Here is a 57,234-nt window from a genome sequence, read left to right as displayed (position 1 = left end):
AGGAGGAGCTTTTTTATTTACTAGTTTCTTATTTTGGATTTTATTTTAGTACGTCTTGTCACCGTTAAAAATAGAGTTCTTAACAATCACATAATCTACGTGACGAATGGAATCTAATTTCGTTCCACCTGCATAAGAGATAGAGGACTGAAGGTCTTGCTCCATTTCGATCAATGTGTCTTGTAGTGAACCTTTGTGTTCAACCACAATCTTCTTGCCTTCTACATTCTTCTTCTCGCCTTTTTGAAACTCAGAAGCAGAGCCGAAGTATTCTTTATAGAGCTTACCATCTTTTTCAATCGTTTCTCCAGGAGATTCTTCATGACCTGCAAAGAGGGACCCGATCATAACCATCGTGGCACCAAAACGAACTGATTTAGCGATATCGCCATGTGTACGGATTCCACCGTCGGCAATAATAGGTTTCGTTGCTGCTTTGGCACACCAGCGAACAGCAGCTAATTGCCAGCCTCCTGTACCAAAACCGGTTTTAATCTTCGTAATACAAACTTTCCCTGGTCCAATGCCAACTTTTGTTGCATCAGCACCAGCATTTTCTAATTCACGTACAGCTTCTGGTGTTCCAACATTACCTGCAATGACAAAGCTTTCAGGTAACAGTTTTTTGATATGTTGAATCATTTCGATTACTGCATTTGAATGACCATGTGCAATATCGATTGTAATGTATTCAGGCATAAGGCTTTCGTCTGCTAATTGTTGAACAAAGTTATATTCTTCATCTTTCACACCGACACTAATTGAAGCAAATAGGCCGCGTTTATGCATATCTTTAATAAAATCAAGACGCTTTTCTGGCTCGAAACGATGCATAACATAGAAGTAACCATTTTCTGCTAAGTAAAGAGCGATGTTCTCATCTATAATGGTCTGCATATTTGCAGGTACAACTGGCAATTTAAAAGATCTTCCGCCTAGCGTTGTTGTTGTATCACATTCTGAACGGCTATTAACAATACATTTTGCAGGGATTAATTGAATATCTTCGTAATCAAATACATTTTCCATAGGTATTCACCTCTAAATACGAATATTGTGGTTTGGGTGTAACATAAATGTTCGACCCTTAGGTACTTTACAATAGTTTGTTTATGATGTCAATCAATTAATAAAAATCCGTAATTTCTATAGGACTAAGGTTTTGTAAATTTTTTCTAAAATATCCTTCAATTATGAAAAAATTAATATTATTTTTCGGAAAGTCTCTTATAATAAAAAGGTATGTAAATAGATGGGAGTGAAAAAAATGTCCTTAATCAAATTCCTGTTGGACAGAAAAATTTTTGTGGGCCTGATGGTTGTCTTCATATTTTTCATTGGTTTTTTCTCGGTAACTAAGTTAGACCAAGAATTATTTCCACCGATATCTTTTGATATGGCATTGATTCATGTTGATGCAGGTGAACTTGCGACATTGGATGTTGAACAGCAAGTGACCGAACCTATTGAACAAGTATTAAGCAATATTGACGGTGTTGATTCATATGAATCCTCTTCCTATATAGGGCAAAGTGCAATAACAGTCTTTATTGAAGAGGGTAGAGGTGACGAAGTATTTAAGGTGATAGAATCTCAAACGTTACCACTCCAAGCGCAGCTTCCGGCTGTCAATCATCTAGAAGCTTTACAATATTCAACAGAACAACCATTTGATTTCTTTATGTCTATTTCAAATGGATCAATCGAAAAGATGTCCCAATTTGCTAAAGAGGTCGTGAAACCACGATTGGAACAATTGCCAGAGGTTCGTGAAGTTAGGTTTGAAGGACTCGAAGACTATGAAGTTACTATTCAGCTACAAAAAGATACAATGGAAGAGTTGAACTTAGATGTAACTCAAGTAAGTCAGTTCCTACAGCAATCTAACATTATCACATCGTTAGGAACTTTTACGGAAGAAGAGAATGAACCTATCATTCGCTGGGACACAACATTTGAAAAGATTGAACACGTTGAAAATTTGACCATGCCTACATCGGATGGGATGAAACATTTGCATGAAATAGCCGATGTTTCATTAAAGGTAAGTGAAGGAAGTACAGGCGTTTGGAAGGATGGCAGTAATGACTTTATCTTTACTCAAGTTGGTCGTGTATCCAATGTGACCCAAATTGAAATGGCAGAAGCGGTACGGAATGAAGTAGAAAAAATGAAAGAAGAAGGCCTTGTAAATGGCTTCGATTTTGACTACATTGTTTCACAGGCTGACTACATAGCCGATGCGATTGATGGGGTAACTTATAATATTTTGTTAGGTGGATTGCTCTCTATCCTTACATTAATCGTATTTCTTAGAAACGTAAGGGCCACATTGATCATTGGCATTTCTATTCCTGCTTCTATATTACTAACGTTCTCTAGTATGTGGATTCTCGGATATAGTTTTAATATTATTTCTTTAATCGCATTAGGGTTAGGAATTGGAATGATGGTTGATGCTTCGATTGTTATTATGGAATCAATTTATAGAAAAAAAGAACAAGGGTTAGGTAATCGGGAGGCTGTCTTAAAAGGAATTAAAGAGGTGGCAACCGCGGTATTTGCTTCAATGTTAACGACGATCGTTGTCTTTATACCGATTGGGCTATTAGGTGGAGAAACGGGTAAGTTTATGATGATCTTATCTGTTGTTGTTATTGTTACATTGGTAAGCTCAGTCATTGTTTCGTTTACTCTCATTCCATCGTTATGTGAGAACTTTTTGAAAGTAAGCTCGAAACAAAAAGAAATAGCGGAAAACCGAACAATTCGATCTTATGGGAACATCCTTTCGTGGATGACAAAAAGGAAGAGGAGAAGATACGGAGTGGTTGGCTTGTTTGCTGTCATGTTTATCGGTTCACTCTTTTTAACGACGAAAATTCCGATGACCGTCATGCCTGATGTATTTAACCGCTATTCTGAAGTTATGATTACTCTTGAAAGTGGAGTCACTCCAACGGAAAAAGAGGAAATTGTAAGTCAGATCAACAATAGCCTTGAAAACATTACCGATGTAAAAGAGAGCTTTGTCTTAGACCAACTTGACTATTTATATCTTTTAATTAACATGACAACTGGTGAAGAGGTTACGTTAGAACAGAAAGCTGTAAATGAGCAGATTTTTAACGAATTAAGGATGTTAGAAGAGCAATTTCCAGTTGAAAGTGTTTACTCTGCTTTAGATGAAGGTGGTGGTGGTTATCCTATACAACTAGAAGTTGTAGGTGATGATTTAGAAAGATTAAAGGAGCTAGCTATTTCATTAGAAGAAGAGTTAAATCAAACCAATGGGATTGTTGGATCAAAGCGAACTTCAGAAAAGCACGTTGAAGAGCAACTGATTGTTTTAAAAGAAGAGGAAATGAAAGAAGATGGCTTAACAGCTTTACAGCTTCTTCAGGAGATGGATGCTAGTCAAACAAAACAACCAATTGGTCACTTACTTGATTCTGATGTAACGCCTATTTACATTGAATCAGAAAATTCCCTCGTGAAAAAATCAGACTTATTAGATCTTGAAATCGAGACACCACAAGGTCAGAAGTCATTATCTGACTACATTAAGCTCGAAACGACCATGATGCCAACACAAATTGATCGAAAAGACGGACAGCGAGTTGTGAAAGTATTAGCAGATATATCAGATCGAGATTTAGGTTCTGTAAATCGTGATGTGCAAGCACTCATTCAACAATTTAACACCCCAGAAGGATATACGGTTTCAATTAGTGGGGACCTAGAAGCGCAGCAAGAAGCTATTCAAGATATGTTACTTATTTTAGGAATTGCTGTCTTCTTAGTGTATGTTGTGATGGCTGTTCAATTTAATCATCTCGTTCACCCAATCATTGTCATGACGATCATTCCCATGACAATAACTGGTGTCATTCTTGGACTGTTTGTTACACAAAGGGAACTAAGCATTATGTCAGCAATGGGGGTTATCATGTTGATTGGAATTGTCTTAAACAATGCCATCCTTCTAATCGACCGAACGAAGCAGTTGCGTCTTGAAGAAAAGTCGATACATGAAGCGGTCATAGAGGCAGGGAAGAATCGCATTCGTCCCATATTTTTAACAACATTAACTACAGTAGCAGGAATGTTTCCACTTGCGATATCAACAGGGGTTGCTAGTAATTATCAAGCGCCGCTTGCAACAGTTGTAATTACTGGGTTGTTATTTTCTACCTTGATCACGTTATTGCTGATACCAGCTGTTTATATGTTGTTTGATGATGTGGCAAGGGGGATGAAGAGACTCTATAGGAAAAAAGAAGACTTACCGAACACGTCGTCCACCCGAAATCAAAACCATTAAAATACATGTCTCAAAGCCTCTTTGTACGTACAGAGAGGCTTTGATGTTATGCTGTAACCGAGAATCTAGAAATGTGGGACTCATTAATCTGAAGAAAATGGGACAAATTAAACGTATCTTTACTATATAGGAGCGGTGACCTTGTCTCAAATGCCTATAAATTTAATGGTTGTCCTTTTCATATTATTAATATTGTCCGCCTTTTTTTCATCAGCTGAAACAGCCTTCTCAAGTGCGAATAAAATTAGATTGAAAAGCTATGCAGATGAGAATAGACCAGGAGGCGTAAGAGCTTATTTCATCTCTCAGCACTTTGATCATGCCCTTTCTACGATCTTAATTGGCAACAATTTAGTGAATATTGCTGCTGCTACAATCTCGGCACAGGTTGCAACACAATTGTTTGGTGGAAATACCGGGTTGTTGATTAGTACCATTGTTATGACCGTTCTGATTCTGATTTTTGGTGAAGTTTTACCGAAATCATTAGCGAAAGAGAATGCCGAATCCTTTGCTCTTAAAATTTCAACTGTGTTGATCTTCCTGATGAAAATTTTTACACCTTTAACTTGGTTGCTAGTTCAACTAAAACAAGTAGTGACAAAGTTCGTAGCAAAATCAGAAGGAAGTCCTTCTGTCACAGAAGAAGAGTTAAAAGAAATGTTCTCGATAAGTCAGGCAGAAGGTGTGATTGAACCAAATGAAAATGAACTTCTTCATAATACGTTAGAGTTTAATGATATCAAAGTAGTAGAGGTGTTAACCCCACGTACAGATCTGATTGCAATTGACATGGCGATGTCAATTGAAGAAATCACTCATATTTTAATACGAGAACGGTTTTCTAGGTTACCTGTATATGAAAATTCAATTGATAATATTGTTGGAGTATTATCAGAACGGGATTTTCTTAAGGAGTTAGTTACAAAGAAAGAAGTAGACCTAAGAAAAGTAATACGAAAGCCGCTGTTTGTTGTCGAGACTTTAGGGATAGCAGCCCTTTTACCCATGCTACAAAAGAATCGCGTACATATGGCGATTGTCATAGATGAATTTGGCGGTACATCCGGTATTGTCACTCTTGAGGATATATTAGAAGAGCTAGTTGGCGAAATTTGGGACGAGCATGATGAGAAGACAAAGGAAGTAACCAGACTTGGGCCAAATGAATTTGAATTTTTCGGTGATTTTCCTTTAGATGATTTTGCAAGAGTTGTTCAAGTAGTAAGGCCAGCCAGTCGAAATCATTCACTTGGTGGATGGCTAACAGAGGAGTTTCATTATGTGCCAGATGTGGGCGAGGAGTTTCTATATGAAGGGGTGACATTAACGATAACGGAGGCAGATCATCGGAGGATTGTAAAAGTTAGGGTTTTAGTAACGGAAGGAACGCTAACATAGTTTTCTGAAAATATGTAAAAAAACAGTAGTGAAATGAAGCAAATAGTTATAAAATAGTAGTAATACTAATATGGAGTGTGATGTTTAGATGGACGATGTTCCGTCGAGTTTGATTGCGTTGTTTATCGTGTTATTAGGTTTGTCTGCCTTCTTCTCCTCAGCTGAAACGGCATTTTCGAGTGTCAATAAGATCCGCCTAAGAAATTATGAGGAGGAAGGGAGGCTGGGGGCTAAGAAGGCTGTTAGCATAGCTGAGAACTTTGATAAGACGCTTTCAACTTTGTTGGTAGGCAATAATTTAGTGAATATTGCAGCAGCAACGCTCTCTTCACAAATTGCAATCCAACTGTTTGGCCCGAGTCTTGGAGTATTTATTAGTACATTTGTTGTCACAATTTTAGTTTTGATTTTTGGTGAAATAATTCCTAAATCGTTAGCGAAAGAGTATGCAGAAGGCTATGCATTAAAAACATCGGGAATTCTATTTTTGTTGATACAGGTGTTCTATCCAGTAACTTGGGTGTTTTTACAAATAAAAAATCTTGTTTCTTTATTTGTTAGAAATAAGGAAAGCACACCATCTGTCACAGAAGAAGAAATTAAAATGCTTGTTCAAATTAGTGAGGATGAAGGTGTAATTGGAAAAAATGAAAAGGAAATGGTGCATCGATCTTTGGAGTTTGATGATATTATCGTACACGAGATCTTAAAGCCACGCCCAGATATGATTGCTGTAGAGGTTCGTCAACCAATATCTGAAATAAAGGATGTTTTTTTAAAAGAACATTTTTCACGTATTCCGGTTTATGAAGGTAGTATAGATAATATTATTGGGATCTTGTCTGAGCGTGATTTCTTGACAGCATACATTGTCGATGGTGAGGATATCGACTTGATGTCCCTTCTTAGACAGCCTTTATTTGTCGTTGAATCTATGAAAATTTCTTCCTTACTTCAAGAACTTCAAAAACAAAAGATTCATATGGCCATTGTTATTGATGAATTTGGTGGCACATCTGGTTTGGTTACGTTAGAAGATTTGTTAGAAGAACTTGTTGGTGAAATTTGGGATGAGCATGATATCCGAGTGAATCAAGTGAAACAAGTGGGGCCATCTAGTTATGTGATTGACGCGGATTACTCTATCGATGATTTTGCTCGTTTTGCCAAAATTGATGCACCGATCACCTCTAATCATACGTTAGGAGGATGGCTGATTGAAGCATTTCAACGCATCCCAAAAGAAGGAGAAGAGTTTTTGTATCAAAATTTGAGGCTGATAGTGGAAAAAGCTGAAGAAAAAAGAGTACGCCAAATCCATGTGAAGATGAACATGAAAAATGAAGAAGTTGAGCCTAAAGCTGCTATTTGATGACAATTAATGAGTAAGTATCCTATTTATAAAAAGGAAAAAACATCCGTAAAAGGGTGTTTTTTTTAATTGAGAAAAAGGTAGATATCAAAGAAAATAAGTAGAGTTCATTACAAATAAGGAGCGTGAATAAATGAGTTCAAAACAGATGAACGAAGTATATTGGCTCCGGATCATTGCGTGTTTGAGTGTTGTCCTTATTCACGCTGCGAGTAGAGTACTAGCTGACTATTCTGTTGCAGGGGATGAACGTGTTGTATATCGAACTCTACAGGTCATGTTATTGTACGGAACGCCAATGTTTATTTTAATCTCGACCATGGTCATGACTCATGCTTATAAAGATGATATACCAAAGGGTTTTTTGAAAAGGAGAATGAAGTATATTCTCATCCCTTATTTTGTTATGGCGACATTTTATGCTGGTGATAAATATTATCGGTTTCATTGGACATTTACTGAATTTGCCCGTGAAGTCTTGTATAACTTCACTGGACAGTGGCATGGGTATTTTATATTGATCATTTTTCAATTTTATTTGATACATTTGCTATTTGTAAAATATATTAAGAAATTTAAACCGACTTACGTCTTAATGGTGAGTTTTCTCATTAGTATAGGGTATTGGTTGAGCTTATATTTTCATTTTATTGACTATGTTGCTCACTCGAGTTACTTAACATTATTTTTCTCGCGAATCGTGTTTGTTGGCTGGCTCTTTTATTATGTGGTAGCTTATTACTGTGGTCGACACTATGAACGTTTTGTTAAATGGTTGAATCAACATGGGAAGCTTATCCTAATTGGTGTGATGGCATCATTTGGATTTGTTCAATATATTTATCATTCGGGAATACTGATGCGAGTAACGTCCGCTCGATTTGATTTGATTCCATATACAATTTTGTTGTTTTTTTTCTTGTTTTTATTCGTTTCAAAAAGAAAGCAGGTCCCACAGTGGGTGGCATCGTTTAGTGGCTATTCTTTTGGGATTTATTTGCTTCATCCGTTTGTTCAAACAGTTGTGAGCAGAAGATTCCCTTTCAACGAAACAACTGAATTAAGCTATTTGATGGTTCAATTTGTAGCTGGAGTTCTCATCCCCATCTTTCTAATTAATCTTATTTCTCAATTACCAATTGGGGAGTTTGTTGTCGGGAAAGTGCCTAAAAAGAAGGTTATTGGAGAAACAAAATGGCCAAAAGTGGCATAACCTTAATTACTCTTTTAATATGGTTGTCTGACACAGGGGAGATTAGCCAGGTGTCAGGCTTTTTATGATGAAATTAAGACTTACTGATGATTCCAAAAAAAGGTACCTCCATGTTAAAATGATAATTGATATAATTCATTTGTGAATGCTAATTTTGTATTCTTGTATAAGAAAAAGCAATTTTTTATTGTGTTACATAGATATGTGGTTGCGTTAGGGGGGATAAGTATGATGAACAGGTATGAGCAAGCATTAGAGGATATGCTATGGTTTGCAAGTCAATCAATAGGGACAAGAACCCATTTTGTGAGTCATATTGAAGAGACATTTAAAGTCATAAAGGTTTTTAATCAGAATGGTTGTTCCTTGGAAGAAGGAGTAGAATTACCGAAAGACCACGCTATATGAAGTCTTATTCCAAGTGATGGTCGGGAACCATTAATTATAAATGATACGAAAAAAGATGACAGAGCAAGTGTTTTTGATGCGATTTATGAAGCAAGAATAGGCTCTTATTTAGGAATGCCTGTTTATCTTTCAAATGGGAAATTATTTGGAACGGTTTGTGCGATCGATCCTGAACCCTATGCTTTTACTGAGCAGGAAATTGAGACGATTAAGCGTTTATCCTCTGTTGTGTCAGTTATTATAGAAAACGCAGGCAAATCAAGCTACGATGAATTTGATGATAAATTGATGAGACTGGAGAAGTTGTCTATGCTTGGACAGTTGTCTGCGGGATTGGCGCATGAGCTTCGCAACCCAATGCAATCTGTAAGGGGATTTGTTCAATTTTTATTTGAAGATCAAAAAAGTAATCCTTATAGAGAGATTGTTTTAAGTGAAATGGACCGGATGAATCAACTCATCAATGATTTTCTGATGGCGACTCAACCAACGGCTCCGAAAAGAGAATATTACAATGTTAATGATCTTGTAAGTGAGGCTGTTGATTTTATGAAAAATGAAGCTACACTTCATAACATAGATATCACACTATTAGTTGAGGTCCCAAAAGCAATCGTGCATGTGGATAAAGCGCAGATTAAACAAGTGTTGATTAATTTAATAAAAAATGCGATTGAGGCTTCAAGTGATGAGGATGGGAAAGTTGAGATTGCTTTGAGAATGGACAATCATCAAGGGGTTGTTATTGAAATTGTTGATAATGGACCAGGTATACCTGTTTCAATTATCGGAAGAATTGGTGAACCATTCTTTTCGACCAAAGAGGAGGGAACGGGATTAGGACTATCAATCTCTCAACGAATCGTGCAAGAGCATAAAGGGACGATTCGTTTTGAAAATTTGGTAGATGGAACAAAGGTATCGGTGATACTGCCTGTTGATGGAGAATAGGTATAAGCATAAGAAAGGAGGTGTCTTAAAATGTCTGATTTTGACGTTTTGAGACACCTCCTTTTCATGGGATTACCTTTCGAACAAAGTCTTCCCAGAAATAATTACTTGACCTTCTTGATTAACTCCCTTAAAGGAAATACGCACTTGAGAACAAGTCCGTTCATAAATTTCCCCAGAAATAGTAAGCGAATCTCCAATGAAAAGTGGATGGAGGAATGAACTTTCGAATTCTTTAATAGACCAATGGTTTGTTAACCAAGGGGCGATAAGTTTGGTACTTATCCCCATCGTCATCATTCCGTGGACAACTCGTTCAGAGAATCCAGCGTTCTTGGCTGCCTGTTTATCGAAGTGGATAGGGTTAAAATCCTCTGCCATGTTCCCATAAGCTGTAATCTGATTCTCTTTAATTTCAGAAATATAAATGATAGGTAGCTCCATTTTACCACCTTACTTTTTTATTAGTATAGTTGTACAAGCTCTTGCTTGAATAGAACCGTTATATGAAATAATCAACTCATGAGTGGAGCGTTGCATGCTGCTATTTTTGCTGTGTACATCCTTTAGGTCTAGTAAACGAATGATACACTGGTAGGTTCGATTAGCTACCAGTGTGTAAATATATGAAAAGTGTTGCTTTGTCTGCACGACAGATTCTATACCATCTAACCAAGGAACATTTATAAATGACCAAAATATGATCGGCATCGTTGGAGGCATAGGGATGTCATCATATCCGGCCATTTTGGCCGCATCGATGTTAACATAAATAGGTGTGTTGTCATGGATCGTATTTACATAGGATGCAATCATTTCTCTTGTGATGGTGGCGTTTATAGTTTCTGTTCTTGCGCCTGTCCATTTCTGATCAATCATGGTTCCCCCTCTATTCTATCAATTCTACTAAAGTGGCTAAGCCTAATCCGCCACCTATCCCTAAAGTAGCTAGACCGCGTTTGAGGCGGTGACGTTTCATTTCTGTGTATAATCTCGTTATTAATATCGCTCCCGATGCTCCGTATGGGTGACCAATCGCTAAAGCTCCACCGTTCATGTTTACTTTCTCAAGTGGAATGCTAAGCTCTTTTAAACTCGCAAGCACCTGTGAGGCAAAGGCCTCATTAAATTCAACAATATCGAGGTCATAAATCGAAAGTTGTTGGCGTTTTAGTAGTTTTCTAACAGCAGGAACGGGTCCTACTCCGAGATAATTTGGATCAACTCCTGAGCTGGCAGCATCTACAAAACGTAAAATAGGTTGTAAGCCTAGTTTTTGACATTTGTCTGAAGACATAATTAAAACAATCGATGCTCCGTCATTAAGAGGGCAAGCATTTCCTGCTGTTACAGTTCCATCCTCTTTAAAAACAGGAGGGAGGACACCGAGCCTCTTTATTGTTAGATTTCTTCGTGGGCATTCATCGATTGTTTGACCTTTGACTGGAACAATCTCTTCATCAAAATATCCGGACTCAATGGCGTGAATTGCCTTGGATTGACTATGGTAAGCAAATGAATCTTGATCTTCACGTGAAATGTCGTAAACTTCAGCGACATTTTCTGCAGCTAATCCCATACTGGGGTCACCTATTTCATCTGGTGAAAAACGTGCTCTCATAAATAATTGGGGTCCTTTTGGATCGTGCAGGGTAGAGGGCTTCGCCAACTTCCATGGTGCTAGACTTGTACTCTCCACCCCACCTGCTAAATAAATGTCTCCAGCGCCCGCTTGAACAAGCCGAGCAGCAATATTGACAGCTTCTAATCCAGATCCACATTGACGGTCAACGGTTATTCCTGGGACAGAGAAGGGGAGACCAGCTGTGAGAGCGCACAATCGTGCAAGGTTTCCTCCAGGCCCAACTGCATTTCCGAGGATGACTTCATCAATGGATTCTAGATCTAGCTTGTATTCCTTCACAATCTGTTGAATTAGAGGAGCGGTTAAATTTTCAGGAGGAACGTTCTTAAACATTCCTCCTGACTTTCCTACCGCCGTCCGTTTGGCTGCTACAATTACCGCTTCTTTCATTATCTCACGTCCTTGCTGCAATTTTATGTTCTATTAGCTTGATGACTTGTTTTCTAGCTATTTTCTGGCTTGTTGTGTAGGGGAAGTTTGTCAGTTCAATGAACTGTTTTGGGCATTTGTAAGAAGCGAGGTGATGTTTGCAATGCTGTATTAGTTGCTTGTCAGCCAGGTATGTTCCCTTATGCCATTTTATGACAGCTACAAGTTTTTCACCCCAATAGGAATCATTTAAACCGATGACGATGACTTCATCAATTTCAGGAAGAGAAGATAAAACCTTTTCCACTTCCTCTGGATAGATATTTAATCCTCCACTAATAATCATATTTTTCTCTCGGCCGACTAGAGTGATATAGCCTTTTTCATTCATAAAACCTAGATCACCGACTGTAACCCAATCTCCGTGGAACACTTCGTTAGTTGCCGCTTGCTGATTGTGGTAGCCACTAAAGAGTAGTTTGCTTTTTACAAAAAGTTTTCCGATTTCTCCTGCTTTTGCTTCCTTGCCATCTAGCCTTCTGATGACCACTTCTACTCCTGGTACAGGGCGACCAACAGATTCAGAATGCTCATGGTAGCCTTTTTCATCTAAAACACTTACTAAACTTAATTCAGACGCTCCGTAAAATTCAAATACTTCTGCATGCGGAATCACTTCCTTGGCTTTTTGTTTTTCCTTTGAGTGCCATTTGGCCCCAGCTGAAATAACTTTTTCTAGATGTTTAATCGGGATTTTAGTTTTCACATATACCTCATGCAATGCTGAAAACATCGTCGGAACGAGATATAGAATTGAAATGGGGTTTGTTAATAATGTTTGATGTACGGCATTTGCATCGAATTTCTTAGTGATGTAGATTGTTGCACCAATGTGAAGTGCGTGAAGAGCCGCATATAGAAAATGGGAATGTACAAGCGGACCTGGTGCACAAATAACGTCTTCTGCTTTAATATCAAACACCTGATTACTTACTGAGAAGCTATGAATCCATGAAGATTGCGCTCGGACATATCCTTTTGGTTTACCAGTTGTACCTGATGTATAGCCAATATAAAATAGCGGGTCTTCTGTGATTACGGGATCTGTTGTCAATGAGGACCCCTTTTTCTCGATTAAATCTGCATAAGATAGGCTATCTATTCTAGGAAAAACTAACTCACCAATAATTAGATCAGGATTGCAGTCGGTTAAAATATAGTGAAGGTCATCCTGTTTCCATTTTGAATCAAGAGGAATGGCGATAGCCTCTATTTGACTAATAGCTAAAAAGGTCGTTAAAAACTGTTGATCATTCTCTAGTAAAAAGGCAACCTTTTTTCCCGTTGGTGAACCAAGAACTGTAGCTATTTGTTGCTTTAAGAAGTTGATATCTTCATCTAGTGCTTTGTATGTGACGGATTCTCTATCACAGTAGATGGCAACTTTCTCGGGATGCGCAGCCGCTGTTTGTTTAATTGTTTTACCTATCATCATTTCGTGAAGCCACTCCTTTTTGATCTCATTCCCTAGAAGGTTATCCCTAGGGACGGTCCTGTTATCTTTTTGACTGTTAAGCTGTTTTATGTAACTTCGTTGATTTATTAATGAGAGGGTAGGCTCTCTTAATTTGCATAGCAGTGATTCCTGCAATGATGGCTTTTGTTACATCACCTGGAACATATATAAGTGCTTGAATAGCCGCAGTAGTCCAAGGGATTCCTGAAATGAAAGAAAGATAGCTAATTCCACACACATATACAAGGAGGATGCCTCCAATGATATTGAAAAGAATAAATCGCGCAATATTCATCTTATGCCAATACTTCTCAACTAAAAAACCGATCACATAGGCAGCGAATGGCCAGCTTAATATATAGCCGCCACTTGGTCCGAAAAGCACACCAACTCCCCCGCGGCCACCAGCAAGAAGAGGGATGCCAATTGCAACGAGAGCGACAAAGATACCAAGGCTAAGTGCTCCGTTTCTTGCCCCTAAAATCGCACCTGCAAGCATAACGCCTAAAGTTTGAGCCGTAATCGGAACAGGAGAGATCGGTAGCGTAATAGGTGGCAATATTCCTAGAGCTCCAACAACAGCAGCAAAAAGTGCAGCAAAAATCATATTTCGTAGTTTCATAATATTCCCTCATTTTAGTATATTTTTGAAGTGAGCTTTTCTCGTAGTATAAAAGGGAGGGGGATTTAATGTCAACATAATTATGTATTTTGGTTAACAATAAGGGCAGGAAAATATGGGACATGCTATGAAATTCAAATGAACAGAATTCATTTCTCCAATAGTGGGTTGTGTAATTTCTCATCCTAGAAACCCCCTTCGTTTTAGCCCAGCTAAAAGTATACGATAGAGAGGGTTTCTTAATAACATTAATTATCGTGATTAATCACATCGTATTCATTTTCTAAATCAAACCCAAACCCTTCATATAAGTAACTCAAAACATCGATTAGACTGATCCAAGAAGTATCACATGTAACCATTTTTTTGTTTTTATAGCTAACGACCTGATAAGCTTCGTCTTTTTGGTATGTATAGACAAAATAAAGATGCCGATACTTTAGTCCGAGTTCTTTTACTTTTATTTTTGAGATCGGTTTCTCCACTAAAGCAATAAAGTACTCATCGTCGTTTCTTCTTATTATTTGAATGCCTCCCAATTGCTCTACAACGGTGATATTATATTCAATTCCTTGCCAAACTATTTTCCAATCATCTTTTTTAAACAAAGTGTTCACTCCTAGAAAAAATAAGCTTTTTCTTTCTGTACCCGAAATTTCAGTTGTTAAAACTGTTAATTAAATAAATTAATAATCAATCATATAAAACGATACTGCGAACAATGAGTAGAGTCATTCCTACAAAGCTAAGAAAGCCAGGAATCTTTCAACCTGACTTTCCTTAGCTTATATTCATGAATCGCTTCAAAGTTAGTTCTCTAAAGGCTTATAAGAGGGCTTACGAGGCACCGTTTCGCTTGTTTAGTCGAGCTTTGTCAAAACTCTAATCCATTCCTCCCTCTTGTAGTTATTAAAGGAACTTGACCTAGGAATTAAGTAATGCAGAATCATTATTCTTTCCAAGCTTAACCAGTATAAACGAACGAATATTCGTATTTTTGTATTTTAATAGTGATGAACATGATAGAATAATAAGTGACATATATTCCATAATTATCCTTGAAGTGCTAAGCTCATAAGTATTTACTTCACAAAAAAAGCCTTGCCAGTCGTATTGCTACTGTGTGGGCTTTTTTTGTAAAAAGGAGGCGATAATTGTGTTGGAGTGGCTAGAGCTTATTTTAAAATTGTTAGTGCTTGTTGCCACAGTTTTCTCTTCCATCACTCTCGGATTAAAAAATATAAAAGAGCTTAGAAAAAAAACTAAAAAGAAAAGACGATTCCCTTAAGGAACCGTCTATAGAAAAACGAAAATATTCTACCCGACTATTATAATACTTGTTTAGCTGAATGATGCAAGAATTTTTAAAATGTAACAAAATGTTTATATTGGCAGTGAGGTACTTAGGGTAAATGGAATATATGTCGCCATTATTATTCTTAAGGGAGGAATCACATTGAGTAAAGTAAGTTTAATCCCCTATACTGTTCAAACTGTCATGCAAGACACGAAAGTAATTCCACCTGGTATTGAATTAATCGAGGCGCCTTCTGTATGGGAGCAAGGATATTCTGGAGATGGAATCGTTATTGCTGTTCTTGATACAGGGTGTGATTCCGATCATTTTGAACTAAAAGATCAAATTGTTGATGGGTATAATTTTACAACAGATGATAATGGTGATCGAACCGTTTTTGAGGATTATAATGGCCATGGTACTCATGTTTGCGGAACCATATGTGCTGCTGAAAATGACGCAGGTGTGATTGGGGTAGCACCTAAAGCAAAACTCCTTGTTCTGAAAGTGTTATCAGGACAAGGGTTTGGAGATACTAAATGGGTAACTGATGGCGTTAGATATGCGACAAATTGGAGGGGAGAACATGGCGAGCGAGTACGTGTGATCTCTATGTCACTCGGTGGGAGAGAAGATAGTCCTGAGTTGCATCAGGCCATTCAAGAAGCAATTCAGCAGGATATCCTTGTTGTTTGTGCTGCTGGGAATGAAGGCGATGGAAATGATGAAACAGATGAGTATGCTTATCCAGGTGCATATCCGGAAGTGGTACAAGTCGGTTCGGTGAATTTACAAGAGGAAATGTCTAGATTCAGCAATACGAATTGTAAGATTGACCTAGTTGCCCCAGGGGAAGAAATTCTCTCTACCTATCTTAACAATGAATTTGCGGTGTTATCGGGTACATCAATGGCGGCACCACATATATCAGGAGCAGTTGCTCTTATTATTGAACAAAGTGAGAAGGAGTTTGATCGATCATTATCAGAGGCTGAACTTTACGCTCAGCTTATTAAAAGAACGGTTTCATTGAATTATAGCCGGCGCTTTCAAGGTAATGGCATGTTGAAATTAGTATCTAGTTTAGTTACGGCGAAAATGGAGCATAAGATAACCTCTACAAAATAATAAATAACAGAGATGATAATCCTGCTTGTTTTCTTGAGTTATGAAAGTACAGAAGAGAAAGGGGGACTATAAGATGTCCCAAAGGGATCTTTTTACCCCTTTGGGACTTTCTGTTTTATCAATTCATAATGTTATAAGTAATATTAGGATTTTCCTAGAGTCTGAGGCGTTTCCTTTTTCTCTGCCACTGCAGTAGACGCGGGCTTAAACACGGATGCAATCATAATAAGCCCACTCACCGTAGCAATTCCAACCAAAACTTGCAACGGGAAACTCCAACTCAATCCACCTCCAAAGAAAAATAAATCTTTTAATCCTTCAATCATAAACCGCATCGGTAACCATGAATAAATCCAATCTCTGTAAAAAGGAGACATGAACTCGGGTGCCATTGCAAGAAGAGGTGCACCAAAAAAGAGTGTGAGAACAAATAGGACAATTCCCCTGATCCCAATCCAAGAGAGGACGGCTGAGATCATCAAGAAAAAACTAAAATAAGTAATTGAAAGAAACACGGCGGTATCCACATAGGACGGGACATCGATCCCGACAACGCTAGATGCAAACCATGACAATCCCAATCCTGCAACTAGAGCTATTACCAAACCAATTATAATTTGCCCACATTTTATTAAGAAGTTTTCCTTTCGATTTACAATAGGTATTTTACTTATAACTAAAAATAAAATAGCAGCTCCTGCCATACTCGACATCCAAAGTGGTTGAAAAAGGGATACAGGCGCATTGCCGTTCATCGTGTTTTGTCCTGGTGCATTAACATGAGTTACTTGTTTAATAATGGGTGTTACTAGAGCTGAAGCTTGTTCAGGTGTTAGTGTTTCTCCTTGCCTTTGAACGTTATCTAAAATGTCTGTTCGAATATTTTCGTTAATAGAATCGACGATTTGATCAAATGCTTGAGTAATCATTGTACTTGCCATCGGATTCATCCCACTATTCACAAGGAGTTCAACCTTCGGAGGGGTTGGTTGTTCCGTTTGAAGAGTGGTTTGATTCTTGCTAAAGTCTTCTGGGATAATGAAGGCTGCGTAATAATCTTTTTGATCTAATTTTTCTTCCGCAACTTCTCTACTTTCCACCATCTCCCACTTAATGAGAGGATCTTCATCTGATATCCCCTCTATACTCATTACATTTGAAGCAATGACTTCACCAAAGTATTTGGTGCCTTGATCGGGGATAGCCACTCCTTGGTCCTCATTTACGAAAACGATGGGGATATTTTGGGGAGTAGGGTTGACCGTCGGTATCAGCGTTAGGGAAAAAATAAAAAGGACGGTTAAGACAATGAAAGGTGTTGCTAAGATCAGTTTGTTTTTGAACATGTTCATGAGAGCTCCTCCTTTGTTGTCCAAATTTATGGACACCGTGTTGATTAATGAATACAATGTAAATTATAATTTCTATAGTAAATAAAACAATGATCAATACATTCGGGAATGATGAGTACTACACACTTTAAAAGAAAGTGTTCATTAGTTTGCAGAATTATTATTAGGGGAGGTGTTTTTTTTGGCAGAAAGAAAAACGGATAGACGAATTAAACGTACAAAAAGGTTGATTCGAGATGCACTTACAGATCTAATGGAGGAAAAAGGATTTGAGGGGATCACGGTAAGGGATTTGACAGAAAAGGCAGATATTAACCGTGGAACGTTTTATCTTCATTATCAGGATAAATATGATTTATTAGAGCAGAGTGAAAATGATATCATTAAAGGGATCGAGGCGATAACTGAAGACATTAATAGGTATGATTCAGATCTATTTATCAGCTCAAGCGAGTACGATAAACCTACTTCATTTATCATCCGATTATTTGAATTTATTGCTGACAATTCAAACTTTATGAAGGTAATCATAGGTCCAACAGGAGATCCTGCTTTTCAGGGGAAACTAAAAGAAGTAATGAAGAATAATATTTTGCGAAAAAAGGAAAGTCAAATCGAAAATAACCAAATGCTCGTACCAATGGATTACTTTATTGCTTATGTTACATCAGCGCACCTTGGAGTAATACAATATTGGTTAGAAAACGGGATGAAAGAATCTCCAGAAGAAATTGCAATGGTGTTAAGCAAGACGCTGCTGCTCGGGCCAGCTCGAGTAGCAGGATTAATTAAGGACTAACACCAAACATTAAAGGAGCTTACTCATGACAATAATAAATAAATTAAACCTTAGTAAGTACACAAGTATGGCTGTTATCAATCAGCCGAATGACTATGATGTATTCAATGATTTCGAGACGGCGCTTTCTAAAGAACATGATGCGATTTTTATCTTTGTAGAAACAGTTAACGAAATGGTTCGGCACACACAACGGATCATCAATGATCAATGCATACTTGAAAAAGGATACATATTTTTTGCCTATCCGAAAAAAGGCAACAAAAGATATTCAACTTTTGTTCACAGAGACGAAATTTTTCCTGCGATGAAAGTGGGTGAAGATGGATATATAGAAAACAGTGATTTAAAATTTTCACGTATGGTAAGCATGGATGATGTCTTCACGGTTGTTGGATTAAAACATGAGAAAAAGAAAAACAAAAAATCAACCGTTGCAAGCCAGTGTGTTGCAGATTATGAAGAGAACGTAAAAGATGTAGAAAACAGATTAGCTGATTACCCAACGGTGCTAAGTTTTTTCAAAAATCTTACACCAGGTTATCAAAAAGATTGGGCCCGCTATATTTACTCTGCAAAGCAACAAAAAACAAGAGACAAGCGACAAGAGCAAATGATTGATGTCTTATCGCAAGGCTATAAGTCGATGGATTTATTTCGTCAAAAGAAGAAGTAGGAAAATAGACTAGAGGAGAAGCCATGAAGATTTTGAATTTCAAGTTATTGTGGGGAGTACCAATTCCAACTTACTTGTGGAAGCAGATCTTCAATGAGGAGCACTTTTATGAATCAGGAATTTCTTTATATTATATTAATCATTGGTCTTGGGTACCTTTTAAAACGTTTTAATATCTTACAAGAAAGAGATGGGGAAGTCATCTCGAAAATTATTTTTAAAATTACCCTTCCTGCTTTAGTGATTGTTACATTTCATTCAGTAGAAATTGATACGACTTTAATTTATTTGCCTTTTATTGTATTCATTTTTGGATTGATAACAGTGATCCTTTGCTTATGGGTATTTAAAAAAGAGGAAAGGGAACTAAAAGGCTCTTTCCTGATGCTCTCGGGATTTAATGTTGGGTTATTTGCCTTTCCATTAGTATATGCCATATGGGGGATGGAGGGGTTAACTCATTTTAGTATGTTTGATGTTGGAACATCGTTTATTGTCTTTGGACTTGCTTATATTTTTGGTAGTTATTTTTCGAAAGAAGGGCTTCATCTTAAGCCGTTAGATATATTAAAAAAACTTGGCAAGTCTATTCCGTTAATGACCTACATCATAGCGAGTACGTTAAATTTTAACAATATTCAATTACCTGATACATTCATTCATGTTGCAAGCACAATATCTGCAGCCAATATTCCCTTATCGTTATTACTGTTAGGACTTTATTTGAATTTTAAAGTTGAAAAGCAGTTTATCAAACCGATTTTGAAATATTTAACTTTCCGTTATAGTTTAGGCCTGCTTGTTGGCGTAGCAATGTACTTCTACCTGCCATACGATCAGATGTTTCGATATACAATCATGGTTGGTTTGTTACTACCAGTTGCAGCGTCTGCGTTAGTTTTTGCTGTAGAATTTAAATATAGCACGACCCGTCTAGTTGCTACTATATCCAATATAACAATTGTAATAAGTATGGTCATCTTGTATGTTTTTGCTAATTTTATTATTTAGAAATGCTGGTTAAGGGGAGGGAGGATAATTAGGGTAGAATTATTCTTGAGAAGAAAATGGCTGGGCTAGCAGGATTCGAACCTACGCATGACGGAGTCAAAGTCCGTTGCCTTACCACTTGGCTATAGCCCAGCGAAGCGATGTTCTTATCATATGTTTTCTCGAGATTATTATGCAATGAAATGTAATTTTTTTATAAGCCATAGGTTCTTGATACCCGATGCATAAGTGAAATCTTTATGAAAAAACTAAAGATGAATAACTTTAAGGGGGGATCAATATGGCAACTGGAAAAAGCTTTAATCATAAGAAGAAAGGACATCCCGGTGCATTTCCAAAAGGAAGTGAAATGAAGAAATCAAAAAATAACATAGAAGAAGATGAGTACTTAGTAACAAAAGAGGCTTTTAGAAATCGTGTGACCGAGGAGTAATAAGTTAGTGTCTATCCCCTTGAATGAAAAGGGATAGACACTTTAGAGTTTACGTATTAGTGATAACTATTTCGGCCATTAGCACTGCTACTTGTTTTGTGCTTAGGTCTGTTGCCTTTTTTCTGCTTTGTACCGCCATTTTTATTTTTACTCATAATGTTGTACCTCCATGGCTTGTTTGGCTTAAATGCATGTTGCCTTTATATTTTTAACAAATCGCTGGCAGTCATGAGCTACAATAGTTAGAAGGGAAGGGAATAGGTGGTTATTTATTAAGGGGGAATACATAATGAAGCAAAAACACCAACTACAAGTAATTGATTTTAGTCAAACCGAACATCAAACATGTTTTGTAAAGTTTACTGGATATGATTATGTACTTGGAAATAGTTTTGAAGGAGAGGTTAAATTTGTTGGTGGTAGACCATATGGAGATATTATTCATGCTGAAAGGTCATCTTTATCTCCTGAATGTCTGCAATTTGTTAGAGAGGTGTTGTTAGAAAAGTATAATGCGGGAGAGTTTATTTGAGGGGGATAGGTGACCTATAATTTATCCTATTCACAAACGTAGTAGATACTTAGAATGTTTTGATGCTTTTGGAAAAAACTGTGTTGAAAAATGATAGATTTTAAGATCAACCTTACATATTTATAGACTTAATGTATAATAGTTTATGAGAAAGCGCTTTATCTTATCTATGCAATAAGGAAAAATGAAGCTTAAACAATCAGTACGATATCAATAGTGTTATATTGGATTCAATTAAAAAAACGTTTATAAAAATAGAGATACTGATATGGAAAGGTAAAATAAGTATGCAACCAACGATCTATGATGTTGCGAAGAAGGCAGGAGTATCTATTGCAACCGTATCAAAAGTTATAAATAACAATGGACGTATTGGAAAAGACACGAGAAAAAAAGTTATAAAAATAATGGAAGAATTAAATTACCAACCTAGTGTTGTCGCATCAGCTTTGACAGGAAAGAGGACGGAAACAATAGGAGTGCTGATTCCAGACTTAACCAACCCTTTTTTCTCGGAAATTACGGCTAGTATGGAAGAACGCGCCCATGAACTCGGCTTCAGTGTTGTCATCTGCAGTACGAATGATAGTGAAGAGAAAGAAGCGAAATATATCTCTTTGCTCCTGAGAAAAAAGGTGGATGGTTGCATTCTTGCCTCTCGCTTTAAACAAGTCGGCCTAATCGAAAATATGGTGAAGCAAGGAATTCCAGTTGCGTTAACTGGTCAGGATATACCATCTTTAAATTTAAATACTGTTTCAGTTGATGATTACAAAGGGGGATATAAGGCAACTGCTTATCTCGGCTCACTTGGCCATAAGAACATTGCAATGATTGCTGAGAAAAATGCCCGAAGTAGTGAAGAGAGAATTAAAGGCTATGTTGATGCAATGAATGAAATGGGGTTACCTGTTGACGAAGCACTTATCCGTGAGGTGAAACCAACTGTGGCTGGAGCCAAGCAGGCAGCTGAAGAATTATTATCGTTACATGTTCCACCAACAGCCATTTTTGCTGGTAATGAAATTTTGGCAATTGGAGTGTCTCAGGCCGCAAGAGCATTTCAATTAGATATTCCAAATGATTTCTCAGTCATTGGATTTGATAACACGTTACTAGCGACGATTTGTGATCCGCCATTAACAACCATTGCTCAACCAATAGAGCAAATGGGAAGACAAATTGTCGATATATTGATTAGTGAAATTAATAACAAGCTAGATTACAAGCAGCGCATTATGCTTCCACCAGAGTTAGTGATTCGTCAATCAACAAAGGAATTATCCGTAGAGAATGGATTGGTTAATGATTAAATGAACGCAGTGAACCTAAAGAGAAAAGGGATGCCTATAAAGGTCTGTTTCTCGACCTTTATAGGCACCCTCGAATCAATTGAAATTATATGAAAGATAAAGATAGGCTTCTGATCCCGGTGGGAGTCTAGTTACCTTGTTGCTACAATTGACTTTCGTTTATACAACCATGAGCCAATCACAAAGGTAACAACACCCCATAACACCATTATCCCAACACCACTCCATAGTGCACTTGAAAAGACACTAGTTGAATAAACCATACTTTCTCTTAAACCTTCAACAAAATAGGTGAGCGGAAGAAGATTTGAAATTGGCTGCAACCAAGAAGGCATGGTTTCAATTGGGAAGAATACCCCGCTTAAAAACATCATGAGAAAACTAGTAATATTGGCAACTCCCATATAGGCCTCTGTCGTTTTGCTGAAGGAGGAAAAAAAGTACCCTAATGCATTAAACGAAAGTGCCCCTAATAAGAAGACGACAAGGAGACTTGGAAAATTGATGTAAAGATTAGCTCCAAAAATTAGTACACCTATAAGGGATAATAACATAATTTGAATGATGCTAAATAGCAATCTCATGACCATATCGCTTAACCCAAAAAGGTTCATATTCGCAGGAGTCATTCGTAATCGCTTAATTAAGCCTTTTCGACGCATTTCTACTAAATCTACCATACCAAACATCCCACCTTGAGCAATAGCTAGGGCAATCATCCCTGTGAGAAGAAAGTCAGTATAGCTTAATTCTGTATCACCAGATGTGATCGATTCAAATTGTAATTCATATGTAGGAGTTGCCCCTACAGCAAAGAGGTTGGCTTGTTGTACAAACTGATTAAGAATTCCTGATAGGGCTTGTGTCGTTACCCCTTGTTCGTCTTCTTTGTTGACAATAAGCAGGATTGAAGTGTCATCTTCAGATGTAGGTAAAATAATAGCTGCGTTCACTTCCTGGTCTTGGACCATCTCTTCGGCGGTCTCTCTGCTAACAAGTTCGTTTGTTTCTTCAAGTACAGGAATGGCATTAATTTGCTCAAGAAGCATATTAGATGTTGCATTTGGATTTTCGTTTACAATCGCAACCTTTGCAGAAAAGTCACTGTCTGAACTGCTGCTAAAAATTGACATAAAGATGACCATCAAGATAACAGGAAAGAAAATTCCCCAAAACCAAGCTTGTTTTTCTCGAAACGTCAGCTTTAATTGGGCTAAAAACATTTGCTTAAACTGTTTCAACTTAATCCCTCCATTCCTTACCAGTGAAGGCGATAAACACATCTTCCAAGCTCATTTCACGAATAGAGACTTGTTCTACCTGATAGTTCTTTTCCTTTGTGAAGCCAAATAAGTCATACAGTGTATCTTCAGGATTCGTCGTCCATAGCTTTAATGACGTATTTTCTCGCTCCGTTCTCGATACGGATTCAAGCACCTTTGAAAATAGGTTTGCTTGTTCCGCAGCTTCTGATCCGTCAAGGAATGATAAGCGTACTTCGCGCTCTTTTGTTAATTTTTCAATAAGGGCAGAGGGGGTATCTACAGTAATGACTTTTCCTTGATCTACAATACAAACTCGATCACTTAATTTCTCAGCTTCTTCCATATAGTGGGTTGTAAGGATAGTCGTTTTTCCTAACTCTTTCAGTTGTAAGATAATATCCCAGATGTTACGTCTAGCCTGTGGATCAAGTCCTGTTGTTGGTTCATCAAGGAAAATGATGTCAGGATCACTAATCATCGCAAGTCCAATTGCAAGGCGTTGCCGCTGCCCGCCGGATAATTTTTTAACATGATTATTGCGGTGATCCGTGAGATTAATGAGCTCTAGAATTTCTTCAGTGGGGCGGGCCTTATCATAAAACGTGGCAAAGAGGTTTAAGTTTTCTTCAGGAGTTAATAAATCAAACATTGCACTGGACTGAGGTTGTACACCAATCTTTTGTTTGATCGTTTTTGCGTGCTGATCCCAATTCAATTCTCCAAAATAGATCTCACCCTGATCTGGTGTAACCAACCCTTCAATCATTTCAAGTGTGGTTGTCTTCCCTGCGCCATTTGGACCGATAATGGTAAACACCTCACCAGCTCCAACAGAAAAATTAATGTTCTGTACAGCATGAATGGCTCCAAAGGACTTCTTTAAATTTTTCACTTCTAATATGGGCATTTTCTCTCCTCGCTTTCATCACAATCTAACCATTTTATAATACGACAAATCATTCAAAATAGTTTCATAATGGAGCCCAACACTTTTATATGTATGACTAGAAAAAGAAAATTATTGTTTATATTTTGCTCAACTATCTAAGATGGGAGAACGTCAATTTACAACTGTAACTAAATATTACGAGGAAAATGCTTATGGCTTAGAAGTGTGTAACTTGTTCAAACCTCAAAAAATCATTATAAAGTGGAAAAAAATGCAAGAAGGCAGTGTTTATTTATGTCATAATGAAGGAGCATTATAATAATAGCTGAAAATTTGTAATTTAATGTGATGAATATGATGAAGGGAGATGTTGACGATCGATTATGTGATTTTTGCTCTATTTGTAGTAGTAGGTGGTTGTTTATTAATTGGTATGTCAAAAAAAGAGAAACGATGGTTTGGAGGAATAGGAGGGCTAATGGCGAGCATTTTTATCGTTGTAAGTCAAATCATTAAATTACAATCTGGTTTATTTGAAGAGCGCACGGTAGAATCTTCGGAGCCGGTGGGACAATGGGTAGTTCCTTTTTTCATCGTTTTAGGACTTTATTTGCTTGCGATGATTAATTATCGTTGGATAAAATTTGCGTTAACGAAGCAATCTTGGCAAAAATGGGTGTTCATTTGCTTGGATATTCTATTTAGTTTCATATATCTGCTATTTGGGTCGTTCGCACTCTTTATTGTCGTATTCAGTTATTTTCCATTTGCACCGTAATATGAGATGGAGGATTTCATAGTAGAAAAAGAAGTTACTGATATATTCTGATAAATTGGAAAAAATAAATTATATTGATCTAATAATTTTTATTGACAATCATTTTTTACTTATGCTATCATTCTCTCATTGCTAATTAAACAAATAATAAAAATCTAATAGACTCTTATCCAGAGTGGCGGAGGGACTGGCCCGACGATGCCCGGCAACCGTTAGATCGAATACGATCTAAGAAGGTGCTAAATCCTGCAAAGTGTAATGCTTTGAAAGATGAGAGAAAGGATCATGTAAAAAACCTTTCTGCTCATCATGTAGAAAGGTTTTTTACATTATAGGAAGATAAAAAAATAGATCGATGTTGTAATAAATATGAGTATTCTTATAGGAAATGTTATCTATAAGAGGAAGGAGATTTGAATGATTTCATTAACAGGAATTAAAAAAGTATTCCAAACAAAAAATGGCCAGGTTACAGCAGTAGATGGCATTGACCTTACCATCAATGAAGGTGAAATCTATGGTGTTATCGGATATAGTGGTGCGGGGAAAAGTACATTAATTCGCATGCTGAACATGCTTGAGAGACCGAGTGCTGGTAACGTTGTGGTTGCTGGGAAAAATTTATCTACATTAAAACCAACAGAACTTCGCAAAGCAAGGCAAGAAATCGGCATGATTTTCCAGCATTTTAATCTCCTTTGGTCACGTACAGTTCGTGATAACATAGCGTTCCCTCTTGAAATTTCTGGTGTACAGAAGGCTGAACGAATCAAGCGAGTCGATGAATTAATAAAACTTGTTGGCCTAGAAGGACGTGAAGAAAGTTATCCTTCTCAATTAAGTGGGGGACAAAAGCAGCGTGTCGGTATTGCCCGTGCGTTAGCCAATAACCCAAAAGTCCTGCTTTGTGATGAAGCAACGTCTGCATTGGACCCAAAGACAACGGATTCGATCTTAGACCTACTTGTTGATATAAACGAACGCCTTGGCTTAACCATTATCTTAATCACGCATGAAATGCATGTCATTCGAAAAATTTGTCATCAAGTTGCTGTCATGGAAGCTGGGCAGATTGTTGAACAAGGACCTGTTCGTGAGGTGTTCCGAAAGCCCAAAGAAAAAATGACAAAAGAATTCGTTAAACAAATAACAGAGACGGATGAAACAGTAGAAGCTGTTGATCATATGCTTGCTGATTATCCAGACGGACAGATCGTGCAGTTGACGTTTGTCGGAGAAGAAGCAGAACGTCCGTTGATTACCCAGTTAATCAGACACTTTGACGTTGAGGTTAACATCATCCAAGGAAAATTAACGAAAATCCAAGAAGGCTCGTACGGAACATTATTTGTGGCCTTAACGGGTGACAAAGATGAGATCGACAAAGCGATTGCATTTATCCGCGAGAAAGAAGTGGAAGTGGAGGTGATTGTCCGTGCTTGATCAATGGTTTGGTAGGGTAAGATGGGATAGGCTATGGGACGCTACGTTGGAAACTCTTTATATGACGGGAATTTCTGTCGCTGCAACGTTTGTCATTGGCTTAATCTTGGGTCTTATCTTATATTTAACAAGTAAAGGCAACCTTTGGGAAAATAAGTGGATTAACACGACTTTCAGTTTAATTGTGAATGTGTTTCGCTCGATTCCGTTTATTATCTTAATTGTTTTGTTAATCCCATTTACACGTATGTTAGTAGGATCAATGCTTGGTGCGAATGCAGCTTTGCCTGCTTTAATCATTGGAGCTGCTCCGTTTTATGCGCGAATGGTTGAAATGGCTTTAAGAGAAATAGATAAAGGCGTCATTGAAGCTTCTCAAGCAATGGGGGCTACCAAATGGGATATTATTCGAAAAGTGTTAATACCTGAATCGATGCCGGCACTTATATCTGGTATTACTGTCACAGCCATTTCATTAGTGAGCTTTACAGCGATGGCTGGTGTGATTGGAGCAGGCGGACTTGGTCATTTTGCTTACCTTGAAGGTTTTCAACGAAACAATAGTCAAATTACATTAGTTGCAACAGTGGTCATTTTAATCATTGTCTTTATGATTCAATGGGTTGGTGACTACTTTACAAATAAAACAGATAAACGATAACAAGGGGGATTTTTATTATGAAAAAGTTTTTACGATTAATTGGTGTAGCTGCATTATCAGCATCTTTAGTAGCTTGTGGTACTGCAGAAGAAGAAACAACTGAAAATGGAGCTGGAGAAGAAGTAGAACAGGCTGAAACGTCAACATTAGTAGTTGGAGCATCTGCTGTTCCTCATACAGAAGTGCTTGAGTATGTGCAACCACTTTTGGCTGAAGAAGGCATTGATCTTGAAATTGTAACTTTCCAAGATTACATTTTGCCAAACCAAGCATTACGTGATGGAGACATTGATGCTAACTATTTCCAAACACCTGGTTACTTAGCGATGCAATTAGATGAAAATCCAGATTATGATTTTGTAAGCATTGGGGCTATCCATGCTGAGCCTATTGGAGTGTATTCTCAAGAATACAGCAGTTTAGATGAACTTCCAGAAGGTGCAACGATCATCATGAGTGATTCTATTAGTGACCATGGGCGTATTCTGCCAATCTTTGAAGAAGCTGGTTTAATTGAGCTTGATGTTGAAGAAAATGCTTTAGCAACCGTAGAAGATATCGTATCAAATCCAAAAAACCTACAGTTTGATAAGTTTCAAGTAGAAGCAAGAATGCTTGCTCCTTCATTTGAAGCAGGAGAAGGCGATGCTGTTGTGATTAACACGAACTATGCACTTGAAGGTGGATTAGACATCGAGCAATACGGAATTGCGTTTGAAGGAGCAGATGTTCTTCAACCAAACTTAATTGTCGTTCGTTCGGATGACGAGAACCGTGCTGAAATCTTAAAATTAGTTGAGATCCTTCAATCGGAAGACGTTCAACAATTCATTATCGATACGTATGATGGAGCGGTTATTCCATTAACTGGTGAGTAATAGAATAGATTGAAAAAGCTGCTGAGATCTTTTGATCTCAGCAGCTTTTTTTGATGGATAAGAATTAAATGTTAATAAAAACATGATACAGGTCAATGGTAGAAGAACGGAACAGGAAGGTGTGAATGGTGGAAAGCGCTCATAAGGGAGATGAAGACCCGAACAGGAAGATGTGAGAGAAGGAAGGTTATTCATTAAGGGATGAAGACCTGCACGAGACGCATGGAGCATATAAAAGTCTTTATCACCCTTTAAAACAACAGAGAAATGTTACATGCATAAGAAGCACCAGTTTCTAAAATAGAAACTGGTGCTTGAGAAACGTATTGCGACTACGTTGAACTTTTATTTACGCAAGTCTCACTTTAAAATCTTCATAGCCAAACTCACGCACGATTCGGTAATCGCCATCTGTATCTTTCAACGCAATTGCCGGAAGGGGCATGCCGTTAAATGTAGTATTCTTTACCATTGTATAAATGGCCATATCACCAAATACTAATCGATCGCCATTTTGTAATGGCTCATCAAACGAATACTCTCCAATGACATCACCGGCAAGACATGTTTGTCCCCCTAGTCGATAAGTAAATGGCTTTTCACCTTTTTCTCCAGATCCGAAGAGAGGAGGGCGGTAAGGCATTTCAAGGACATCAGGCATATGACAAGTTGCAGACGTATCAAGAATAGCAATCTCCATTCCGTTTTGCATGGTATCAAGAACCGTTGTAACGAGGTAGCCTGCATTAAGTGCAATCGCTTCTCCTGGCTCAAGATACACTTCTAAATCGTATTTCGTTTGCATTCTTTTAATGCATTCTTCTAATAATGAAATGTCATAATCTTCTCTGGTAATGTGATGTCCTCCACCAAAATTGATCCATTCGAGTTGCGATAACCATTGCCCAAACTTATCTTCAACTGCATTGAGCGTTGTTGCTAAGTCGTCAGAGTTTTGCTCACAAAGCGTGTGGAAATGGAATCCTGACACACCCTCTAGCAACTCAGGGCGAAAATTCTCAAGCGTTACACCAAACCGGGAACCCGGTGAGCATGGATCATAGATCGCATGCCCAACTTGTGTGGAGCATTCAGGGTTGATGCGCAAGCCAACCTTTTTACCAGCTAGGAGTACTTTGTCTTTAAATTTTTCTAGCTGTGAGAAGGAGTTAAAGATAATATGATCGCAATAGGAAATGATTTCATCGATTTCATCATCACGATAAGCTGGGGCAAAGACATGATTTTCTTTGCCCAATTCCTCATGACCAAGTCGTGCTTCATATAACCCGCTTGCTGCAGTCCCACTTAAATACTTCCCGATGAGTGGATACATCGTGGACATGGAGAATGCTTTTTGGGCAAGGATGACTTTAGCTCCTGTACGTTCCATCACTCCATTTAAAGTTTTCAAGTTTTTTTCTAAGAGGCTTTCATCTACTACATAACAAGGTGTTGGTAGTTCTTCAAACCGCATCTTAACGTACAGTCTCCGTCTCTTTGATTGGCTCATTATCGACAAGCTCAGGGTTTAAGCTTTCTTGCCATGGTAATCCCCATTTGTTTAATGCTTCCATGAATGGATCTGGATCGAATTCTTCAATGTTGTAGACGCCTGCCTTATTCCATTTTCCAGTCATGATCATCATCGCACCAATCATGGCAGGAACACCTGTTGTGTAGGAAACGGCTTGTGAGCCTACTTCAGTGAAACACTCTTGGTGATCACATACGTTGTAAACATAGTACGTTTTTTCTTTTCCGTCTTTTTTCCCTTTGAAAATACAACCGATGTTCGTTTTACCTTTTGTACGTGGTCCAAGAGTAGACGGATCAGGTAATAGGGCCTTTAAGAATTGAAGTGGAACGATTTCTTTTCCTTCGTATTCGATTGGCTCGATGGAAGTAAGGCCTACATTTTCAAGACATTTTAAATGAGTTAGGTAGCTCTCGCCAAAAGTCATGAAGAAACGAATACGCTTAATACCAGGAATATTTACAGCAAGAGATTCAAGCTCTTCATGATAGAGTAAGTACATATCTTTTTCCCCGATTTCCGGGAAGTTGTAGACACGCTTAATTTCCATTGGGTTCGTTTCTACCCACTCGCCATTCTCCCAGTAACGTCCATTAGCAGATACTTCACGGATGTTGATTTCTGGGTTGAAGTTCGTAGCAAAAGGATATCCGTGGTCGCCTGCATTGCAATCTAGAATATCGATATATTCGATTTCATCAAAGTGATGCTTTAAGGCATGTGCGGAAAAGACACCTGTTACTCCAGGATCGAAGCCACTTCCTAAAAGAGCAGTAATCCCAGCTTTTTCAAAGCGCTCACGGTAATCCCATTGCCATTTGTATTCAAATTTTGCTGTATCTTCTGGCTCATAATTTGCTGTATCTAAATAATGTGTTTTTGTTGCAAGGCAAGCATCCATAATTGTTAAATCTTGATATGGTAAGGCTAAGTTCATAACGATATCTGGTTTGACTTCTTCAATTAATGCGATTAACTCATCAACATTATTTGCATCAACTTGTGCCGTCGTAATTTTTGTTTTCCCGCCGTCAAGTTTTGCTTTTAAGTCATCACATTTTGACTTTGTACGACTAGCGATACAAATCTCTTCAAATACCTCGCTATTTTGAACACATTTGTGGATAGCCACAGCTGCTACCCCACCACAACCAATAATAAGTGCTTTTCCCATTTTCCTATCTCCTAACTAAATAAATTTTCACAAGTGAAAGAGAAGTTCGAGCTATCCCAAAATGAGAATCGATGTAACTTCTCTAAAACGGTTGAACACAAAAAGCAAGTGTCTTACGCATGATCGCGCACAACACTTGCTAAGATATCTTCAGTCATAAATATTAAATAAGCATAAGTGAACTTCACATATGTAGACGTTAACTATCATGCGAAAGCATAATGATAGAAAGCTCATTAATATTTTTAAAATATCTTTATTGGATCAGAGTCTATATAGCAAATAATTACTTTTTAGCACTCTTATTGACCGTTTCACAAGTTGATGTGCAAATGCACTGGTTGTAAAGTAACCAACTTATAAAATTTGAGCTTTTAACTCAATCAATAAGGCAACTAAGTTGCCAGTCGGCTTTGACCAGCTGTCCGTATGGCTTTAACTTACCGTTTGTAAGTGGTCAAAATTATCTGCTTGGAAAGACCTGATTTCAGTAAAATGTAAGCTCTCCAAATAATGCTCCTCTAGCGTAGCAACATCTTATCAAAATTTCAATAGCCACAAGGAAAAAAATTAAAAAAATCAAGTGCTAAATTTATCCATAAGGAATGATATTAATGAGAAACAGGAATGGAAGGGAAGTTTGACTTATCAAATAAAAGTTTGAAGAGACGATGTCCATATCATGGGGAGTAATCTAAGTGGTGGATCTGTAGGGGAGCGGCTTCTAGATGTAGAATGTGCTACATTGGAATCTCTATTTGGAATAAGTTATAGTTGAATAATCAAGCTATTTATCTTTTGATAGGGAGGAAGTATGACAACTTTTTTAATTATATTAGTAGCAATTATTTGTCTAGTGGCTCTGATTGTTACACTATCACTGACAAAAACGGAAGATTCTAATTATAGCAGTAATCGAAGCATGAATAACCAATTAATCATGTACCTTGCTCTTATTCCCATGATAGCTGTTATCTTGGTTCTTAGTTGGGTGTTGTTCGCATAATAGTTATGAATTAATTGAGCATTAAGCCTAATTTTTTTCATTAGGCTTAATGCTTTCCTAATTTTAAATTTTTACAACGGGTATCCATATCTCACTTTTATTTTCTTTACTTGCTAGCAACTCTGGACCTGCATCATGCTCATATCCTGATGAAGGGAACCACTCAGAATAAATTCTTTCCCATGTCTCCTGAACGTGATCCCATTCGCCTTCTACCTCAAATACGGCCCATGTAAGAGCGGGGATGTGGTATTCATCAAAATGACTTGGACATTCCTTTGTTGTAGCAGCAGCAATATAGTAATCAAGTTCTCCATCACTTGAATGATCATCGGAAAAGTTTGCGCAAACATTAATCAATCCATTTGGTTCTACATTGGACAGCTGCATGAGTTCATTCATTGTTTTCTCACTCATCTTTTCCCACATCTCAGCAATTTCGGGGTTCGTTCCCGTTGGTACCAATTTAATTCTGTTTTTTACGCCAACGATTCGGAATGCATCCTTTTGTTCCATTCTGTAATTCATTTCAGTTCCTCCCTTGATGGTTAATTGGAAGGTCATACGAGGGTAAGCTTTTAATAAATGACCATGATCTCTTGCATCTGATGGTGTGATCCCGTGAAGAGTGACAAAGGCTCTTGTGAATGAATCAGGTGAGTGGTAGCCATATTTTATGGCTACTTCAATGACTTTCACATCTCGGTCTTTCAAATCAAATGCGGCTAGTGTAAGGCGTCTTCGGCGAATATATTCCGAAAGTGTTACGCCTGCAAGAAATGAAAACATTCGTTTGAAATGGTATTCGGAGCAATGTGATAACCTCGCGACCTCTTTAAAGTCAATCTCCTCTTTTATATTTTCTTCTATATAGTCAATGGCTCTATTTAAATTTTCTAGCGAATCCATATCGATGACCTCCCTTTCATCAAAAGAATAACAAAGAATGCATGTCGCCATCCGATCTTTTGTGCACAAATATGTAGGATCGTCATTGTAGCATAACCTTCTTGAGGTGTATTAGTATAGATCCTCATTCAATATGAAACTATCCAAGTGGTTATTACGTATTAAAAAGCAAAAGAGATGACTTGTATGATTTATAGAAAGGAAGTGAATCCATTCAATATCATGAAAGCGAGCTTGTGGACAGTGATGGTTATTGGTATCACCATCTGGTTAGTATCTTGTTCTGCTAAATTTACAAGCCCTACTGCAGAGGAAGTTGGTCAAGATATAATTGAGCTTATCGTTAGTAGCAAGTATGATGATGTGTATCGATTTTTTACAGAAGAGTTGAAAGATTCAATGTCACAGGCTGAGTTTATAGAAATGTGGGAAGAGCAGCTGGGAGAAAATAGTAACTACATTGAGATGGTCTCACTACACTCTTCAGAAAGAGGACAGGGTTACCATGTAGTGGAAGCGGGCTTAGAATATACTAATGTGATTTTTGACGTGCGAATGATCTTTAATGAAGAGTTGCAGTTAGTAAGCATTCATAAGACAGAAGGAGTGGTGAACTCGGTCATCCCGGACAAAGTAATCGAAGAAGAAATGATCGTTGGGCAAGGCACTCCATATGAGCTTGGAGCTACGTTAACTTTACCTGAAGAATATGTCGGACGCCTCCCAGCCGTTGTACTTGTTCAAGGATCAGGTCCAAGTGACAGAGACTCGGCCGTTTATTCTTATAAGCCATTTAGGGATATTGCATGGGGGCTTGCAGAACAGGGAATTGCGGTATTGCGTTATGATAAGCGAACATATACGTATGGAAGTGAAATGTCGCAGGAAGAAATAGCGGAGTTTACGGTCTATGAAGAAACAGTAGAGGATGCTATATTGGCTGCTGATCTCTTGAAAAAAGATCCGCGCATTGATGCCAATCATGTATATGTCATTGGTCATAGTTTAGGTGGGATGCTTGCGCCAAGAATCGAAGCTACTGGTGGAGAGTTTGCAGGATTAATCATTATGGCAGGTTCCCCTCGTTCTTTGTGGGAGATTATATATGATCAAAACATGGCATTATTAGCTTTGGAAAAAGAGTCCGACCGACAGGAACCAAAGAAACAAATTGAAGAAGAATATGAAAAAGCAATGAGACTAGAAAGCTTTTCAGAGGAAGAAATCAAAGATAAAACAATATTTGGGATACCGGCATTCTACTTTAAAGGTTTGGAGAGCTACGACCCGAAAGAATTGCTTTCTAAAATAGAAAAGCCACTCTTGATTCTCCAAGGAGAGGATGATATTCAAGTCTATTTAGAAAAAGATTTTGCTTTGTATGAGGATCTGTTAAAAGACCGTGAAAATGCAACTCTCATTAGTTATCCAGGGCTCAATCATTTTTTTATTAGGTACGAGGGGGAGAAGAAAGGTACTATTGATGAATATCAACATCCCGGTGTAGTTCATCCAGATGTCATTAGTGATATGGCTCGCTGGGTGATGGAACAATATGAGTAAATGAACGATATGGAAGGATTTGAGTTGAAATGAAAAAATATAATGTATTAATGGCTGTTTTAGCAAGCGTCGTTATCATCACAGGTTGTAATGCAGAACAACAGCAACAAGAAAATGAAATCGAAGAGAATCAAGAACTGTCGACTGAAGAGTCGGAGATTGAGACAGAAGGAAATGATTTTGATATTGATGAATCTGTATCACTTGCTGAACAGTTTATTGAGCAATTATCTCAAGGAAAATATGATGAAGCAATAGAAAGATTTGATGACACAATGTCAGCTCAAATAAGTGTGGCGGAATTAGGAGAGCTTTGGGAAACAATTGAAAGCCAGGTGGGTGCTTTTATTGATTATGATTTCGAATCGACTCAAGAAGTGGACGGATATCTTGTTGTACTATTGAACGGCCTATTTGAAGAAGCCGATGTGATGTTTACGATCTCTTTTGATGAACAAAATCAAATTGCTGGATTTTTTATTCAATAAAGGGAAGTTACTTGTAAAAGGGCCTTTTCGCAAGGTTATTGCTACTTATATTCCTGATAAAACTAAAGTGGAATGGAGCGGAAGGCGCATGACTCTCTTCACTCGGAAAGCAAGTGCCTGGAGTGCAATGCAACGGAGTCGTTAAGGGAAAATGATGAATTACAACAAAGTATACGAAAAAGACTTTCAAAAAGAAGCTGTTGCATCATTACTAAAAAAGGAACAAACATAGGAGACTATAATGAGAATACATTTACTTATATTTATATCGTCTGTAAAAGACCAAAAAGAAACGCCTCTAGGCACTATGATGATGAAAACATTTGAATCTACAATTCGCCCAGTAAATGGGGATATCATTGACGATCCAGGGTTTCATCAGGATTTTCACAATGGATATGAAGTCGTTAAAGTAACGATTAATTATGATTCAAATGAATGCTATGTTTCTCTAGCACCGCTTGTCCTAGAAAGAGAAGATATTCCAATGGGAACCTATATAGAAAAACTTGAAAACCATGGATGGCGTAGTGTATCTAATGAAGAATTGAAGAGGCTCTAGATAGGTAACACGCATTGCGTAAAAGAGTTGGGCAATACTCTGGAAGCCTAGGGGTTATCGATTTTTAGTAAAGAATAATTTCAAACAGGTAAAAATAAGGTGGTCAAATTAATATCTCTTATTTAACTTTTTACGCGTTGCTTCAATAGGGAGCAGCGCTTGTTTTGCGTATATTTACACCCCTCATGTTCTTTCCTTTTCCTTTTGGAAAAGGAGCAAAAGCCTAATTTTTTATAAGATCTTGACACAATATCTATGTATCAACTATAGTTATATACATAACTATATAACCGTATAACACTTCGGGTATTCAGTTATGCAAGTAGAAAGGCGGTGGGACAGTTTGAGCCAATTTCATGATAAAAAGCCGATATTTTTACAAATAAAAGAGAAGATTGAGGATCAGATTTTTAAAGAACAAATAAAGGAGCATGAGCAAATACCGTCCACAACACAAATGGTTCATTTTTATAAAGTAAATCACATTACCGTGTCCAAAGGGATTAATTTGCTAGTGGAAGATGGGATTATTTATAAAAAGAGGGGTGTTGGGATGTTTGTGGCTGAGGGAGCAAAAGAAAAACTAGTTCAAAATCGGAAAAATGAATTTGCAGATAACTTTGTTTTACCAATGATTCAGGAAGCTGAAAAATTAGGTTTAACAGAACGTGACATCACGGGTATTATTCAGAAGTTGAAGGAGAGTGACCACCATGAATCTTAACGTTAATATGACCAATGTTTCATTAAAATATAAAGAATTTGAAGCGTTAAAGAATGTTTCGTTTTCGCTTGAGATAGGCAAGACCTACGGATTAATTGGTAGAAATGGTGCTGGGAAAACGACACTACTATCTTTATTAGCCTCATTTAGAGAGCCATCATCAGGTACGCTAGAAATAGGAGGAAAAGACCCGTTTGACAATAAAGATATCATGCCTCATATCAACTTTATTTATGAGATAGATTATAGCGATGAATATGAACCTGTTAAGAGCTTTTTTGAATTCCAAGAAAGGTATCGCCCTAACTTTGATCGTGAGTATGCAGAGAAGTTAGCAGCTCGGTTTAAGCTGCCTCTTGATAAACCAATTAAGAAACTATCAAGTGGAATGCAGTCTGCCTTAAATGTCACACTAGGTCTTGCTAGTCGATCTCAGATTACGATTTTTGATGAAGCGTATCGTGGTATGGATGCTCCGACGCGTGAGTTATTTTATAAAGAAGTACTAGACGAACAGGCCCGAAATCCACGAATCATGGTATTGTCAACACATCTTGTATCAGAAATGGACTATTTATTTGACCACGTTCTTATTTTGGACCAGGGCACCTTAGTCATTAATGAACCATATGACGAAATCATTAGTCGCGGTGTGGCTATAACTGGTGAGTCAACTGAAGTCGATTCGTTTGTAAAGTATAAGAATCAACTTAGTACACAGCAGCTTGGAAATACAAAATCGGTCATGATTTATGGAGAGCTTAGTGAGAAAGACCATCAATTGGCTGAGAGACTTGGACTAGAAATTGGACCTGTGTCCTTGCAAGAGTTATTTATACATTTAACTAAAGGAGGAGAAAGCGAATGAGACCCGGTAATGCTTTAACTTCAAAAGTAGCTTTCGATTTATTTGCGATTCAGATGAAGTGGTCCCTTTGGTATATACCTATTGTTTTTGTTATTTACCTGATTGTTGAACACTTTGTAACTGAGGTTGAAGAAATGGGCTTAAGCTTTATGTCCTTCTTTTTTGAGCCAACGAAAATATATATGCTTGTTATAGGAATCATTTCATGTTTGGCGTTTCTTACCTACTTTGTCAAAAATGGGGTTACACGTAAAGACTATTTTATTGGCTCTAGCATTGCTTCTGCAGGAGTAGCCTTTAGTTTGATGTTAATTTCAGTGATTGTCACTGGTATTCTTCTATTATTAGGAACGTTTACAACGTATTCTCCTTTAACAAATCAGGTAGCTTTTCTCGATACAAATTCATTTTGGGTGATTCCGCTCATCTCCTTCAGTTTGATCGTATTATGCTATTACATTGGAGGATGGATTATCGCTGTAGGGTTCTATCGCTTCGGAGGCTGGGGTGGCCTTGGATTTATTTTAATAGCGATTCTCTTTCTCTCTCTAACCGACCTACTATGGGAAGGAGAGCTAACACATCCATTAGCGAACTATCTTAATTTAACTATTCCCGCATTGTCCATATTTTCATCTATTATTGGAACGTTGCTTCTAATAGGTGTTGGTTTATTCCTTATTCGTAAAGTAACGAAAAGAATAGCTATTAAATTAGAGTAGAAATAATAAAAAAAGAAGACTAGTGATGGAAGCCATTCGGATCTATTGATTTTCCGAATGGCTTTTTGGGGATCTTGTTAATACAGATACTCTAGACTCCAATCACCTTCAATGGGTTGATCATAGATTCTCATTAAGTTTAACTTTTTGGAAGCCTCATCCAAGTAGTATCCACGATAGGGAGGGCTGGCTCCGTGACTTTGAGAGCCAGAGAAATGAGAGGAAGTTTGATCTGCTATCGCTAGGTTTTTCAACGTGTCTAAGTCCTGTTTGTACACTGCAGCATCCCATCTTACTTTTGAGACAATCCTCGTAGTGATCTTATGAGCAATGCCTGTTGATTCACTTAAAAGTTTCGCTGCTTTCAAAGGGTATTCTCGCGCGAATTGATGTGTTCGTATATGGGCTTTTAAATAAGCGATGACAATGTCATCATTTAGTTGCGCCCATTCATCTTGAGCAATGAGTCCAGTCAAATAATCATCTGTGAATCCGTCAAAGCGGATGGTTGCTGCACCTTGCGATTCAGAAAGACTAACATATGGCTCCCACATAACACTAGCCCCGATTCCTCTATCAATAATATTAGAAAAACATAAATTCATGTCTTGATTAATAACCTCACAATCTGCATTTAATCCTAGGAGAAGTCTATTTAACCTGTACCCTGCACTTGAGTTCATTACAGTAGCGAGGGTTTGACCATGTATATCAGTTAAATCATGGAAGTTCGACTCTTTAGGAATAACAAGAGAAATTCCTTCACTCTGAGAGGTTTTGCCATCAAAGGCAAGAAGGATAGGGTTGAAGTTAGGCAGCATTTTACTTAAATGCTGGCTGACCATGATTGGATAATCTCCTATGGAGGCAATTTGGATTTCACCTGCAATCATACCTTCTATCAATTCCAAGCCATTTCGAGCATTAACCCAACGGATTTGCAGAGAGCTAGAAGGACAGGTTCGAGATAGTTCTTCTTCAAATAAACCTAGCTTATTCATTAGTAAAGGGCTCCACATGTGGGCGGTTTGACTTTGATACCCTATAGTGATGGTCTTTGAGATGCTCTGATTCGTTGGAAGACTCTCCACTGGCTCTTTTATATTTGTATGTTGACGAATCCATCGTTGTAGATCTTCTTTGTGGAAGAATATTTCTTTTCCTATTTTAATAAAAGGCAATCGTTTGGATTTTCGCCAACGGTCGATTGTTGAACGACTAACTTGTAATAAATCAATCGCTTCCTGCATGGTGATTAGGTCTAGATCATTCATTGGCTTCTGGCTCCTTTTTTCATAATTCCTTTACTCAATTATAGAGAAATTTAAAATGAATGAGGTATCTTACGTTAGAAAATGTACCAATTATGTTTCAGTTTGGGAATAACTGGTCGTTTTGGTCTTTGTTCTTCATGTGAGTTCATTCATGATTAATCTCTTAATCTCTATTGATAGCTTGAAAAATCGGTGCTACTTTAAGTTTATCTTTTACATGTAAAGGGAGGAACCTAAATGCGGAAAATAGGAACTTTGGTTGGATCGGTGATAATGACTTCGTTATTGTTAGCTGGATGTGGAGGATCAAATGAAAGTGGTGCTGTTGATACGGGTGAATCAACGAGTTCAGAGGTCAAAGGAGAATTAACAGATATCAAACAAATCACGTCTTGGTTTGCTCAGCCTGACCATGGAGGGCAATATGCTGCACTAGCAAAAGGTTATTATGAAGACGCTGGACTCGAGATGATAATTGAACCTGGAGGACCTCAAGTATCTGCTGTTCAAATTGTTGCTTCAGGGGAAGCGGATTTTGGAATGGCACCTGCTGATGCATTAATTGCTGCACGGGACCAGGGAATTCCAGTTGTGGGTGTGGCAGCTATTTTGCAAACAAATCCACAAATATTATTGCATCATAAAGATGAACCAATAGACGATTTTAGTGATCTAGATGGAAGAACGGTGTATGTAGCACCAGGAGTTATGTATTGGGAATACATTCAAGATGCCTATCATTTAGAGAATGTGAATGAAATGGCATTTACAGGTCAGTTCGGTCCCTTCATATCAGACAAAACGTCTGTGAGCCAAGCGTTTGTGACGACAGCTCCGTATAATTTAGCACAAGAAGGAATTGACGTTGACTATTTAATGATTAACGATTCTGGCTATGAAACGTATGCCAATGTTCTCTTTACAACAGAGGATTATATTGAGGAGAATTATGAGACCGTACAGGCTTATGTCGAAGCTAGTTTAAAAGGGTGGGACTATTATAAAACCAACTATGAAGAAATCAATCACGTCATTCAGGAAGCAAACCCTGACTATGACCTTGAAGCGATGAAATATGGATCCGAAGCATTAATTGATTTAATTTATGGAAGTGATGCAGCTGAGAATGGGGTTGGTTATATGACGGAAGAAAAGTGGTCGAAATTATTGGAGCAACTGAAGGAAATTGGAGTAGTAGAAACAGACATAGAGGTGGAGGACTTGTTCACAACAGAATTTCTTCCAGGTAATGAATAAATAAGGTTCGAAGAAGGAGAATCTCTTGCATACACATGACGAAACCCAAAAACAGATATTTTTAAAAGTGAGTTTGATTGGTTTGTTTGGTGGATTTTTTGGGGGATTGCTAGGTATTGGTGGGTCGTTTCTAGTCATTCCTTTTCTCATTGCGAGTCTTGGTTTATCGCCACATAAGTCTCATGCTACAGCACTTCCTGTAGCATTTGCTTCTGGTGTTGCAGCATTAGGTTTTTATTTCTCCTCTGGACAAATCGATGTATCGATAAGTATACAAGTGATGATCGGTTGTTTAGTGGGAGTGATTGCAGGGACCCGATTAATGAAATTTGTAAAAGGACAAATGTTAAGTTTTCTATTTGGACTTTTCCTACTATCACTTGCTAGTGTGTATATGTTCCCTGTTACACCTCTTTCATCAATTGTTACAACGAGTCAATATTACACGATAGTGATGGCGATTGGTCTAGGCCTTGTTGCCGGTCTTTCGAGTGGATTATTTGGAGCGGGGGGAGGTACCATATTAGTCCCAGGTACAGTTATTTTGTTGCAGGTGAGTGAGCATATGGGGCAGGGAATTTCTCTTCTTGCGATTATTCCAACAACCATTCTTGGTACATGGCTACAATATAAGCAAGATAATATAGCCCTTAACATTGCTCCATTACTAACAGGAACAGCCTTTATCGGTGGTTTACTAGGTGGATATATGGCCATTCTTACTCACGGTACGATATTGCGAGCATTGATCGTTATTGCTCTCCTTTATATCGGTCTACAAAATGCGATTAAAAATTATCCATGGAGAAAAAAAGCCGCATCAAGCCAAATATCAAAAGTGAATTAATAGGGGTGTTCTAAAAGTGTGTTTGACTTTTGGAACACCCCTAAATGCGATGATCGAGCAAGTGAAACCTTTGTACCTTTAACTTGGTTTGCTTGGTCGCCCGAAAAAGAGATTGAGAGAAGAGTACAGTAGTCAAAGGGAAGGATGGTCGCCCGAAAAAGAGCTTAAGAGAAGAGTACGGTAGTCAAAAGGTAGGATGGTCACCCGAAAAAGAGATTGAGAGAAGAGTACGGTAGTCAAAGGGAAGGATGGTCGCCCGAAAAAGAGATTGAGAGAAGAGTACGGTAGTCAAAGGGAAGGGTGGTTGCCCGAAAAAGAGATAGAGAGAAGAGTAAGGTAGTCAAAGGATTGGAGGTCGACCGAAAATGAGACAAAGAGGAGGTTGTGGTAGTCAATGGCGCCCACAACCTCTACAATTTCAGCACATTAATCGTATTTCAATATTAATTATAACTTATTCCGAAAAGCATTAAAAAGTTTTCGATGCTCAGTTGAGGTGGGGTGTAGCTTTTGGATTGGGGCTTGTTCAATCGCCTCATTTACCCGTTGAGATACTTCATACATCAACGCTTTTCCATCCCATTCTAGTGGCCAGCCTTCCCATAAACGCAACTTACCTGCAACGAAAACACCCATGATTTGATCACGGTTTCCAAAGCGGGTGAGTTCCCAAATAAGATCTCTTGAAGGATGAAATTCAGGATTATCAATGTCAATGAGGAGGAAATCAGCCTCTTTACCAATGGCGATGTCACCTGTTATCTTTCCAAGTGAGATGGCATCCGCTCCTCCTGCAGTCGCATGGTCGAACCAAGGCCATCCTCCACCAGTAGAGAAATCTCCAACCGGAATTCCAAAAGTTAAGCGCTGAGTCGCTTCCGCTGCATCGAGCAAACGAAACCCATCGCTTCTTGTGCTATCTGTACCAATCCCAAAACGAATGCCTTCTTCATGCATGAAGGTTGCAGGGGCGGTTGCGTTTCCTTTCCACAATGTCGCTACAGGATTATAAGCTACGGCAGTGTCCGTTTCCTTAATTAATCGTAGTTCGTGTGGCGTTAATAAAGTAGCATGGGCAAGGAGTGTTTGTGGACCAAGTGCTTCAACAGAATGCAAATGTTCTAACGGCCTTAGACCTCGTTCAATAATAGAACGCTCGACCGCAGCAAGATGCTCATTTACGTGCGTTTGGAACATCACACCTGCTTCATGACACAACGAAGAAACGCTATATAACATTTCATCTGTAGCGGCCTCTGGAATCGAGATGGCAAGGGAAGGATGAATGAGCCTGCTATTTCCCCATTTGGCAAGGTGAGCTTCCGCTTGTTTTAAGATTTCATGAGAACCTCGTGATGGAGCACCGCCCTTATCATTGCAAATCATTCCGAGGACACAGCGCAATCCGGCATCTGTCACCGCTTGTGCTAATGGAGCTAAATCTCCCTCAGCTCGTGTACCTGCATCGACCACGGTAGTGAACCCTCCGCGCAGGGACTCAAGTGCTGCGAGCTTCCCCGCAAGATACACGAACTCTTCATTAAGTGAGCCTTCAAGTGGAACCCATATGCGTTTGAAAATCTCAGACGGTTCGCCAAAAGCTAGCGCCTTCCCAAAGGATTGCGTGAGGTGGTGATGTGCATCAATAAACCCAGGCATTAAAAGAGTTTGAGGAAGGGATATTTGTTTTAACTCTTTGTAACGCTGTTTCAATTCTGTCGCAGGACCAATATCTGCAAACTTTCCCCCTTTTACAAGTACTGCATAATCAACAACAGGGCCTTCTCGTAAAATCACATACTTGGGTAAAAGAAGCATTGATTGGTCTGTAAAAACATGAGGATCAAGCGTCGATGAGCGTATCATAAATGACCACCTTTTCACTATTAATCTTTAACTTTAAAGTAACAGTGAGAGAAAACGACGTCAATGAGACAGAGGTGGAGTGGTGATCAATGATGAATATTGATTAATACAAACAATTTTTTACAGGTGCTTGGGGAGGGACTTATGTATACAATTCTACGAGTCATTCACATTTCCAAACATGTTATACAAATAAATCCAATTATTAGAGAATTTGGTGATATAGTATGGAAAAAGGAGGGAGATGAATTGAAGCTAAATGTTGATATTGATGACAAGTATGATGGAGTATATGTGACGATTCAAGCGAAAGAATGGACGAAAGAAATCGAAGAGCTTGTATCAAAACTCCAACAACCAGCTTCAAAACGAATTATAGGAGTTGAGGAGGAAAAGTCCATCTTGCTTTCCCCGGAAGAAATTGACTATATCTATGCTTACAATCGAAAAGTGTTTGCCGTCATTCATAAACAGGCTGTTGAAGTAAATATGAAGTTGTATGAGTTAGAGGAATTGTTAAAAGGTCATGGCTTTACTCGGTTTTCTAAATCGGTGATTGGAAATCTCAATCAAATTCATCGTTTTGAGCTGTCGTTTAACGGAAATCTCTGTGTTTACTTTCTTTCAGGAAGTAAGGAATATGTTTCTAGAAAATATGTACAGGACATCAAAAAATCTTTAATTTTAGGAGTTGAATAATTATGATCATGGAAGCGTTAAAACGGATCTTTATTGGTTTAGGTTTTAGTAATGTTTTGGTCTTTGGAACATTAACGGTTATGATGATGACAAATACTGAGGTTGCTGTTCCAATTTTATGGGAAAATATTCTTGGAAGTATGATTATGGGTGCTTTTTTTGGTGCAGCTTCTCTATTGTTTGAAATTGAGAAATGGAGCCCACTGAAACAAACGATGATTCACTTTATTTTGTCCATCTCGCTATGGTTATTCCTAGCTACCCTAGTTGGATGGTTGCCCCTTACACCGGTTGCCGTTTTAGTCAGTATTTCTAGTTTCATTTTAGTCTATCTTATTTTCTGGTTGAGCTTTTACCTTTACTTTAAACGGGTAGAAAAAGAAATGAATCGTTCAGTGAAGTGATAAGATAAGTTGAAAAAGGTACAAGGGGTTATTGCAAACTGCGATCACCCCCATGTGTTTAATAGGCGAGCAAATTATTTGTTACCTTTTAATAATTTGATGTATGATAAAAACACTTATTATACATTTTTGTTTAAAAAGTATGTACGATGACATTAATGAGAAAAACACTTTCTAGTTTTGAGTAGTTATTGTGATTAATTGAGATATTAAGGGGAGTATAGTCTTTCCTTTTATAAGAAAAGATTTTTTAGGAGTGGTGAATGTGGGTACTGATCAATCAAATGTGTTCCAAAGAAACATTAAAGATCATTGGTATGTCAAATATGAACAAGCTTCTTTTCCATTTATCCAAAAGGGATGGATTCTTCCTGTTGAACGCTGGATGGATTTTGACCCATTTATATTGATGGCAGAAGACTGGTTTAAGAAAGGGGCTTTTTCAGATCATCCTCACCGTGGGTTTCAAACGATCACTTATGTTGTTGACGGTAGATTAGAACATATCGATAACGGAGGAGGACGAGATATTCTAGAGCCTGGTGATGTTCAATATATGAATGCAGGTTGGGCAGCAAGACATGGAGAAGAAGGCGTTGAGGATGATATCGCCCATACACTTCAACTGTGGCTGAATCTGCCGAAAGACCAAAAGAAAACAGAAACATCTTATCAAAATATTTATTCCGAAGAGGCTCCGGTGATTCAGGTGGATGGTGGATCAATAAAAGTGTTTTCCGGCGAGTTTGGTGACGTAAAGGGTCCATTAGACTCAGTCGTACCTATTACCTTAGCAGAAATTAACCTTGAAAAAGGAGCAAGCTACGTGCATTCCTTACCTGAAACCCATAATGCTTTCTTATACGTATTGTCAGGTGAGATTGAATTTGGGATGGGAGAGGAAACTGTCCAAATAAAAAAGCACGGTGTGGCTACTCTCACTTATAACGAAGATGGAGATGCATCAAGAAGCAGTGAACTAAAAATGAAAGCAAAAAGCAGACGTTGCAAAGTACTGATCTATTCTGGAACCCCAATAAAGGAGCCAATTGTTCCTTATGGTCCATTTGTTATGAATACAATGGATGAAATTAGACAAGCGTATCGAGATTATCATGATGGAAAATTCGGTCCGCCTGCAATTTAATGACTTATAAGGTTTAAAGGGAAAGGAAAGAGAGATGGGAATTGTTGTTGTTGAGATATGTAATGGCAGTCTCGTTACACAAGTAGATGTGGAGAAAATACTAGAAGAAGAATTCCCGGAAGTGGCTGTTATTGAAAATAGTTGCTTATCCTTTTGTGGGATGTGTGCAAAAAGGCCGTACGCCATTGTTAATGGCAAACGAATATTTGCTAAAACTGTAACTGAATGTTTGGATAAAATTAGAGAGCATATAAAATTAGAGTTAGCGATGTATACGTAAAGAGAGGTAGATTCGACTTAGATTGTGATTCGTTAAGAGGATTTGCGTTTTTCGCTAACATATGATCTAATGGAAATAACTTTTCATACTTTATTGTATGAAAAGTTATTGTCGTTAGGGATTGTCCCATTAATGATTGATGAATAGTTGTCTTAGCAACTATTTTTTATTGTCTAAAAATGCAAACATTGAAATAGAAAGCACAGGTGAAATTAAATATGAAACATCCATATAGAGTCTTACTGTATTATATGTATGTCCCGATTGAAGAGCCAGAAAAATTCGCTTCTGAACATTTGGAGTTTTGTCAAAAGCTAGGTGTAAAGGGCAGAATTCTTGTAGCGGCAGAAGGAATAAATGGAACGCTGTCAGGGACGATTGAACAGACAGAGGAATACATGGAAGTTATGAGAGCAGACCCACGTTTTGCTGAGATGGTTTTTAAAGTGGATGAGGCGGAAATTCATGCATTTAAAAAGATGCACGTTCGTTACCGAGAAGAACTTGTTACACTTCGACTAGAAGACGATATCAACCCGCTTAAGGTAACAGGAACTTACTTGGAACCAACAGAATTCTATGAAGCTATGCAAGATCCACAAACTGTGGTCATTGATGCAAGAAATGATTATGAATATGAACTTGGTCATTTTCGGGGAGCGATAAAACCAGAAATTAGGAATTTCCGCGAGCTTCCGGATTGGATTAAGCAAAACCGAGATCAGTTTGAAGGAAAAAAGATTCTAACATACTGCACTGGTGGGATCAGATGTGAAAAGTTTTCTGGCTGGTTAGTAGAGGAAGGCTTTGAAGATGTCTCCCAATTACACGGAGGAATCGTCACATACGGAAAAGATCCCGAGGTTCAAGGGAAATTGTGGGATGGGCAATGTTATGTGTTTGATGAGCGCATAAGTGTCCCAGTTAACCAAACGGAACATGTGATTGTTGGTAAAGATCATTTCACAGGTGAACCGTGTGAACGATATGTTAACTGCGGAAACCCTGAATGCAATAAAAAAATATTATGTTCACCAGAAAATGAACATAAATACATGCGTGGGTGTACACATGAGTGTCGAGTGCATCCTAGAAACCGTTATGTGGAAGAACATGATTTATCTGATGAGCAAGTAAAAGAACGAATTTCTCAATTAAGTTATGGAGAAGAGGTTCATTCCTAATAAAAATAAGGCTACGATCTGCGGATACAATGAGTATCTCATTTCGTAGCTTTTTGGCTTGGAAAAGAAGAGGATTTAACCTAATAATCTCTTGAAGTGATTAGGGATATATTGTAAGATTTATTCATACCTCATAATTCTAGGTAGGTGAGAATATGTTTAACCGTGAACTGGTGAAAGGGAGTACTTCTTTAATTGTACTTCAATTGTTGCTGGATGGAGATATGTATGGATATCAACTTGTAAAGGAGATGGGGAGTCGAAGTGAACATACTTTACAGGTGAAAGAAGGGACCCTATATCCCGCCCTACATAAACTAGAGGAAAAAGGATTTATCACTTCTTACTGGAAGGAACAAGAAAAAGGACCAGCTAGAAAGTATTATAAAATAACAGAAGAAGGACAAGAATTACTCAAAGCAAAAACAAAAGAGTGGAACTCATTTGTCAAGATGATGAGTAATGTTTTAGGAAGATCAATATGAGTCAATATAAAGAGGATTTTCTCCTACAATTAGAAAAAGAACTAGAACGTCATCCAAGAAGAGATGAAATTATATTAGAGTTTGATGATTATATTGAACAAAAGCTAACAGAGCTGTTATTGACCGGTGTAAATGAGACAAATGCATATCAAATGATCATGAAGGAAATCGGGCAACCAGAGCAGCTAGCATTACAATTTAATGAGAAAAATCTTGTTCCAAGTATGGTTCAAAAATACTCGATTCTAGTGAACTACTCCTTATTTATGTTAGGAATACTGATCACTATACTATATTATTTTTTTGGCTCTTCATTCATGGAATTGCTATGGAATAGCTTAGTTTCACAAAAATGGATGATTCTTTCTTTGTACATGTTTCTGTGGTCATATCTTGGATTTTTAATTGGGAAGAACTATGGATATACAGGAGAACCATTCATAAGAAACATCTTGAAGCTTTTACTAGTACCTAATTTTTTGTTCATGATACTAGTCCTGTATATGGAGCCATTACAAAAGTGGTTTAGTCCGTTCATTACGCCTACCTTTATAACAGTGTGTATAATAGTAACGTTTCTGTTTTATCCGATTAGTAAAGCAAGTTTCAAACTCGGAATTATCAAAGGGATGTAATGTCAAGACCACTGAAAAGGAATGTTCTTCTCCTTTTCAGCGGCCTTTGTAATATCATCCCTTTTTTTGAATGTATACATAGAATAACTAGGTATGAAAAATCAAAGAAAGTGGTGAATGAGATGTTTATTTTTGCTAAAAACAGCAATATCTTTCGAGAGGGGTTGCGATTTTGTCTACATAATTTATTGTATATTTTTGTATCAGCGTTCATTTTATTTTTGCCTATCATATTCAAAATGAATTTGTTTCTCCTTGTGAATATGATGTTTCTGTATGTATTAGTAGTTGCTTATTATTACTTTTTAATTTGGGTGAAGTACTCTGTAAGTTATATAAAGTTGGGAGGGAAGATCGTATCTCTTTTTACGATCGGGGTGTTTGGAATACTGCCTAACATTCTTTTTTATTATATTTTGGCTGCAAACATCAATGATGATGTTTGTGGGTTTGGAGATGTCTTAGCTGCGTTTATTGTATTATTATCGATTTTCATCATGCCGATTGTTGCATTAGTTTCAGGTCGAGTTAGTAAAGCGTAAGTCGTTCAATATAGGAATGTTTACTGAGGTGATTTTTTAATGTTCGTACTATTAATACTTACAGTGTTTATCATATCAATTGGTTTGATCTTATTAATTCTTAAGCAACTGAAAAAATCTATTTTACTTTTTATTGTTACCTTAGTAATAGTGATCTTGTACTTTGGAGGCTGGTGGGTGTTTGTTCAAAATCATCACTTCGTTCGTAGTACCGACTTGGCAAAAGAGAACATTGGGGATGTATCGTTGTTGGATCCAATCAATGAATCTCTGATGAAAGGATATGGAGAATATACTGAACATGAGAATATCTATTATGAAAGATCATTCCATTTCGAAACAGGATCAATTGGTACAAATAGTAAAAACGAAATCATTTACATAAGAGCTATTGATCCTCGTGTCAAAACGACGAGCGGTCTAAAGATTGGAGATTTAAAACAAGAGATTAGTGAATGGTACGGAGACAACTACTTTGAACAGAGAGAGATGGGAAGGGGAGATTCCATTAACTATATTGATAGGCAATACAACATACAATTGCAATTTTGGTTAATAGACGATAGGATAACAGAAATTGTATTGAAAAAAGTGAGATAGAATATTTTAAAAATTGGGGGAGGTGTATGGATTACGATGACAAAAGAGATGTACGTGCAAGTAGATGATTGTAAACTGTTTGCTAAAATAATTGGGGAATCTTATACGAAACCAACCATCGTAATGGAGGCTGGATATGGGGATGATTCTAAGACTTGGGATTCTGTCATTGACGAACTTTCAATGCTGTCAAAAGTATTAGTATATGACAGGGCAGGTGTTGGTAAGAGTGAAGCTAATTCTAAGCCAAGAACTAGTTTTCAAATGGTAAGAGAATTAAACGAGCTCATAAAAAAAGCAAAAATTAAACCGCCTTATATTTTAGTCGGTCATTCATTTGGTGGAGTGAATGCACGTATTTATGCAACTGAATATCCTCTTGAAGTTTGCGGCCTTCTGCTGATTGACTCGACTCCTGAAGAGTACAGAGAAAGATTTCTTCCAACGATGACAAAAGCGTTTCAAAAGGCATACAACAATCAGTTTGTGCACGAATGTAACTATGATGAGTTCAATGAAAGTCTACATTACGTAAAAGCAACAAAGAGAAAGCTAGATGTTCCGTTAATGGTCCTTTCTGCAGGGAAAAAAGCCCATTACTCATACAAATCCCAAAAGTTATGGAATGACATGCAGAGAGAGTGTGTAGACCTATCATCGAATGGTGAATTCATGATTGTTGAAAACAGCGCTCATTATATCCATCATGAAGAACCTCAAGTTGTTATTAATGCTTTAAAAAAATTAATGGATCATTGGTAGTGTGTGTTTGGTACCCCCTTTGAGTAAAAGAGAAGGGGAGAAAGGTCGTTGATAATGGTGTATAGGTACATTCTTCGATCCAGTAGCTCTTGAGATCAAGATTTATTAGGGCCTATTCGTCCAAATCCTTTTTTGTAACTAGACTATGTATAACTAGATCTATTTTTTTTGAAAAATAGATAGGTAATCACCTATTTTTCAGAAACGAATATCCTATGTTAGATCATGTATGAGGAAGTGAAAAGAGATGGGATACTTTGTTGAAGTGGAGCCGGATGTTAACTTGTACGTTGAAGATGTTAATCCAGAGGGTAGGAAGACTCTTGTGTTTATACATGGTTGGCCGTTAAGCCATGAACAGTTTGAATATCAGTTTAATATTCTTCCCTCAATGGGCTATCGTTGCGTTGGAATTGATTGGAGGGGATTCGGCAAATCGGATAGACCGTGGCATGGCTATACGTATAACAGACTGGCAGATGATATTCGAACGGTTATAGATACACTTGAATTAGATGGTGTTACACTTGTTGGCCACTCTACAGGAGGAGCCATTGCTATTCGTTATGTGACCCGACACAACGGGCATGGAGTGAGTCAGTTGGTTCTCGTTGATGCTGCAGCTCCTGTAGGATTTACAGAGGATACCGCTAATTCTCTTCTTGAACAAACATTAAATGACCGCCCCAAAATGATGCAGGGAGTAACGGATACTTTTTTCTTTCAATCTATTAGTAAACCTTTTTCGGATTGGTTTAATCAATTGGGTGTGCGCGCAGCTAGTTGGTCAACCGCAGCGGTGATCCATTTATTAAGAGATGAAACATTATATGAAGATATGCACAACATTCATGTCCCAACGTTAATTATTCACGGTGTTCACGACAAAGTCATTCCATTTGAACAAGCTTTGGAACTACATCAAAATATAAGAAATTCACAGCTAGTCCCGTTTGAATTCAGTGGTCACGGTCCTTTTTGGGAGGAGCGTGAAAAGTTTAATCAACTGTTGATGGAATTTAGTAGTTAACCGTAAACAAGATTTATGGACTTTAGTAGTGAAGATAGGAGAAGTACGAGGTTAACACGTTTTTGTGTTGGCCTATTTTCTTTTTGTGTCATAAAGTCTGTTTAAGAGTCCAAAAGTGAATAAGAGTAGAAAAGAAATAACGCAGATCTATTCATGTAGCTTAATTTCCTAAGACAATACACACTATTCACTTTATCAAGCTTAACTTGGCAAACGACATTGGTTAACATTTACATGCTTCTTTTGTTGGAAAAAATGTCTTTCCTACTGAGACCTTTATGCTGGATATGCTATAATTCAGTGTTGGATCAAAACTATGGTTGTTTCAAGTGAAGGTTGAACAAAGAAATACAAGAGTTACGTTTTGTTAAATGAGCATAACTGAAGAACCTTATAAGGCAACCTCATAGCAAGTAGGTGTACACATAATGAGGACACAGGTGAAAACATATCGTTGTCCGGTTACTTTGACGAATAAGGCGAAGGATAAGATGCGAGAGCTCGGGCTAGAGGAGCGTTCGTTTTTTTCGTTGGAGAAATCGTTTCGTATATATATAGAAAAATACCCGCAAACAGCAGATCGCCCCCTTTCAGTCGCATTGTACGTTGATCATGAGAAGAACGTCCATTTTGCAAAAATGTATGAGGGGCTTGTAGTCATTCTACATTGTGTTGTCGAGAAGGACCGGTTTATTGTAACGAATGTTACGACTAAATCGTCTCGTTACTCGATGCAAACAAACTGGCGTCGTGATGTGAATTTAACTTTTGATTTGAACATACAGCGCGGGAGCATGGTCTCGTTTGATTTGTTAAGTTTGATTCATGAAATGCCGGTTGCACAAGATAGTTCCATGTATGTGAAAAAACGAATTGCGAGCTGGGAAGGGTATTTGAAAATTCAGGAGCGTTCGGCTGATATTCCGGACATGCTTTCACCGTATTCAGGACTGACGTTTAATGGGGACTTTACCAGAATGACCATTACCGGCTGTCAGTTAGATGATAAGCAATGGAAATCACTTAAAGATTTAAGTGTGAAACTAAAAGGAATCGACCAGGATGTTGGGAAGGTGCTAAAAGCAAATTGTTCTGCTCGTACGGTCGAAGTTGAACTGAACAAATATATGGAGGAACGGGCGCGGAAAAATCGCGTTGACTTGAATCAAAGGGAAGTAACGTTCAGTAATTTTGCCACATTAAGTCAAGTAAAAAAGGCTACGACAAGGATTTAAGCATCTTGAAAATGGCTTAGCTGCTAATCCGGAGTTGGAGCAACTTTTATTTGAAAACAAGCCACCGGTGCGACCGCCGAAAAAGTTAGCCAACCTGCCGTTTCATAATCGGTTGAACGAGTTCCAGCAGGAAGCGGTTACTGGAGCAATGTCTGCTGAAGACTTGTATGTGATCCAGGGACCTCCTGGAACGGGGAAAACAACCGTTATATCTGAAATTTGCCTGCAAAATGCAAGAGCAGGGCTACGTACACTCGTTGCATCACAGTCGAACTTGGCGGTTGATAATGCTCTTGGCCGCTTATTGGAGAATAAGGATATTCGTATTCTACGGGTTGGCCGCACAGAAAGTATTGAGGAAGAAGGCAAGAAATTTATTGAAGAAAATGTCGGTCAGTATTGGAAGGATCATACGTTAAGAGAAGTTTCAACACAGTTTGAAGGCAGAAAAAAACGTGAAATCAGCATTGAAGAAGAGTGGGCGGACAATGAGCGAAAGCTAGAGGAGTTAGAGCCAAAGCTTGCACAATTGGAAGCAGAGATCGAAGAAAAAAAGAAAGCAAAAGAGCACTTAAGTAAGATTGATTCCTTCATTGATGAGAAAGCAAAGAAAGTTCATGTATCTGAGCACAAACAGCGAACAGTTCAACAACATGTAACGGAGATTGGTCAATCACTTTTTCTGTTGAATGAAACGATTGAAAAAGATGAAGCCTATCTTCGTGATCAGCCAAATGGTTACACCATTCAAAAGGAATATGATGCCATCCAAACAGAAATTGAGCAATTGCAGCACAATATTGCTTGTCAGGAACTTGAAAGTGAAGTGGCTGAAAAAAAGGAAAATGTCAATCAAGCGAAGGCTGAATACGAAAAATGGGCTGTGTCAACGGCAACATTGGATAATTTGATCATAAAAGTAACGGACGTTAAACAAGTTGATGGATTAAAATGGATCTTACTTGAACAGAACCTTGAAAGGCCGGAAAAGGTTCAGGAGCTTTTAGAAGAACTAAGGTATATTCGTGCAGAAATCAAACAACTTGAAAAGTTAAAAGAATACAACGACAAACTTAATAGCGCGATTTCCTATATAGAACAACTACTAAACGGGCAGCGGATTTCGTTTGACCAAGTTCAGCAGCGAGCCCTACATCGATCAGCTGTCTTTACTGCATTAGAAATCGATCAATTCTTAGAAGAACTGAGAAGCAAACTGAAGGAAAGCACAAGAGTCTACCCGCAAATGCTCGTTTCAGGTCTAGAAGGATTGTATAGTAGAAGACATTTTATTCGGCAAAAAGCGGCACGGCTAGAACCATATGAGACATATAAACATAGGGCTCAAGATGCCTTTTTGCAGCTGAAGCAGGAAATGCTCATATCCCTTAAAAGTAAGCAGGAAGAAAACAAACGATCTTATCAAAAGTGGCAACAGAGAATGACAGAGCAAGACACAGAGCTTCAATCTCTCCAAAGCAGGCTTCAAGCAATGATGGAGACAGTAGAGCCGATTTCGAATGCTCGTGAACAGCTTCAACAAAAAGAAGAAAAAGCAGTAGAGCTTCAGAATAAGAAAAAGCAGTATGAGCAAGTGAAAGAACGTGTTGATACAAATTGTCAAAAGTGTGAAGAAGTAACGTTGCAACTTCAAGAGGAGGAGCAAAACCTTGCCAAAATCGAAGCTCATTTAGAAGAATTGTCTTGCTTGATTGCAGAGAAAGAAGAAGAACGAATTCCATTAAGTGAAATTCTCGAAAACGAACCGGAAATAGAGCATGAAGAAGTCTTAAAGCAAGTGGCGAGTCTTACCTTTACACGAGAGTCATTAAAACAGGAAAAACAAAGGCTTCCCCTTTTTCAATCTATTCAAGGCCAATGGCTTTCCTTGCTTGAAGAAGCAAATGACCACGATCTAGAAGAAATTCGCAAACTTTACGTCAAGCATGCGAACGTTATTGGAACAACATGTGTGGCCTCTGCAAGGAAGGACTTTATGGATAGCTTCCCTGTCTTTGATGTCGTAATTATTGATGAAGTATCAAAAGCAACACCTCCAGAACTTCTTTTGCCAATGCTAAAAGGGAAAAAAGTCATCTTAGTCGGGGATCATCACCAGCTACCTCCTCTTTTAGGAAACGATACGCTAGAAGAGACTTTGCAAGAAATGGCGGATGAAAGTGATGATTTTGAAGGGAAAATGGAATTAAAAAAGCTGTTAAAAGAATCGCTATTTGAGAGGTTGTTTAAAAACTTGCCGAAAAGCAATAAAACAATGCTTGCCATTCAGTATCGGATGCACGAAAATATCATGAAAACTATTTCCCCATTTTATGACGAAGAAAACGAACGACTCCAATGCGGGTTACCAGATTCCGATTCACAGAGGGATCACTTGCTACAATCATCACTCATTCACCGAGACAATCATTTATTATGGCTCGATATCCCAAATGAACTCGCCTTTTTCGAAGAAAGAATGAAAAGTGGAAAGAGCCTCTTTAATTCGGCCGAATTGAAAAGAATTGAGGAGTTGTTAAAGGAACTCGACCAGGCGACGGCAGAAGCGAAGCAAGCTGGAAGAATGAAGCCGGATGAGAAAAAAAGCATTGGTGTCATTAGTTTCTACGGGGAACAAGTTAAACGGATTGACCGCCTAATTCATCAGGAGCTACGCTTGGACCACTTGACGATTCGAACGGGAACCGTTGACCGTTTTCAAGGGATGGAAATGGATGTCATCTTGTTAAGTATGGTGCGTAATCATGATAACAAACAGGATGATATTGGTTTTGCCAAAGACTATCGCCGACTGAATGTCGCCCTATCTAGAGCAAGGGAGCTACTCGTTTTAATCGGCAGTACGAAAATGTTTACTGAAAAAGCAAGACAAGCAGCAACAAGACAAATGTATAGTCACGTATTAGACGCGGTCAAACAACAAAATGGACTGCGAACGTTTGAAGAGGTGAGTCTGCATGGATAAGGTAATGGAACGTTTACAAACTAGTTTGCTTGAAAACCCAAATGTTCAAATCAAAGAGTCTGCTATGTGGTATGTGCCACTTGAAACGGTTGATGTGATATGTAAACGGGTCAAGCGATCGAAGATGGATATTCTCATGAAAATGATCCTGCTTGCTGTTGAACAGACAGATATCCGGCGCGCTGCCAATTTGTCGGAAATGTTATTAGTAGAGGAACTCTTTATTGCAGATTTGATGGAGAAAATGCAACGAACAGGTTTGATTTACCTCGAAAGATCCATTTTTAAGCTAACAACCAAAGGGCAAGAACAACTTAAGACAGGCATCATGGAAGAAGAATTGGAAGAAGAAGCAGCAGAGCTTTTTTACAGCCCAGTTCATGATGAATTTTGGCCGGAAATGAGTGGGTCTGTGCCAGAAGTAGATGAACAATGGACTCTTTACCGCTATGCAGAATCAAAGAATCTCATCACAAAGGAGCGAATTTTAAACGTTCTTTCCGAGCAAAAAAATGGGTTGGATGAAGACGGATTTCAAACCGTCGTGTCCGATGTAACAAGTTTTGAGCAACAGACGGTCGTGCACGTTCCATGTTTGGAATTTCAACTGTATAACAAAGAGCAGGACACCTTCTACGTGCGCGTTTGGAATACATGGCTTGATCGCTTTGATGATACGCTTGAGAATCAGATAGAAGAGCATGAGCGGGTTGGGTGGAGGAATAACAGATAAACGAAAAAAAGCAGGAAAGCTGTAGTAGCTTTGCCTGCTTTTTTTTCGTTTACCTAAGTGAGAATTAGTATTATTACGCATTTGAACGAAATACGCGAATCTCACCTTGCTTCTCCGCTGGTTTCGATTGATTTAGGTAATGATAAAACACACCCATGAACAAGCTTCCACCAATAAAGTTTCCAATTGTAACAGGAATCAAATTGTGAATGGCTCCGCCAAAGCTGATCGTTTCAGGATGTTCTAGTACAAGTGAAATCGCAAATGCCCCCATATTAGCAATACTATGCTCATATCCTGAAATAAAGAAACAGAAAACAAGCAGCATCATTGTAAAAATTTTCGCACCTTCTGATTTCATTGTCATCGGAAGGAAGAAGGCTAGGCAAACGAGCCAGTTACATAAAATTCCTCGGAAGAGAAGTTCTAACCAAGGTGTATTCATTTTTTGTCCAACAACACTGAATAAGAAGCTATTTACGGATGGATCGTTAAATAGGCCAGTAAAAAAGATGATAACAGCAAACATGATGGCCCCTAGTAAGTTCCCAACATAACTCATGCTTAACAGCTTCAGGGCGCTAGACCATACCATTTTCTTCTGTAAGCATGTATACGTGTAATAAAACGCGTTACCGGTAAATAAATCACCGCCTCCAAAAGCGATGAGGATGATGGCTGCACCGAACGTTATCGCAGCGACTGGATATGTGAAAGGAGATCCCTCTAGATAAAATAGATTTCCCGTTTTAAAGGCAACAATGACACCAAACCCGATAAAAAGACTAGCTAAAATGGCTCGAAATATATAACGAGATCGACTGACACTGAATGCTTTCTCTTTCTTTAAGGCTAGTTGTTCAACCTGTTGTAATGCTTGATTTTCCATTATGACTTCACTCTTTCTTCTGACCCCTAAGTACTTGGGATTTGCTTCATTTTCAAAACAACTTTACTACTATAACAAAAGAATAAGAAAGGAACTAGGGGGAAAATGAAAGGAGGCGTTTTCATTTGAAAAAATTTTTTAATTGGAGGCTAGACCGTCGTTTTTCCTTACCTAATAGCTGATAAACTAGCTCGTTGAGTATTAATTTGAAGAAAAAATGACTTAAGTCATGGTTAAAATCAAAAATAGTGACGGAAGACAGTAGGGGAACTAACTTTTTATGTCTATACTAAAGTGACGAAGAGGAGGTAGATGGCATGCTTGAAACAGAAAATTTGCAAAAGGTTTTTAAAGGAAGAAAGGCTGTTGATGGAGTCAGCTTTTATATGGATAAAGGAGAATCGGTTGGGCTTCTTGGGCCTAATGGAGCAGGAAAATCAACGACGATTTCCATGATTTCGTCCCTTGTGAAACCAACATCTGGTGAGGTAAGGCTACATGGGCAAAGTGTGTTGAAAGATCCGGGTCAGATCCGCCGGGTTCTAGGGGT

Annotated in this window: 58 protein-coding genes, 1 tRNA gene and 1 riboswitch (1 of these 60 only partly in view); of the genes, 42 read left to right on the top strand and 17 right to left on the bottom strand. The window is 38.1% G+C overall.

Features of this window, described 5'->3' with window-relative positions:
* Positions 1 to 45 precede the first annotated feature (45 nt).
* Positions 46 to 1,029: a GMP reductase gene (guaC, locus tag LQ50_RS03050; RefSeq protein WP_034625994.1), complete on the bottom strand. Its 984-nt coding sequence runs from the start codon at positions 1,027 to 1,029 to the stop codon at positions 46 to 48.
* 238 nt (positions 1,030 to 1,267) lie between these two features.
* Here guaC and LQ50_RS03045 point away from each other — a divergent pair, with 238 nt between their 5' ends.
* The 6 genes from LQ50_RS03045 to LQ50_RS03020 all read left to right on the top strand — a co-directional run bounded on the left by LQ50_RS03045 (position 1,268) and on the right by LQ50_RS03020 (position 9,669).
* A complete protein-coding gene (locus LQ50_RS03045; RefSeq protein ID WP_034625991.1) occupies positions 1,268 to 4,324 on the top strand; it encodes an efflux RND transporter permease subunit in 3,057 nt (1,018 codons plus the stop codon).
* A gap of 141 nt (positions 4,325 to 4,465) precedes the next feature.
* Positions 4,466 to 5,725 (top strand): hemolysin family protein, encoded by a 1,260-nt coding sequence (locus LQ50_RS03040; RefSeq protein ID WP_152608142.1) that lies wholly within the window; start codon positions 4,466 to 4,468, stop codon positions 5,723 to 5,725.
* 88 nt (positions 5,726 to 5,813) lie between these two features.
* Entirely contained in the window at positions 5,814 to 7,097 is a 1,284-nt protein-coding gene (locus LQ50_RS03035) for a hemolysin family protein (protein WP_034625988.1), read from the top strand.
* 133 nt (positions 7,098 to 7,230) lie between these two features.
* On the top strand, positions 7,231 to 8,310 hold the full coding sequence (locus LQ50_RS03030) for an acyltransferase family protein (protein WP_034625985.1): 1,080 nt from the start codon (positions 7,231 to 7,233) through the stop codon (positions 8,308 to 8,310).
* 228 nt (positions 8,311 to 8,538) lie between these two features.
* Positions 8,539 to 8,718, top strand: a complete 180-nt coding sequence (locus tag LQ50_RS24810) for a hypothetical protein (RefSeq protein WP_034625982.1) — start codon at positions 8,539 to 8,541, stop codon at positions 8,716 to 8,718.
* Positions 8,719 to 8,724: 6 nt separating this feature from the next.
* On the top strand, positions 8,725 to 9,669 hold the full coding sequence (locus LQ50_RS03020) for an ATP-binding protein (RefSeq protein WP_308417913.1): 945 nt from the start codon (positions 8,725 to 8,727) through the stop codon (positions 9,667 to 9,669).
* 72 nt (positions 9,670 to 9,741) lie between these two features.
* On the opposite strand, the gene LQ50_RS03015 is transcribed toward LQ50_RS03020, so the two are convergent.
* The 6 genes from LQ50_RS03015 to LQ50_RS02990 form a co-directional block, all read right to left on the bottom strand.
* Positions 9,742 to 10,113: a MaoC family dehydratase gene (locus tag LQ50_RS03015; protein WP_034625980.1), complete on the bottom strand. Its 372-nt coding sequence runs from the start codon at positions 10,111 to 10,113 to the stop codon at positions 9,742 to 9,744.
* Between the two features lie 9 nt (positions 10,114 to 10,122).
* The gene (locus tag LQ50_RS03010; RefSeq protein ID WP_034625977.1) at positions 10,123 to 10,548 is read right to left on the bottom strand and encodes an FAS1-like dehydratase domain-containing protein; all 426 of its coding nucleotides are present in this window, start codon (positions 10,546 to 10,548) and stop codon (positions 10,123 to 10,125) included.
* 10 nt (positions 10,549 to 10,558) lie between these two features.
* Entirely contained in the window at positions 10,559 to 11,704 is a 1,146-nt protein-coding gene (locus LQ50_RS03005; protein ID WP_052144549.1) for a thiolase family protein, read from the bottom strand.
* 4 nt (positions 11,705 to 11,708) lie between these two features.
* Positions 11,709 to 13,178, bottom strand: coding sequence for an AMP-binding protein (locus tag LQ50_RS03000; protein ID WP_034625973.1), 1,470 nt, complete (start codon positions 13,176 to 13,178; stop codon positions 11,709 to 11,711).
* A 76-nt stretch (positions 13,179 to 13,254) separates the two neighbouring features.
* Positions 13,255 to 13,821, bottom strand: coding sequence for a biotin transporter BioY (locus LQ50_RS02995; protein ID WP_034625971.1), 567 nt, complete (start codon positions 13,819 to 13,821; stop codon positions 13,255 to 13,257).
* A gap of 248 nt (positions 13,822 to 14,069) precedes the next feature.
* Positions 14,070 to 14,429 carry a hypothetical protein gene (locus LQ50_RS02990; protein WP_034625968.1) on the bottom strand — a complete coding sequence of 120 codons (360 nt, stop codon included), beginning with the start codon at positions 14,427 to 14,429 and terminating at the stop codon, positions 14,070 to 14,072.
* Between the two features lie 548 nt (positions 14,430 to 14,977).
* Between LQ50_RS02990 and LQ50_RS26195 the strand changes: the two genes are divergently transcribed.
* Both LQ50_RS26195 and LQ50_RS02985 read left to right on the top strand, forming a co-directional pair.
* Positions 14,978 to 15,109: a hypothetical protein gene (locus tag LQ50_RS26195; protein WP_272913696.1), complete on the top strand. Its 132-nt coding sequence runs from the start codon at positions 14,978 to 14,980 to the stop codon at positions 15,107 to 15,109.
* A gap of 210 nt (positions 15,110 to 15,319) precedes the next feature.
* Complete coding sequence (locus tag LQ50_RS02985) at positions 15,320 to 16,246, top strand: S8 family peptidase (RefSeq protein ID WP_052144557.1); 927 nt, start codon at positions 15,320 to 15,322, stop codon at positions 16,244 to 16,246.
* Between the two features lie 143 nt (positions 16,247 to 16,389).
* Here LQ50_RS02985 and LQ50_RS02980 read toward each other — a convergent pair whose 3' ends face one another.
* Positions 16,390 to 17,592 carry a YhgE/Pip domain-containing protein gene (locus tag LQ50_RS02980; protein WP_034626088.1) on the bottom strand — a complete coding sequence of 401 codons (1,203 nt, stop codon included), beginning with the start codon at positions 17,590 to 17,592 and terminating at the stop codon, positions 16,390 to 16,392.
* Between the two features lie 187 nt (positions 17,593 to 17,779).
* Between LQ50_RS02980 and LQ50_RS02975 the strand changes: the two genes are divergently transcribed.
* The 3 genes from LQ50_RS02975 to LQ50_RS02965 all read left to right on the top strand — a co-directional run bounded on the left by LQ50_RS02975 (position 17,780) and on the right by LQ50_RS02965 (position 20,084).
* Positions 17,780 to 18,397: a TetR/AcrR family transcriptional regulator gene (locus LQ50_RS02975; RefSeq protein ID WP_034625966.1), complete on the top strand. Its 618-nt coding sequence runs from the start codon at positions 17,780 to 17,782 to the stop codon at positions 18,395 to 18,397.
* Between the two features lie 25 nt (positions 18,398 to 18,422).
* On the top strand, positions 18,423 to 19,073 hold the full coding sequence (locus LQ50_RS02970) for a YdeI/OmpD-associated family protein (protein WP_034625963.1): 651 nt from the start codon (positions 18,423 to 18,425) through the stop codon (positions 19,071 to 19,073).
* A gap of 108 nt (positions 19,074 to 19,181) precedes the next feature.
* On the top strand, positions 19,182 to 20,084 hold the full coding sequence (locus LQ50_RS02965; protein ID WP_034625961.1) for an AEC family transporter: 903 nt from the start codon (positions 19,182 to 19,184) through the stop codon (positions 20,082 to 20,084).
* 57 nt (positions 20,085 to 20,141) lie between these two features.
* Here LQ50_RS02965 and LQ50_RS02960 read toward each other — a convergent pair.
* Positions 20,142 to 20,216 (bottom strand) — tRNA-Gln (locus LQ50_RS02960).
* Between the two features lie 148 nt (positions 20,217 to 20,364).
* Here LQ50_RS02960 and LQ50_RS25675 point away from each other — a divergent pair.
* The 3 genes from LQ50_RS25675 to LQ50_RS02950 all read left to right on the top strand — a co-directional run bounded on the left by LQ50_RS25675 (position 20,365) and on the right by LQ50_RS02950 (position 22,362).
* Entirely contained in the window at positions 20,365 to 20,517 is a 153-nt protein-coding gene (locus tag LQ50_RS25675; RefSeq protein ID WP_202595338.1) for a hypothetical protein, read from the top strand.
* 289 nt (positions 20,518 to 20,806) lie between these two features.
* A complete protein-coding gene (locus LQ50_RS02955; RefSeq protein ID WP_034625959.1) occupies positions 20,807 to 21,049 on the top strand; it encodes a hypothetical protein in 243 nt (80 codons plus the stop codon).
* A 287-nt stretch (positions 21,050 to 21,336) separates the two neighbouring features.
* Positions 21,337 to 22,362 carry a LacI family DNA-binding transcriptional regulator gene (locus tag LQ50_RS02950; protein WP_034625956.1) on the top strand — a complete coding sequence of 342 codons (1,026 nt, stop codon included), beginning with the start codon at positions 21,337 to 21,339 and terminating at the stop codon, positions 22,360 to 22,362.
* 131 nt (positions 22,363 to 22,493) lie between these two features.
* Here LQ50_RS02950 and LQ50_RS02945 read toward each other — a convergent pair whose 3' ends face one another.
* Together LQ50_RS02945 and LQ50_RS02940 are read right to left on the bottom strand one after the other, a co-directional pair.
* A complete protein-coding gene (locus tag LQ50_RS02945) occupies positions 22,494 to 23,603 on the bottom strand; it encodes an ABC transporter permease (RefSeq protein ID WP_237563632.1) in 1,110 nt (369 codons plus the stop codon).
* A 1-nt stretch (position 23,604) separates the two neighbouring features.
* A complete protein-coding gene (locus tag LQ50_RS02940; RefSeq protein WP_034625955.1) occupies positions 23,605 to 24,534 on the bottom strand; it encodes an ABC transporter ATP-binding protein in 930 nt (309 codons plus the stop codon).
* Positions 24,535 to 24,883: 349 nt separating this feature from the next.
* On the opposite strand from LQ50_RS02940, the gene LQ50_RS02935 reads away from it, so the two are divergent.
* The 4 genes from LQ50_RS02935 to LQ50_RS02920 all read left to right on the top strand — a co-directional run bounded on the left by LQ50_RS02935 (position 24,884) and on the right by LQ50_RS02920 (position 28,276).
* Complete coding sequence (locus LQ50_RS02935; RefSeq protein ID WP_034625953.1) at positions 24,884 to 25,294, top strand: hypothetical protein; 411 nt, start codon at positions 24,884 to 24,886, stop codon at positions 25,292 to 25,294.
* A 163-nt stretch (positions 25,295 to 25,457) separates the two neighbouring features.
* Positions 25,458 to 25,571, top strand: a riboswitch (SAM riboswitch).
* A 140-nt stretch (positions 25,572 to 25,711) separates the two neighbouring features.
* Entirely contained in the window at positions 25,712 to 26,737 is a 1,026-nt protein-coding gene (locus tag LQ50_RS02930; RefSeq protein ID WP_034625951.1) for a methionine ABC transporter ATP-binding protein, read from the top strand.
* Positions 26,730 to 27,398, top strand: coding sequence for a methionine ABC transporter permease (locus LQ50_RS02925; RefSeq protein WP_034625949.1), 669 nt, complete (start codon positions 26,730 to 26,732; stop codon positions 27,396 to 27,398). The genes LQ50_RS02930 and LQ50_RS02925 overlap by 8 nt, the downstream gene beginning before the upstream one ends.
* 17 nt (positions 27,399 to 27,415) lie before the next feature.
* The gene (locus LQ50_RS02920; protein ID WP_034625947.1) at positions 27,416 to 28,276 is read left to right on the top strand and encodes a MetQ/NlpA family ABC transporter substrate-binding protein; all 861 of its coding nucleotides are present in this window, start codon (positions 27,416 to 27,418) and stop codon (positions 28,274 to 28,276) included.
* A 349-nt stretch (positions 28,277 to 28,625) separates the two neighbouring features.
* Here the strand turns inward: LQ50_RS02920 and nspC are convergent, their stop codons facing one another.
* Entirely contained in the window at positions 28,626 to 29,753 is a 1,128-nt protein-coding gene (nspC, locus tag LQ50_RS02915) for a carboxynorspermidine decarboxylase (protein ID WP_034625945.1), read from the bottom strand.
* 1 nt (position 29,754) lies between these two features.
* Positions 29,755 to 30,987, bottom strand: a complete 1,233-nt coding sequence (locus tag LQ50_RS02910; protein WP_034625944.1) for a saccharopine dehydrogenase family protein — start codon at positions 30,985 to 30,987, stop codon at positions 29,755 to 29,757.
* A gap of 814 nt (positions 30,988 to 31,801) precedes the next feature.
* Here LQ50_RS02910 and LQ50_RS02905 point away from each other — a divergent pair.
* Positions 31,802 to 31,993, top strand: coding sequence for a hypothetical protein (locus tag LQ50_RS02905; RefSeq protein WP_034625942.1), 192 nt, complete (start codon positions 31,802 to 31,804; stop codon positions 31,991 to 31,993).
* Between the two features lie 63 nt (positions 31,994 to 32,056).
* On the opposite strand, the gene LQ50_RS02900 is transcribed toward LQ50_RS02905, so the two are convergent.
* A complete protein-coding gene (locus LQ50_RS02900; protein WP_034625940.1) occupies positions 32,057 to 32,902 on the bottom strand; it encodes an AraC family transcriptional regulator in 846 nt (281 codons plus the stop codon).
* Positions 32,903 to 33,088: 186 nt separating this feature from the next.
* Here LQ50_RS02900 and LQ50_RS02895 point away from each other — a divergent pair, with 186 nt between their 5' ends.
* The 6 genes from LQ50_RS02895 (at position 33,089) to LQ50_RS02870 (ending at position 37,829) form a co-directional block, all read left to right on the top strand.
* The gene (locus LQ50_RS02895; RefSeq protein ID WP_237563631.1) at positions 33,089 to 34,465 is read left to right on the top strand and encodes an alpha/beta hydrolase; all 1,377 of its coding nucleotides are present in this window, start codon (positions 33,089 to 33,091) and stop codon (positions 34,463 to 34,465) included.
* A 29-nt stretch (positions 34,466 to 34,494) separates the two neighbouring features.
* Positions 34,495 to 34,953: a DUF3887 domain-containing protein gene (locus tag LQ50_RS02890; RefSeq protein WP_034625937.1), complete on the top strand. Its 459-nt coding sequence runs from the start codon at positions 34,495 to 34,497 to the stop codon at positions 34,951 to 34,953.
* Between the two features lie 241 nt (positions 34,954 to 35,194).
* The gene (locus LQ50_RS02885) at positions 35,195 to 35,515 is read left to right on the top strand and encodes a hypothetical protein (protein WP_034625936.1); all 321 of its coding nucleotides are present in this window, start codon (positions 35,195 to 35,197) and stop codon (positions 35,513 to 35,515) included.
* Positions 35,516 to 35,858: 343 nt separating this feature from the next.
* A complete protein-coding gene (locus tag LQ50_RS02880; protein WP_034625933.1) occupies positions 35,859 to 36,239 on the top strand; it encodes a GntR family transcriptional regulator in 381 nt (126 codons plus the stop codon).
* Complete coding sequence (locus LQ50_RS02875; protein ID WP_034625930.1) at positions 36,229 to 37,107, top strand: ATP-binding cassette domain-containing protein; 879 nt, start codon at positions 36,229 to 36,231, stop codon at positions 37,105 to 37,107. The genes LQ50_RS02880 and LQ50_RS02875 overlap by 11 nt, the downstream gene beginning before the upstream one ends.
* A complete protein-coding gene (locus LQ50_RS02870; protein WP_034625928.1) occupies positions 37,104 to 37,829 on the top strand; it encodes a hypothetical protein in 726 nt (241 codons plus the stop codon). The genes LQ50_RS02875 and LQ50_RS02870 overlap by 4 nt, the downstream gene beginning before the upstream one ends.
* 77 nt (positions 37,830 to 37,906) lie before the next feature.
* Here the strand turns inward: LQ50_RS02870 and LQ50_RS02865 are convergent, their stop codons facing one another.
* Positions 37,907 to 39,103, bottom strand: a complete 1,197-nt coding sequence (locus tag LQ50_RS02865; protein ID WP_034625925.1) for a helix-turn-helix domain-containing protein — start codon at positions 39,101 to 39,103, stop codon at positions 37,907 to 37,909.
* A 237-nt stretch (positions 39,104 to 39,340) separates the two neighbouring features.
* On the opposite strand from LQ50_RS02865, the gene LQ50_RS02860 reads away from it, so the two are divergent.
* Both LQ50_RS02860 and LQ50_RS02855 read left to right on the top strand, forming a co-directional pair.
* Positions 39,341 to 40,360: an ABC transporter substrate-binding protein gene (locus LQ50_RS02860; RefSeq protein WP_034625922.1), complete on the top strand. Its 1,020-nt coding sequence runs from the start codon at positions 39,341 to 39,343 to the stop codon at positions 40,358 to 40,360.
* 25 nt (positions 40,361 to 40,385) lie between these two features.
* Positions 40,386 to 41,207 (top strand): sulfite exporter TauE/SafE family protein, encoded by an 822-nt coding sequence (locus LQ50_RS02855; RefSeq protein WP_034625920.1) that lies wholly within the window; start codon positions 40,386 to 40,388, stop codon positions 41,205 to 41,207.
* A 447-nt stretch (positions 41,208 to 41,654) separates the two neighbouring features.
* On the opposite strand, the gene LQ50_RS02850 is transcribed toward LQ50_RS02855, so the two are convergent.
* Positions 41,655 to 43,073 (bottom strand): amidohydrolase family protein, encoded by a 1,419-nt coding sequence (locus tag LQ50_RS02850; protein ID WP_034625917.1) that lies wholly within the window; start codon positions 43,071 to 43,073, stop codon positions 41,655 to 41,657.
* A 144-nt stretch (positions 43,074 to 43,217) separates the two neighbouring features.
* Between LQ50_RS02850 and LQ50_RS02845 the strand changes: the two genes are divergently transcribed.
* From LQ50_RS02845 to LQ50_RS02785, 14 genes are all read left to right on the top strand, one after another.
* Positions 43,218 to 43,772 (top strand): LytTR family DNA-binding domain-containing protein, encoded by a 555-nt coding sequence (locus LQ50_RS02845; protein WP_237563630.1) that lies wholly within the window; start codon positions 43,218 to 43,220, stop codon positions 43,770 to 43,772.
* A 2-nt stretch (positions 43,773 to 43,774) separates the two neighbouring features.
* Positions 43,775 to 44,176 carry a DUF3021 domain-containing protein gene (locus tag LQ50_RS02840; protein WP_034625914.1) on the top strand — a complete coding sequence of 134 codons (402 nt, stop codon included), beginning with the start codon at positions 43,775 to 43,777 and terminating at the stop codon, positions 44,174 to 44,176.
* Between the two features lie 265 nt (positions 44,177 to 44,441).
* Entirely contained in the window at positions 44,442 to 45,323 is an 882-nt protein-coding gene (locus tag LQ50_RS02835; protein WP_152608141.1) for a pirin family protein, read from the top strand.
* 34 nt (positions 45,324 to 45,357) lie between these two features.
* Positions 45,358 to 45,603 carry a YuzB family protein gene (locus LQ50_RS02830; RefSeq protein ID WP_034625912.1) on the top strand — a complete coding sequence of 82 codons (246 nt, stop codon included), beginning with the start codon at positions 45,358 to 45,360 and terminating at the stop codon, positions 45,601 to 45,603.
* 218 nt (positions 45,604 to 45,821) lie between these two features.
* On the top strand, positions 45,822 to 46,787 hold the full coding sequence (gene trhO / locus LQ50_RS02825; protein ID WP_034625907.1) for an oxygen-dependent tRNA uridine(34) hydroxylase TrhO: 966 nt from the start codon (positions 45,822 to 45,824) through the stop codon (positions 46,785 to 46,787).
* A 155-nt stretch (positions 46,788 to 46,942) separates the two neighbouring features.
* Complete coding sequence (locus LQ50_RS02820; RefSeq protein WP_034625904.1) at positions 46,943 to 47,272, top strand: PadR family transcriptional regulator; 330 nt, start codon at positions 46,943 to 46,945, stop codon at positions 47,270 to 47,272.
* Entirely contained in the window at positions 47,269 to 47,907 is a 639-nt protein-coding gene (locus LQ50_RS02815; protein ID WP_034625902.1) for a hypothetical protein, read from the top strand. Before LQ50_RS02820 ends, LQ50_RS02815 begins: the two co-directional genes overlap by 4 nt.
* Before the next feature lie 122 nt (positions 47,908 to 48,029).
* Positions 48,030 to 48,449 (top strand): hypothetical protein, encoded by a 420-nt coding sequence (locus tag LQ50_RS02810; protein WP_034625899.1) that lies wholly within the window; start codon positions 48,030 to 48,032, stop codon positions 48,447 to 48,449.
* Positions 48,450 to 48,488: 39 nt separating this feature from the next.
* Complete coding sequence (locus LQ50_RS02805) at positions 48,489 to 49,049, top strand: hypothetical protein (protein WP_034625896.1); 561 nt, start codon at positions 48,489 to 48,491, stop codon at positions 49,047 to 49,049.
* Positions 49,050 to 49,085: 36 nt separating this feature from the next.
* Positions 49,086 to 49,811, top strand: coding sequence for an alpha/beta fold hydrolase (locus tag LQ50_RS02800; RefSeq protein WP_034625893.1), 726 nt, complete (start codon positions 49,086 to 49,088; stop codon positions 49,809 to 49,811).
* Positions 49,812 to 50,058: 247 nt separating this feature from the next.
* Complete coding sequence (locus LQ50_RS02795; protein ID WP_034625890.1) at positions 50,059 to 50,841, top strand: alpha/beta fold hydrolase; 783 nt, start codon at positions 50,059 to 50,061, stop codon at positions 50,839 to 50,841.
* A gap of 440 nt (positions 50,842 to 51,281) precedes the next feature.
* Positions 51,282 to 52,076: a hypothetical protein gene (locus LQ50_RS25920; protein ID WP_237563629.1), complete on the top strand. Its 795-nt coding sequence runs from the start codon at positions 51,282 to 51,284 to the stop codon at positions 52,074 to 52,076.
* A 34-nt stretch (positions 52,077 to 52,110) separates the two neighbouring features.
* Complete coding sequence (locus LQ50_RS02790) at positions 52,111 to 55,062, top strand: DEAD/DEAH box helicase (protein WP_237563628.1); 2,952 nt, start codon at positions 52,111 to 52,113, stop codon at positions 55,060 to 55,062.
* On the top strand, positions 55,055 to 55,795 hold the full coding sequence (locus LQ50_RS02785) for a hypothetical protein (protein ID WP_034625885.1): 741 nt from the start codon (positions 55,055 to 55,057) through the stop codon (positions 55,793 to 55,795). Before LQ50_RS02790 ends, LQ50_RS02785 begins: the two co-directional genes overlap by 8 nt.
* Positions 55,796 to 55,868: 73 nt before the next feature.
* Here LQ50_RS02785 and LQ50_RS02780 read toward each other — a convergent pair whose 3' ends face one another.
* A complete protein-coding gene (locus LQ50_RS02780) occupies positions 55,869 to 56,684 on the bottom strand; it encodes a formate/nitrite transporter family protein (protein WP_034625882.1) in 816 nt (271 codons plus the stop codon).
* A 317-nt stretch (positions 56,685 to 57,001) separates the two neighbouring features.
* On the opposite strand from LQ50_RS02780, the gene LQ50_RS02775 reads away from it, so the two are divergent.
* On the top strand, positions 57,002 to 57,234 hold the beginning of the coding sequence (locus tag LQ50_RS02775) for a daunorubicin resistance protein DrrA family ABC transporter ATP-binding protein (RefSeq protein WP_034625878.1). 700 nt of this gene lie beyond the right edge of the window; 233 of the gene's 933 nt are visible here — the first part of the coding sequence; its start codon is at positions 57,002 to 57,004; its stop codon lies beyond the right edge, outside the window.

This window comes from Halalkalibacter okhensis, from assembly GCF_000787375.1.
In the GTDB taxonomy this organism is placed as follows: domain Bacteria; phylum Bacillota; class Bacilli; order Bacillales; family Bacillaceae_D; genus Halalkalibacter; species Halalkalibacter okhensis.
Note: the sequence above shows the minus strand (reverse complement) of the source record. Positions and strands in the feature narration are given on the sequence as shown.

Excerpts from the sequence above, each read along its gene's own strand:
- LQ50_RS02845 (WP_237563630.1), top strand. The coding sequence starts at position 43,218 with ATGTATACAATTCTACGAGTCATTCACATTTCCAAACATGTTATACAA.
- LQ50_RS02900 (WP_034625940.1), bottom strand. The coding sequence starts at position 32,902 with ATGGATTCGCTAGAAAATTTAAATAGAGCCATTGACTATATAGAAGAA.
- trhO (WP_034625907.1), top strand. The coding sequence starts at position 45,822 with ATGAAACATCCATATAGAGTCTTACTGTATTATATGTATGTCCCGATT.
- LQ50_RS02875 (WP_034625930.1), top strand. The coding sequence starts at position 36,229 with ATGAATCTTAACGTTAATATGACCAATGTTTCATTAAAATATAAAGAA.
- LQ50_RS02885 (WP_034625936.1), top strand. The coding sequence starts at position 35,195 with ATGAGAATACATTTACTTATATTTATATCGTCTGTAAAAGACCAAAAA.
- LQ50_RS02815 (WP_034625902.1), top strand. The coding sequence starts at position 47,269 with ATGAGTCAATATAAAGAGGATTTTCTCCTACAATTAGAAAAAGAACTA.
- LQ50_RS02785 (WP_034625885.1), top strand. The coding sequence starts at position 55,055 with ATGGATAAGGTAATGGAACGTTTACAAACTAGTTTGCTTGAAAACCCA.
- LQ50_RS02910 (WP_034625944.1), bottom strand. The coding sequence starts at position 30,987 with ATGGGAAAAGCACTTATTATTGGTTGTGGTGGGGTAGCAGCTGTGGCT.
- LQ50_RS02940 (WP_034625955.1), bottom strand. The coding sequence starts at position 24,534 with ATGCCCATATTAGAAGTGAAAAATTTAAAGAAGTCCTTTGGAGCCATT.
- LQ50_RS02800 (WP_034625893.1), top strand. The coding sequence starts at position 49,086 with ATGACAAAAGAGATGTACGTGCAAGTAGATGATTGTAAACTGTTTGCT.
- LQ50_RS03035 (WP_034625988.1), top strand. The coding sequence starts at position 5,814 with ATGGACGATGTTCCGTCGAGTTTGATTGCGTTGTTTATCGTGTTATTA.
- LQ50_RS02965 (WP_034625961.1), top strand. The coding sequence starts at position 19,182 with ATGAATCAGGAATTTCTTTATATTATATTAATCATTGGTCTTGGGTAC.
- LQ50_RS03010 (WP_034625977.1), bottom strand. The coding sequence starts at position 10,548 with ATGATTGATCAGAAATGGACAGGCGCAAGAACAGAAACTATAAACGCC.
- LQ50_RS03015 (WP_034625980.1), bottom strand. The coding sequence starts at position 10,113 with ATGGAGCTACCTATCATTTATATTTCTGAAATTAAAGAGAATCAGATT.
- LQ50_RS02980 (WP_034626088.1), bottom strand. The coding sequence starts at position 17,592 with ATGTTCAAAAACAAACTGATCTTAGCAACACCTTTCATTGTCTTAACC.
- LQ50_RS02810 (WP_034625899.1), top strand. The coding sequence starts at position 48,030 with ATGTTTATTTTTGCTAAAAACAGCAATATCTTTCGAGAGGGGTTGCGA.
- nspC (WP_034625945.1), bottom strand. The coding sequence starts at position 29,753 with ATGCGGTTTGAAGAACTACCAACACCTTGTTATGTAGTAGATGAAAGC.
- LQ50_RS02870 (WP_034625928.1), top strand. The coding sequence starts at position 37,104 with ATGAGACCCGGTAATGCTTTAACTTCAAAAGTAGCTTTCGATTTATTT.
- LQ50_RS03000 (WP_034625973.1), bottom strand. The coding sequence starts at position 13,178 with ATGATGATAGGTAAAACAATTAAACAAACAGCGGCTGCGCATCCCGAG.
- LQ50_RS02830 (WP_034625912.1), top strand. The coding sequence starts at position 45,358 with ATGGGAATTGTTGTTGTTGAGATATGTAATGGCAGTCTCGTTACACAA.
- LQ50_RS02820 (WP_034625904.1), top strand. The coding sequence starts at position 46,943 with ATGTTTAACCGTGAACTGGTGAAAGGGAGTACTTCTTTAATTGTACTT.
- LQ50_RS03045 (WP_034625991.1), top strand. The coding sequence starts at position 1,268 with ATGTCCTTAATCAAATTCCTGTTGGACAGAAAAATTTTTGTGGGCCTG.
- LQ50_RS02850 (WP_034625917.1), bottom strand. The coding sequence starts at position 43,073 with ATGATACGCTCATCGACGCTTGATCCTCATGTTTTTACAGACCAATCA.
- LQ50_RS02935 (WP_034625953.1), top strand. The coding sequence starts at position 24,884 with ATGTTGACGATCGATTATGTGATTTTTGCTCTATTTGTAGTAGTAGGT.
- LQ50_RS24810 (WP_034625982.1), top strand. The coding sequence starts at position 8,539 with ATGATGAACAGGTATGAGCAAGCATTAGAGGATATGCTATGGTTTGCA.
- LQ50_RS02995 (WP_034625971.1), bottom strand. The coding sequence starts at position 13,821 with ATGAAACTACGAAATATGATTTTTGCTGCACTTTTTGCTGCTGTTGTT.
- LQ50_RS02905 (WP_034625942.1), top strand. The coding sequence starts at position 31,802 with ATGACAACTTTTTTAATTATATTAGTAGCAATTATTTGTCTAGTGGCT.
- LQ50_RS25675 (WP_202595338.1), top strand. The coding sequence starts at position 20,365 with ATGGCAACTGGAAAAAGCTTTAATCATAAGAAGAAAGGACATCCCGGT.
- LQ50_RS02795 (WP_034625890.1), top strand. The coding sequence starts at position 50,059 with ATGGGATACTTTGTTGAAGTGGAGCCGGATGTTAACTTGTACGTTGAA.
- LQ50_RS03005 (WP_052144549.1), bottom strand. The coding sequence starts at position 11,704 with ATGAAAGAAGCGGTAATTGTAGCAGCCAAACGGACGGCGGTAGGAAAG.
- LQ50_RS02890 (WP_034625937.1), top strand. The coding sequence starts at position 34,495 with ATGAAAAAATATAATGTATTAATGGCTGTTTTAGCAAGCGTCGTTATC.
- LQ50_RS03030 (WP_034625985.1), top strand. The coding sequence starts at position 7,231 with ATGAGTTCAAAACAGATGAACGAAGTATATTGGCTCCGGATCATTGCG.
- LQ50_RS02860 (WP_034625922.1), top strand. The coding sequence starts at position 39,341 with ATGCGGAAAATAGGAACTTTGGTTGGATCGGTGATAATGACTTCGTTA.
- LQ50_RS02985 (WP_052144557.1), top strand. The coding sequence starts at position 15,320 with ATGCAAGACACGAAAGTAATTCCACCTGGTATTGAATTAATCGAGGCG.
- LQ50_RS02840 (WP_034625914.1), top strand. The coding sequence starts at position 43,775 with ATGATCATGGAAGCGTTAAAACGGATCTTTATTGGTTTAGGTTTTAGT.
- guaC (WP_034625994.1), bottom strand. The coding sequence starts at position 1,029 with ATGGAAAATGTATTTGATTACGAAGATATTCAATTAATCCCTGCAAAA.
- LQ50_RS02780 (WP_034625882.1), bottom strand. The coding sequence starts at position 56,684 with ATGGAAAATCAAGCATTACAACAGGTTGAACAACTAGCCTTAAAGAAA.
- LQ50_RS02930 (WP_034625951.1), top strand. The coding sequence starts at position 25,712 with ATGATTTCATTAACAGGAATTAAAAAAGTATTCCAAACAAAAAATGGC.
- LQ50_RS02955 (WP_034625959.1), top strand. The coding sequence starts at position 20,807 with ATGAAGCAAAAACACCAACTACAAGTAATTGATTTTAGTCAAACCGAA.
- LQ50_RS02895 (WP_237563631.1), top strand. The coding sequence starts at position 33,089 with ATGATTTATAGAAAGGAAGTGAATCCATTCAATATCATGAAAGCGAGC.
- LQ50_RS02865 (WP_034625925.1), bottom strand. The coding sequence starts at position 39,103 with ATGAATGATCTAGACCTAATCACCATGCAGGAAGCGATTGATTTATTA.
- LQ50_RS02950 (WP_034625956.1), top strand. The coding sequence starts at position 21,337 with ATGCAACCAACGATCTATGATGTTGCGAAGAAGGCAGGAGTATCTATT.
- LQ50_RS02805 (WP_034625896.1), top strand. The coding sequence starts at position 48,489 with ATGTTCGTACTATTAATACTTACAGTGTTTATCATATCAATTGGTTTG.
- LQ50_RS02920 (WP_034625947.1), top strand. The coding sequence starts at position 27,416 with ATGAAAAAGTTTTTACGATTAATTGGTGTAGCTGCATTATCAGCATCT.
- LQ50_RS02970 (WP_034625963.1), top strand. The coding sequence starts at position 18,423 with ATGACAATAATAAATAAATTAAACCTTAGTAAGTACACAAGTATGGCT.